Below are 57206 nucleotides of genomic sequence, written 5' to 3' on the forward strand. Positions count from 1 at the left end.
GCCGTCGGCCTGGCGTGCGATGTACCAGTCTCTCTCGTAGGCGGGATTGCGGACAGGCGGCTTCCCGTACCGCGCCTCATACTTCTTCGCGTACACCACCATCTTCGCTTCGTCGATTGCATAGGGCGTCAGCCCCAAGGTCTCCGGCTGTGCAACGCGTTGATCGAGACGATCCCTGGGATCCTCCCTTTCCACAGAATCCTCTTCCGTGACGGCTTCATTTGACGACAGCCTTGAAAGCAGTGTTTCGACGGGAACGCGATCAACGTAGTTGATCCGAATGGGAATCTCCTTCCGGAAATCATTCGTACGCGGATTGGCCCGGGCACCTGGCAGTGTCGGCTTCATGTCCGGCCACTCGATGACCAGCGTCACGCCCTCGCCAGGCCACGGTGCGATCTGGCTGTCCAGGTAGTTGGCCTGAATGCGGAAGGTGTTCGGCCCCAGCTTCACGTCCACGGGGGCATCGGTATAGGTGTGACCGTTGATCGTGCGGCCGGTCTGGGTTGCGCCGGACATGGCGGGATTCCTTTCGTGTTCGGTGGACGGCGGACGTGCACACGCGCCGGCACTCACTACGACGGCAAGCGCGAGCGTCAGGCAACGGCCGGGAGACATCACGTGCATGGGCATTCCATTGCAGGGTTCCGGCGCCACTATAGGCAACCGGGCGTCAATGGAACAGGAATTGCTTCGCAGCCCGTCACCGAGTGAGGCGGCGCTCCACATGCGCTGCCTGCAGTACTGCGGCTATTCCCGTGGTCTCCAGGACGCTGCAGGGAGCATGGGCCATGTCGACGATGCTCGGCGCTCCGCCTCAGGTCTCAGCCGTCGCCGTCCGTGCTTCTATGGCCGCGATAGGTTTCACCCCACTCGCGCATCGCCAGCAGCACCGGCACCAGCGTGCGCCCGAACTCGGAAAGCTCGTACTCCACCTTCGGCGGAACTTCCGGGTACACGTGGCGGATCACCACGCCATCGGCTTCCAGTTCACGCAGCTGGCTGGTGAGCATGGACTGGGTGACATTGGGCACCCGCCGCGTCAGCTCCATGAAACGACGCTTGCCGGTCATCAGGTGAAAGAGGATGACAGGCTTCCACACGCCCCCCATCACCGACAGCGTGACCTCCACAGCGCAACCGCTCTTGCCGTCCCAACGCTTGCTACGCATGAATACTCCGGAAAACCATAGTACCTACGGAAAATCATCGTTCTTGTTGCGATAACGGTGCGAGCCTAGCATGGGCTCATCCACTGAACGTGAGCCCCCACCATGAGTTTCAAGGCACTGCTGACCCGCAAAACGAACGACGGCGTATCCACGGAACTGGTCGATTTCGATGACGCCAACCTGATGGACGGCGACGTGCTGGTGCAGGTTGAATATTCAACGCTGAACTACAAGGACGCACTGGCCCTCACCAATACGCGCCCGGTCATCCGCACCTTCCCGTTGATTCCCGGCATCGACCTTTCCGGCGTGGTACTGGAGTCGAGCAATGCCGATTTCCAGCCCGGTGACCGTGTCGTGTTGAATGGCTGGGACCTGAGCATGGGCCACCATGGCGGCCTGGCACAGCATGCCCGCGTGCGTGGCGAATGGCTCAACAGGATTCCCGACAACCTGACCACCCGCGACGCCATGGCCATCGGCACCGCTGGCTATACCGCCATGCTGTGCGTACTGGCCCTGGAACAAGCCGGCGTGACGCCCGACAAGGGCGATGTGCTGGTGACCGGCGCCAACGGTGGCGTCGGCTCGATCGCGGTGGCGATCCTTTCAAAGCTGGGCTATCGCGTTGTGGCCGCCACCGGGCGCCCGGAACACGCCGAGTATCTGCACAGCCTGGGCGCCGCCGAGATCATCGATCGCGCGCAGCTTTCAGAACCGCGCGACCGTCCGGTGAGCGCCGAACGATGGGCCGGCGTCGTCGATGTGGCTGGCGGCCCTACCCTCGTCAACGCGATTGCCGAGACGAAATACCGCGGTGCCGTCGCCGCCTGTGGCCTGGCGCAGAGCGACGCGCTGCACGGCTCGGTGCTGCCCTTCATTCTCCGCAACGTGATCCTTGCAGGCGTGGATTCGGTGAATGCGCCGCAGGACGTTCGCCAGCGTGCGTGGGACCGGCTTGCCACCGACCTGGATCCGCAGAAGCTTGAAAGCACGGTGCAGCTGATTGGGCTTGCCGACGTGCTTGAGGTTTACGAGCAGATCATTCCGGGCAAGGTGCGTGGGCGGATAGTGGTGGATGTGAATGCCTGAGGAAGCCTTCGCAGCGGATTCCATCCGGCAACGAATGGTGAACACGCCGTGAAACCATGCGAGCGGCAGTGGCCGCTTGCCACTGCTGCTCGCATACGCTCAGGTTTCCGTCGACTGTGGACACCGCCATGTCAATGACTGCACTCGCACTTGCGACCGCTCTTTCCGGCCTGCCCGACATTGCCTGGGAGCGCGAGCGCGGCGAAGACGCACACCAGCTGATGCTCTGCCAGATCCATCGCGATGAGCTGATGCAGGATGACGCGAAGAGCGATGCCTACCAGCGTGCCAAGGCGGTCTGCGATCTCCTGGCGCGTGAGTACAGGAACAAATGGGATTTCGATGCGCAGGAGGCATTGGCGGCATCGACAGTGGATCTGGATGAGCTGATCCGGCGGGGAGACCTGGTTGAGGTGCCTCCAACAAGGCAGGACCGCGTCTACGAGTGATTCCGTGCTGGCAGGTGCTGGCAGGTGCTGGCACCTGGAGCTGCCGCAGGGCAACCAGTTCCAGTGCCGATCGGCGAGGCTAGCGGATGCGACTCCGCGCCAGTGCCAGGCGCCTGATCTCGTCTGGCAGAAGGATGACGCCGTCCTCCATCTCGATGCGCATCTGCGAGACATCACCCTCGTGCCCCTGCATTGCAGCGGTCACCAGAATCTTCAGAGCATCCGTGCGGATATCGTAGCCGCCGACGGTGTGCTTCAAGGTACCTACGCTGTTCCAGTCGTTTTCCATGATCGGCGCCCACATCCACAGGCTTCATGCTGGCAACGGCCTTCACGAACGTCAATGAAACCGGTCGCATGGCCGGCCATGAAGTGAAAAGCCACAAGCGTCGTCAACGCCCCTTATCATGGAGGGGTAAGGGCTCTGCAAGCCCAGTTGACGTACGCAAGGCAGTATCTGGATGTCTATGGAATGGCGCCCCTCGGGCTGGGGCCTGCGTGTGACCCGCTCGCCAGGCTGGCAGCTGTGGCTTGACGGCGAACATATTGAACTTTTGATTGAAGGCCGCCAGTACCGGCAACACGTAGCTGACGACGAGCGCGTGCAGGTCATCCCTGGACTCTTCTGGGCCAAGGTCGTCCTACAGACCCAGGGCGACGGCGTGCTGACCATGAATGGACTGCCCAACGGCCAGGCCTCCCGGCTCGCGGCAGCGCTGCAGCAGGTGCGCTTTGCGGGTACCACGCGCGGGCGCAAGGCACTGTTCGACACGATTCTGGAGCAGATCCAGTCGTGGCTGGCCGAAGCAGATGCCCTCATCGACCGGGGCAGCACCGGCCGCCGCTGGATCACGCACGAACAACAGCAGGCACTGCTGGCCGGTCGCCCCGGCCTGCCGCTCCCGCAGCGCGAGCTGGAACAATTGTTCCTGGATGAGGATGTGCACAAGGACCTGCATTCGCCCAGCCACCGTGTAGCACTGGACGCCCTGCACGACTGGCAGCTGGACTGGCCCACGGCCTGGGCCGACGCCAACGCAACCATGGCAGCGCGCGAACGGGTACTGGCCAAGGACTTCCTGGACCGCGTCGAGAGCAAGCCGCTGACCGACGAACAGGCCCGCGCCGTCATCTGCTTCGACAACCGCGTGCAGGTCGTCGCCTCCGCTGGCTCTGGCAAGACCTCCACCATGGTCGCCAAGGCCGCTTATGCCATCGATCGCGGCTTTGTCGAACCCGAACGGATCGTGATGCTCGCCTTCAACAAGGATGCCGCCAGGGAGCTTGAAGAGCGCGCGCAGCGATGCTTCGACCGGCTCGGCATGGGCGACACCGTGGTTGAAGCCCGGACCTTCCACGCCCTCGGCCTGGCCATCGTCGCCAAGGCCACCGGACGCAAGCCCGACATCCCCGAATGGACCACCGACGCCACGCTGGGCTTCAACAAGCTGGCCGAACTGGTGGACGACCTGAAGGATCGCTCGACCCACTTCCGTACCCAATGGGACATGTTCCGCCTGGTGTTCGGGCGCGACCTGCCGCCATTCGGCGCGGAAATGGAGGCCGATGGCTACGACCGCGATGGCACGCCCTACATCCGTACCCTGCAGGGGGAACGGGTGAAGAGCCTGGAAGAGTGCGTCATCGCCGACTGGCTCTTCTACAACGGCGTGACGTACGACTACGAGCGACGCTACGAGTTCGACACCGCGACAGACACCCATCGCCAGTATCGTCCGGACTTCTACTATCCGGACGCCCAGCTGTATCACGAGCACTTTGCGCTGGATGCCGATGGCCAGCCGCCGAAGCACTTTGCCAACTACAGCGAAGGGATGCACTGGAAGCGCCAGCAGCATGTGGCGCGCGGCACGGCCCTTGTCGAGACGACATCCTTTGGCCTGCGCAGCGGGCATGCCCTGCTGGACCTCGCAGAGAAGCTTCGTGAGTGTGACATCGAGCTCGACCCGAATCCGGACCGCGAGCTGCCCGATCAGGGCGCTAAGCCGATGCCCGATGCGGACCTGATCGGCTTGATGCGGACCTTCATTGCCCATGCCAAGAGCAACTGTCTGACGCTGGACGATATGGCCGCGCGCCTGCGGCAGATGCCCGAAGACCAGTTCAAGGAGCGGCACCGTCGCTTCCTGGAAATCGCCGGGCCGGTCTTCCAGGCCTGGGACAACGCGCTGGCTGACGAGCGTGGCATCGACTTCGAAGACATGCTCAATATGGCCGCTGGACTGCTGGAACAGGGCCGCTACGAATCGCCTTACGATCTGGTGATGGCCGATGAATTCCAGGACGCTTCCCGCGCCCGCGCACGCCTCTGCCGTGCATTGGTCAGCCAACCGGGCCGCCATCTGTTCGCGGTGGGCGATGACTGGCAGTCGATCAATCGCTTCGCCGGTGCCGACGTTTCGGTGATGACCGGATTCCGCGAGTGGATGGGCCATGGCCAGGTACTGAAACTGGAGCAGACGTTCCGCTGCCCGCAAGCACTGTGCGATGTGTCCAGCCGCTTCATCAGCCGCAACCCCGCGCAGATCGCCAAAGCAGTTCGCTCAGCTGCGCCAGCAATGGGCCCGGTGCTGCAGGCGTTCCAGATGAATCGGCGTGAGGAGGTGCAGGATGGCGTTCGCCAGTACCTCGCCAAGCTGCATCAGCAGTTGTTGTCCGGGGCGGGGCCGCAAGGGCGCAACGGACGCGTGACGGTCTTCATCCTGGGGCGCTACCGCGCCGATCGCGGCGCAGTGCCTTCGGATTGGCAAGCGGCCTTCGGCAGCACGATGGACGTCGAGTTCCTGACCGCACATCGATCGAAAGGACGCGAAGCGGACTACGTGATCCTGCCGGGCATGATCAACCGCAGCTTCCCGAGCCTGCGCTCGGATGATCCGGTGCTTTCCTTGGCGATGCCGGATGGGGATACCTACCCATTGAGCGAAGAGCGGCGGTTGTTCTATGTCGCGCTGACGCGGGCGCGACGGTCGGTGGCGATGTTCACCCTGCAGGGGAAGCACTCGCCGTTCCTGGACGAGCTGGTGAAGGACGGGGCTGTGCAGGTGACCGGTGTTTCAGGTACGGCCATTTCGGAAGAGCGCTGCCCGGTGTGCAAGGTAGGGGTGTTTGTAGACCGGAATGGACCGCATGGGGCTTTCCGGTCGTGCTCCGGTTACCCGTTGTGCCATAACAAGCCGAAGGGTGGGCGTCGGGGATGAATGCATCCCCGCCCCTTCGGCACGCACCCGCCCGCCTGCATCAGAGGGCGCTTCTACGCCATGGCGTCTCCGGAAAAGAAAAAGCCCCGGCTGGACCGAGGATCTCGTCTGGATGACGGCAAGACTGCGGGCGTCGTAAAGACCCTGCAAATCCCCACGGTGTTTTCTTACGGGATAATGCAGCCGTTCGCACGCATGCATTGCGTATAGTTTCGAATGCAGATGCTAACGTCTGCGCCTGACGCCTCACACGCCCTGTACTGTACCTCGCAGACGGTACAAGGGCCGGGGGCTTTCGCCGTGGCGCTACTGACTCCAATGGTCAACGCACAGGCCGCAATAGCAACAGAAAGCTTGAATCCAATCTTCATGCCATAACTCCGTTGATCGCCCTCCTTGAGCATGCGCAGCCTAGCGCGGGTACCTTGTACATTCAAATTGACTGGCACAAGTCTCAGCGCTTGTGTGACCTGCGCACTCTACTCTGCGGACGCTTGAACGATAAGCCAACCAAGGCCTTCAACGAACGTAAGGCACGCATGGTCGGCGTCGTCTTGGGGCCAGTAAGGGCCATCCAGCGCGAACACGAAGTGGCCAGCTTGGAGCCACCGCAGCTAGTGCAATGGCGACCCGATTAATCAAGCCCATCCGCCGATCAGGATTGTCCCGTTGGATTGCCTCAGTGATGAGTTCTTTCAGGTCCTCCCAGCTCTTCCTTCAGTTGTTGCCGCCCCCACCGACGAATGCACCAGGAGGTCGAGCTCATATGTACCCTGAAGAAGCCTAGGCCGCACTGAAGGCTAGCACTCTGTATTGGCGCCGGGCACCTGGCAGCCCTCAGGCGAGCTCCAGAACACGCGGCACCGGCATGCCAACCGCGAAACTAGCATGGTCTCAACCTCATGGAAGATTCCAAGATTGTTTAGACGGGTCTGTAGCATTGCCCGCTCGACGTTACATCAGTTTCAATCGATGGCACACCCAAGCCTCTGTGCAACTTCCACAGATCTACTGCCCCAGCCCCCTTTCACTTTCTCATGAAGGCCCCTAAGAATAGCGCATGCACTTTTGACATCCCCAACCTGATGCTTAAGGATCGCTAGATAGATCTTTGGCAGCGGGTACCTCCCATGCTCTGCTTCCAAGTACGCCTCCATTGCCTCTTGCGTCCGCGATCTCTCCAAGAACGGCAGAACATGTGTCTCTAATGTTGCAGCGACCTTCTCTGGAATTTGGCCATCATTCAGAGGCCACCAAAGATCGTGAACGCCCACAATCTCTCCAACACGAGCACGCACAATGCAAAATGGCTCTTCCACAAATCCTTCCAGCCTGCGCCCCCATGCCTTCTCGAAGGCGTCGACTTGCAATACCCCAGCATTAATCGTCGCAGTATCGCGACCTTTACTTACTTGAACATCAATGACTTCAACAACTGAGCCTCTTCTTCGATTCCAAAGAGCTCCCTTTCGCTCGAATCCAAGCGGCCCAAGGAGCTGATCTATCCTCGCAACGAGAGTTTTTATTGTCATGGTTTTTTAAACTTCTCAGGATCGTAATAGATGGTTCTCGCACGCATGCCAAGCTGTTTCTCGTAATTTGCGGTTTGCCGAGCACCCGCCGCAATACCAGAAGGTGTACTCGGCTTCAGTTCAAGAATTCGACCATTCGGCGTGACCACATCCGGCTTGTAGGCCTTGCCGTCAAATCCAATCATTCGCGGCTCGGACTTCCAACCAGGTTTCGCAGCAACTCTTTGGGCTAAGGCCCCGTGTGCTGCACGTCCAGCTGCCGCGGCAGCATTCTCCCCGCCACGAGCGGCCCGAACAGCAAGTGTACCTGCACTGGCGGTGCCGGTTACACCAGCCACGTCAGCCGCGACGTTCGTCGCCGTGGCAACTGCCCCTGGGTTGGCAAGACCGATCATTCCTAGCTCCCACACGACGGGAGCTGCCATTGCAGCCGTTACGACGAATGCGGGAATGATAAAGCCTGGGTGATCGAAAGCCTTCGAATCCTTAGCAAATGCATCGCCAAATCGATCACACGATGGACACCGCCCATCTGGATCCCTGAACTTGTACGGATTGTTATAGGCATAGACATAGCGATTGAAATGCCGCAGGTCACCGTGGTCCAACGTAGTGACAGGATCAACCGACAGAAATCTCCCTATGGAAGGCTCGTAGTAGCGTCGTCCCATGTAGACCAGACCGGTGTCAGCATCGGCAACATGCCCCGAGAAGCCTGGAATCTTTGAGTCAGGTGCTGCATCCACCTCGCCATACGGCGACCAGAAGTGACGCGTAAGCACCGTGCCATTGACGCCGCTCGTGCCCACCAGGTTACTGAGCGCATCGTGATGAAGGTAGATGAGTTTTGCGCCGGCGGGGGAAACGGTACGAATCGCCAGCAGCCGCTTACCGAGATATATATAGTTGGATGTTTCCCCTCCTTGGGTGGATTCAATCAGCTCCCCGCCCGCCAAGTACTGCCAAGTTCGAAATGGAATGTCTGATGTGTCTACGAGAAGCTCGGTCGCCCCTCGCTCCACATGAGATTGGGTCGTCCTCCCGTCTAGCGGAGCTGTGATCGGTTCCTGCAGCCCCGGGATGTGTGGCGCGCTGCCTGAGCTACCTGAACTGCCCGATGCGGATACACGCAGTCCTGCTCCGTCATAGAAGTACTTCTGCGCATTCCCTGCAGCACGGAGTTGGCCACCTACGTCGTAGGTGAACACCTGACCGTTACGCACGACCAGATTGCCTGCAGCGTCATAGGAGAAGCCAGAGACACCGCTACCTCCGGGATCCCGCAGCAGCTCCAAACGATTGCGGGCGTCGTAGTGGAACGTGCGCTCTCGCTTGCCGGGCAACCGCATCGAGACGATGTTGTCCAGCGTGTCATAGCCGAAGATATATTGCCCATTCCCACCAAAGACGGGAGCGCTGGCCTGAATAAGGCGGTCGAGGCGATCGTAGCCCAGGCTGATCGCCCCCGCATCACCGCGCACACCATCGCGGATCTGCGTGATGTTCCCAGCGGCGTCGTAACTGTAGCTTAGATCGACCACGCCACTGTCAACGATGCGGCCGGTCAACTGTCGCGCGTTCTCGGTCACGCCACGTACGATGCCATTGCCGTAGGTCAGCGCGGCGGTTTCACCACTGGGGAAGTAGGCGATGTTGCTGGCGAGCACGGCGCCAGTGCCATCTTGTAGCCGCACGGCCTGGCCCAATCCGTTCAAGGACTGCTGAACGGAGTAGCCGTCGGGGTAGTCAGTACGAATGTGCTGACCCAGAGGGTCATAGCCAAATGTCAGGGATCGGGCGCTCGCGTTGCCTATTGCGCGGCTCTGACTAACCACCGACCCGAGAGAGTTGTAGGTACGGGTGGTCACCACTGGCACCCTGTCCTGATTGAAGACCCGCTCGGTCTTCAGCTGGCCGGTAGGGGTGTATTCCAGTTGCTGATCCCCTAGTCCATCAGGATAGACGACAGCCTGCAGGCGATTGCTGGCATCGTAGGTCCGGGAAACGCGTCGAGAGTTGATCTGGGGCGCTTCACGATCACAGGTTGTCAGGCTGGGCAGATCCAGTCCTGTTGCGCTCCATGCAAGATTCCCTGCCGCATCGTAGCCAAACACGGTGGCCCCGGTTTCCGGCTCGATGACCTTGCACAACCGAAGGTTGTCGTCGTAGACGTATCGCCGAGCCACGGTAGGGGCAGGATTGTCTGGATTGACTGGCAGGATAGGAGCAGCCTTAGCGGTGGCCACCGTCTGGGCAATCGCATCACCGTCAACAGAAAGCGTGAATCGATTCGTCCCAGCGCCAATCGGCACAATGACGGAACCGCTCGCTCCGCTACCTATCAGAGGACCGCCATCGCGCTTGAGTTCTGCACGGGAGTCCGTAGCCAACCAGGCCAAGGTGACGTTGCAGGTCTGCGCACCAGCTGCAATCTGGCACATCGCAGGGGACACAGACAGAGTGCCGCTGGGCGCTGTGGGAACGACGAAGGTGCCGGAACCGCCAATAGCGTTGTTCGGCTGCCCAACGGGGGATATTCCATGGACGTAGATCGGTTGTCCGGCACGCTGGCGGCGCTGCTCGTTGCTCATTGGAAGCGAGAAGCGATGATTGCCTCCGGCCTTGCAGGACGTAGCCACGGCCGGCTCACTCGCCAGGTCGGCCTTGCCGGTCAGGAAGATCGTCCCGCCGCCACCTGCGGATCCCCCTGTATAGACATGAAGGTCAATCGAAGAATCAATGCCCGTGGAGCATGCCCAACCGCTGATCTGGCCATTGCTGGTGACGCCATCGATGTTGCCAATTACCTTGGAGGGCGGGCCACTGACCGTAACCTGGACATTGTCGCTTTCCCGGCCGAACCATTCTTTGCCTTCCTCCAGCAAACGCCATTGGAAGCTGTAGACACCGGGCAATGCGGGGGCGACCACATCGAACTCAAAGAATGCGGCTAACGGTGGATTCACGTCATTCGGAACAGGGACCCGCGACTTGCCCCAGCGAGCATTGTCATTGGGATTCCAAGACCCCAGCGAGTAGCCCCGCGAAGCCGACCAAGTGGTGTTGCCCGTGTTGACGAAAGTCAGCTTGACACGATAGGTACGCCCAGCCTCCATACTGGTCGGCACCTCCTGCCGAGACATGACCCCGCGATTCAGCCTCCCTGTCGTCTGAAAGGTTTGCTCGCTACTGGTACCGCCGAAGCGAACACCGTTGCGGTTCATTTGCCACTGGAGTGTCGAAGGTCCGTTTTCATTCGCTGCCACCCCATTGAAGGAGAACGTCACCGTCCCGCCCGGGGTCACGTCATAGGGAACGGCAACATCTGCAACTCCCAGTATGACGGCGCTGGGGACATAGCGCTCAGCTTGGCCAAGCCGGTAGCCATCCCCCGCTCGCCACGTCGTGTTCCCGGTGTTCCGGAACGTGACAGTACCGCTGAACGGTGTCCCTCTATCAGCCGAGTTAGGCCAGCTCGCGGAAACATACTCCGCCCCGTCAAATGGAGCAGGCGGCGCGGCTACCGTGATCGTGATGACGGGCGACGTCAGCTCCCGCGTGAACTCATCACCATTTACATTGCGTACAGCGATGGCTCTGAAAACATACTGATACGTTCCTGGCGAGAGGCCGTTTTCGGTTTGTGCCCCATTCGGAAGCCGGGAGATCACCTGTCCATTACGCGTGAGTTGTATGCCCGACAAGTACTCGGCCTTGGGGCCAGTGCCTCTGACGCCACTCTTGAGCTGCAACTGATAGGTCGCAGGCGCCGTATATGAGGTCTGGGCCGGGCCGGTGAGCTCAATCCAAGCCTGAGCCTGGGCCACCTGGCAAAGGAAGATGAGCAGTAGACCCAGCAGAACCGCCGCGGCCATGCGCAGTTTTTCAGCGTTCACGCTTGCCATCCTTGACATGCCTTTAGTTGGCGGACTGGGCTACTTCGGTGGTAAGGCCAAAAGCATTCCGTTTGATACTGACTCTGCTGCCATCGGCGCGAATGATCTGCGCGGGCTTTTCGTAGTCCGGCCCCTCAAAGGCATCGAATCGGGTAATGGTCTGGTGCCCGAGCGGGTCCACGATGGTGGTCGTGGCATTGCTGCCGTAGCCAATGGTCGTAATCAGCAGCCCCTGCTCGCTGTCCTGGGCAGAATATGTTTTCCTCCCGAGCGCGTCGTACTCGGTCCAAGTGCCGGTCGCTACACTGCTTTCCCTCGATGGATAGGAAGCAAAAGTCTGTCGGCCTTGGCTATCGTAGGAGCTCCTGACCCAGCGCTGGGTTCCCGCCACATCATTTGCATCGTATTCACGAACCAGCAGTGGTTGCCAAAGGGCGTCGAGGTAAGTTTCTTGGCGGCGTGCCCCCTGAGCGTTGTCGACCCGCCAGTGCCCCGACGAAAGGCCATACTCATCGGCCGCGACCTGACGGAACGAGATGGTGGTCTTGGCCCACTGGTTTTCATCGACCGGCGGTTGGACTTCCCGCACGCGCCCCATCGCATCGTGCAGATAGGAGGTAGTTCTTTGTAGCGCGTCCGTGGTCGAGGTGATCCACCCGTTTCCGTCTGCCGACATACGGTTGGTGGTGTCATCAGGATTGATGACCAATCGCGGCACGCCGCGATACCACTCCTGGATCTGCGTTTCGTTCCCCTTTCCGTCACGCACCTTGCTGATCGTGCCATCCGAGGCATACGAAACACTCTGTAGCAAAGCTCCAGCCCGATAGACGGAGATCGGTTTGGCCATGGCGTCATAGGTGTACTGCGTAGTGACCTTCCCTGATGCTGCCTCCTTCACGTTCAACACCTGATCTAGAACCCAAGGGCTGGCCGTATCCAGATGCTCTCTGATCTCGGCCTTGGTGCCAGAAGGGCCGGTGTAGGTCACGCGTGCTGCGCGAGCAGTGCGGCTGAAGTCGCTGTAGACCACGCGGTAGGTATCACCATCTTGAGAGAGTGTGCTTTCACTTAGAGCGCTGAGCATGCCCGCCAAGAACTGGCCCGCCCGGAACCCGATCGAGTGCCCGACCCGCTCCCTGAACGGGCCGACCTCGGAGCCGAACGTATAGGTGTAGAGCTCGTCACGCTGCACTTGGCCTGCCGCGTCCAGAATCTGCTTTTGCATGAGCTTGCGCTCGTTCAGAGCTGGATTGGCGCCGTAGCGCTCGCGAATCTGCGTTCCATCCGGCTTGGTTAGGCTGGACCAGCGACCGCTTCCTGGCAACTGCAGGTTGTAGCTTCGCGTGCTAACCATCGGAGACAAACCGGGCCCGGTGATGGTGCGCTTCTTCAAAGACCAGGTCTGGTAGTGCGAGGGCATCAGTCCATTGCAAGGATCAGAGCGAATGAACAACTCCATTTCAAAGTCGAACACGCCTCGGGCACCAGAGGGAGCGACCACTGTCATCTGTGTGGGAGGAGGCTCACTACCGGCACGAATCTCGCACCCGCCCTCATCGTCGGCTTTACGGATAGGGAAACTGGACTGGAGGCGTCCGCGATGACTGTAGGCCCACGCTGAACCATCCGGAAGCATGACCTGGGACAAACCGCCGTCATTGCCGTCGGTATCACCCACATAGGCATATCGCCAAACCCGACCGTTGGCCGCCACGGTGGTCACCCGGCCGTCCCCATCGTAGGTCAAATCAATACGACGATTGTCACTGGACTCAATTTTTGTGAGCTTGTACCCATCGTAGCTATAGGACACCCAGTTCCCATAGCGGTCCTCGACGCGCGAGGCTAACAAGTAGACGCGTTTGCGCGCCACCGAACGATTGGCTGCGCCGTCGCTGAACTGAGCCGTCGCATAGGGCTTTTCCACGCCCCAATCGAAGAAGTACTTCTTTCCATCAGGCGTGTGGCCTACAAATGCCTCACCCGGATAACCGTTGCGTGTTGCGGCCAAACAGGTGAAACGGGCCCTGGATGCAGTCATCCACTTGGGCGCCTCCAGGCCCGGCGCCGAGGCGTAGGACGGATCATCGGCTATCAGAAGTTCCTCGCCGTTGCCGCTATTCCACTTCACGTCGATGCCAAAGCCGATGTTCGTGTAACCCCACGTCTCCAGCAAAAAGGGCGCCGTGTTGACCGAACAACGCTGTGTGGTCTGAGACCCGCGATCACCGGTGATCCATCCTGCACCCTTTGTCCACACGCCTGCCATATAGGGCACGACGATTTCCCAATCATCGAACACCGTCAGACCTTTAGTCTCGCTATCGCGAAATCCTCGGTTAGCGGCCTCCACTCCAAAGCGTCGAGCAACGCTGACTGGAAGATCAAAGTTGCCGGGGATGGAGACATCCTCGACAAAGAACTCCGTGCTGCCGTCGAAACCTGATGTCCTATCGGCGAACACTTCGTCTGCAGAGATGTCGGCAAGCGATTGCGCGCTCTTTATCCGCTTCTCATATTCTTGATAGCTGAAAAGCCCACTTTGCGCCGAGGCTTGAAATCCCACTCCGAAAACAAGGCCGATACTCAAGATAAGCGAGCAAAGCTGTGGGGCCAGATAAGCACAATGGGAAATCGTTGCGTACCGCCTTTCCGTGGCAGAAATCATGTCCGCTATCCTTGGATGAAGGGCGGGGGCAACCCAGCCACCGCTCAGGCGAAGAGTTACTCCCCCCCATATCACCTTGTCAAGCCCGTTTTGTGAGGCGCCGCCCGGAACGCCAGGCCTTCCACTAGGGTCCCAGTCGATCCAGCGGGGCCAATGTCGGTGGGCACGACCGCTGGTGCGCCCTACGGCGCTCCGCTACCCGCAACCAGCGTCTTCTCGCGATCAAACTGCAACGCTTACTTCCGGCTTGGCGCAGTCCTCACGATCCTCTTGGTGGAGGGGAGGCATCCGCATCGGTCGCCGCGCACTCTGAATACAATCCGAGGTGCAAGGCTGGGTTCGGCAGCAGATCGCGCAGAATCGACCTTTGCAGGTGGATGGGTAAGCGGGCGGGTAGCGACGGCTGTAGAAACGAAAAAGCCCACATTTCTAGGGGCTTTTTGCAAAGACTGGCGGAGAGAGTGGGATCGGATCACCTTCGACCCAACCCCTTCAAACCGTTGCAGAAAGCCTGCTGGGCAGGTTTCCTTTCAATGTTTCCCCAATCATAGCCGGAGGAAACCCTGCCGATCCACTTTTGGGCACGCACATAGATGGGCTCGGGGTGGCGTTGCACTCCGACCTCCTGATCGCTCAGGCGCCCCGGGAGGCCACTGCTTGGTCAAGCTTGCACCGGATAGCAGCGCCGCAAGACAAGACTGAAACGCAGCAACTCTCGACGCTTAAGGCAAGGCATCCAAACGGCAAATGTGTGACGCGCTGCGTCATCATCCGCTTGCGCATTTCCATCTGGGTGCTTCGATGTGAAGAACCTTCACCAGATGAATTACAGATGCCAGCAAACGTCGAACTTCGTATCGCCAGCCAGGTTCTTCAAGCCTTATTGCCTGAAAACAACACCCGCAACGCTGCTGAGCGTGAGTTGGATGTCCAACATGCGCTGGATGTCGCAAGATTACTGTTGCGTCGATTCGCCGAATCGCAGGGAGGCCAAGGAGGTCAGCCCCTCGCCTACTCTCCTACGAGAAGCACTGTATCGCAAGCGGCGAGCGTGGACCGCAGCCAAGTGCCGATAAGCTTCCCCTCACCCGATGCTTGGCGTGCGTCTCGCGGCCTTCCGCCAGCAAAACCACTGCCGGCTCGAAAACCATCGGTGGGCACCGGCCCCCATTAAACAATGGCCCCGCATTCGCGGGGCCTGTTCTTTGCAGGGTCAGTGGAACGTTGGCCCTCGGGGGACCGACGGGACGGAACCCAAGACGCTCGAGGCCACCTGCTTCGGCTCAGCGAGCGTAGGAGCGACAGCCTGTGAGGGATGGGGCAACGCTGCAAGCAGTTCAGCCTTGGTAAGGATCTCAGCATCGATGGCATTCAGTTCTCCCTCCGATGCCCGCTCCTGAGCCGCCTTCAGCTCGGCTGTATGTTTCTCGAGAACCGAAAGCCGCCGCCCTCGGCGCAGGGTCCACTCCGACCTCGAGTATCTGGTCGACCCCGGCGGACAATCGGCGTTGAACCGTTCCCACTCCTGCTCGGCCATGTGACGCAGCCTGGTTGCACTCTTCACGTTAAGCAGCCTGCGAGCCCGGCTGATGATGAGGGACTTAAGGGCACGAACCTGGAGCGAAGCTCTGGTGACCCACTGCCGAAGCTCGCTGGTTTCTCCTTGAGAGGAAAGCTGCCGCTGAGCCCACCTCAAGGCATCGCGAACCTTCTCCATGGCCAAGTCTGCCCTAGCCCGGGAAATCTCGTCCACGTCGCGCAGTGCATCGAGAATCTTTTCGGCAAGGCTGATGGGCGTCGGTTCCGGCGTATGCCCGTGAGACGAAAGGAGCAGGTTCTGCAGCCGGATCCCGGATACGCCTCGCATCTCCAGCCCCCCAGGTAGCCCCGCGGTTTCTGCATTGAGCACTCGCCCACTTTGCTTCGCGGCCTCTTGGCCAGGCACTGGGGCGGGCTTTCCTTCCAGCCCGGCTTTGCGCACCAAGTATTCGAAGTGCTCCTGGTTGTCCTGAGCAATTTCTTCGTTTGTGCTCACCCTGTCGGTGGCTACGCCCTTCCCGGCCAACGCGGCTGCCCGCTTGCCCAGGTGCTGGGTCGGTTCGCGAGAAAGCGCCGCAGCTGCCAGATCATCCCCCCGCTCTATCGCCGACCGAGCTTGTTCGGCCAGGCTGCGATGGTCGATCGTGTCGGTAAGCCCAGCCGCCTCCAAGTGCGCGTTGGTTGCCGCTGCGACCATTTCCCGAATCCATTGCACTTGCACCTTACCTGAGGGCCCCACGTCCAGCTCCCTGGTCTTCTCACCGAATCCCTCAGGTCCGAGGCGGCGCGTGGTGGCCAGGATATGGACATGGTGATTGAGCCCATCAGGCGTCCCAGGCGAATGGATGCCGGCCTGGACAGCGAACCCATAACGATCGACCAGCGCGTCGGCTATGACAAACGCCAAGTGCGCCCGCTGCTCTTCGGATAGTTCATGGGGTAAGGAGACTTCAAACTCCCTCGCTACAGTCGAGTCTTTCCGCCGCTCCGCAGCCTCTGCGACTGCCCATAGCTCCCGGGGGTCCAAGGCCCATTGGGGAGCGTCTGGCGGAGCAAGACAGAAGCTCTCAACGACACCACTACGGCGGCGGTAGTCGTGCTGCTGACCAGTGACAAAATCGGACAACAGCAGACCGCCACGATAAGCGGCTGCGGCGACGGCGGATTGGCCTTTGCCTCGGCTGAAGGTTTTGATTGAGGTGTGGAAGATGGCCATAAAGACTCCTGTGAAGACAGGTTCTTTATGAACCAGCTTTTGCCGTTGGCAAGCCTCGCAGAGGCTTGGGGTCCCAGGGGCGGAGCCCTTGGCGCACGCTTCCGTCAGGATGCCTAAGTGCGCTCTTGCTCCGAAAAAAAGATGTACCAAAATATTGAATCGACTTGAAAATTCAGTAAATTCCTAGGCTTCTACAACAAGAGCAAGGACAGATAACGTGGCCAGCAACAAAAGTGCCGATGAAAGGACACGCCAGGATCACATTGAAACGCTTGACCGAGCGGTTGAGGCAGCCGCGGAAAAGGATCTCAGGAAGCTCCCTCCCCTCGACGACATTCACGAAGCATGCGAATCGCTCAGGGAGCCGGGCACCCCCAATCCTGTTGACAAGGTCAAGATCTCAGGGAATGTCAAAGAGATGACCGATCCTGTCCTCAAGGAATTGGGGAAGGATTGCGAAGTAATCCGCGATGCTGCCAAACAGCAAGACGCGAACGACGCACAAAACGAGACGATTGGCGCTGAAGTTTCCGAGGAGAGTGCACACTCTAAGGAGGGAAAGCGCCGCGTAATCTGAAGTCTACGCTCCGAGGAAAGGCGGCGGCTTTGGCCGCCGCTTCACGTATCTGCCATTGTTTAAGCAACAGATCTCAGCCAGAGCTTTGGATCGACGAGGAGCCCGATCTCGATGTTGTAGATCTCGTGACCAGGCCGAATGACGTAATTCTGGTGCACAGCCTCGCCAGCTTTATAGTAACGCGCCCCGTCTAAAAACCCGTTGCGATCAATCCCACCCAACAGCCACATCTTCCTTGCGGCAATCTCATAGCTCATGAAGAAGAACTGATCGACAGGTTCGTCAGCGTGCTTGGCGCTGATCTGCGCGGTGTAGGTGAGCCTAGGCGGCCCTTTCCTCTTAACAGTCTTCACGCCAATGCTAGTGCCGCGACTGGAAATGAAATCTGCCTTGCCCGCTGCGTCGTCTCGAATCCACTCCAGCTGACCCTCAACTAGATCGCGACTCCAACCGTCAAAGACAATCTCCCCTAGGTCACCGACCCATCGTTCGTCGCTAGCTTCCTCGCGATAGAGATTCACATAGCGACGATCACGGTCGTGGCGGATGCGCTTCGCTTGAGCCTCTTGCGCTTCAGTTACGCCGATCCACTTTAGATGCCTTAAACCCTGCATTCGAGATCATCCTTCCCTGTCAGCCAGCTTCCACGGTTCACCATCGCGGAACTCGATCAGGTTGTTTGGCTCAGACGCGCACCAGGCATATGACCCCCAGGCAAGCTGCGATACGCCTTTCCTGAACACAGAAGTTCCTCGATCATGGTAGGCGGTGAGGAACGCCAGACCCTTCTCGCTAAACCCAGCTTCCAACGCCAGCGACTTTAGCGCGACTTTGCGCTCGTGGGTGATAGGACCATCCGTTGCAACAACCTCAACGAAGACAACCAGCAGGTCCACCGAGTCGGAAGAACTAGGGGCCATGTCCACCAAGATGATGTCGGGAAGCATCTTCGAGGGGTCAATCTTTAGCCCAAGCGCCTTCATTAACGCATCGTCCCGAGCAACGACCTTGTTGCCCGACTCACTGATCCATAACACTGCCGGCTGCTTCAGGAACTTAGGGGCAAATACCTCGATCACGGCTTTGGAGATGATGCTGGAAGGCCCAGGCTTAAGCGACCTGACTTCCTTCTGCCCAGGGAAGGTGACGGACACAGCATCTGCAGCCGCCGCAACGCCATGCCTCACCAAATGAACGCGTGCGAGGGCGGCCTTCGAAAGATGTTTAGCCTGCCAAGACTTGATCCTCTCAGCCAGCTCGTCATCCTTCAGTTCAACGGAAAAGAGCTCCGCAAAGTCAGCGGCAAGCGCATACCGCGGCTTAGGCGACGTGGGAGCCAGCCCTGCCCGCTCGACCACAGCCCCCATGGGAACGAAGGCTGCGCGAATGGTTTCGTCGCGGACTTGCTCACGAGAATTGTTGGCGTACCAAGGCTGTGGGTCTCGCTCCTTCTGGCTCGACAGCGATTTCTTAGTCCATTCGACGCGACTCTCGTCATCCAGTAAGTCTGCCTGCGTCACCGACATGTCCGTAACTTGGCTGGGACGTAACCACGCATCCGCACCCTCCACAGCCGCGACATAGAACATGGTGTAGACAACCCTTGCCGCGACTTCACGGGTCGCGTAGCTACGATGTTCTATGCCCTCTGGAAAGATGAGCGGCAATCGGTCTCGGATGAGATCCAAAGAGGGAACCTGGGGCAAGCTCACTTCATTCGACTCCATAGCATTTGGAAATTTCCCTATCAATCGTGGCCTTGCTTGCACCGTTGCCCACCAAGAATTCGATACGCCGCATGTCCGTCAGACTAGGCATCGGCACCGCATTGAGCTCATAGGCAGACACGGCAACGCTACCGCTGATGCAGCGGAAAGCCCGGTCGACCACCGCGCTGTTGAGCAATGCAGCGATGGCAGCAGTTGAGATCGGTTCCACGGACTCTTCCAGGCACTGAACTACGTTCAGATGATTTTCCACCACCACGCCTTGGGATCTGTCCAGGAACTCCTGAGGCAGAACTGCCGCCAGCAGACGGCGCTCCTGCTCCTTGGATGTGGTTCGCTGAAGCAACACGCAAGGCCTATTGGTTACAAGATGCCGCTGCTCTCGGCCAACCTCAATGAAAGGCACATGGTTTCGTCGCTCTGCGCTAAAGCTGAAGCCTTGACTGGTTACAGACTCTGCCCAGATCAGCGGCAAAATACCCTTGCCTGCACGAGCACGAAGTTGATCCTTGTGACGATTCCACACAAGAGGACCCGTAGCTACGGAATAGCCGAGATCCCTCAAGCGATTCGGCATCGCAGCCAAGGCAGCCAAGAGCGACGCATCCTGGGCATTCCTCGGCAAAATCCAAGGAGCTCCTGACGGGCCCACATCCACCTTGCCAAGGCGCTCCACCTTGGCAGCATTAAGACCTTGGGGAATGAGCACCGAGACGGACGCTGTTCCAAGGGTCTTAGTCCGGCTATACGTGGTCAACAGCGTCTCCTGCAAGACATCGTCGAAGACGCCCTCTCTGTCCGCTACGAAGTCAAAGGCAACCGGCCGCGCCTCCTGAGTCATGAGACTACGAAGGGCTTTGAAGTATTGCCCCCCCAGGAAAGACGTTGGAGTCAAATAAGCGATAACTCCCCCCGGCTTCACCAGCCTCAATGCCAGATCAGTAAACAATCCATAGAGGTTGGCATGCCCATAGAGGGAGCGTGCGTAATGCTCACGCATCTCCTCCGAGAGCTTCAGTCGCCCATACGGAGGATTACCAATGACGAGATCAAACCCCCCAAGGTCGCGGGGCTGCAACGCATCCCCCACGAGCACAACATCCGCAAGCCTGCGCTTTGCAGACACGCACAGCGGCATGACAGCTGCCTCAAGAAGAACACGGGTCATCCAAGCAGCAAATGGGTCTAGTTCCACACCCTGGAGGCGCTTGCCCAAGCTCTTGATAAGCCAGTCCGCCGAAGCGCCCTGCGAACGGGCGATCATCCGAAGTGCCACGGGGGCGAGGAAGGCACCACCTCCGCATGCGGGGTCGATTACACGTCCATGCGCGAAGTCGAACCCAGCTTCTTCTGCCAAATCCAGCAGGCGGGCAACGAGCGGAGGAGGCGTGTAGAAGGCCCCCATCTCTGACCGCAAGGCTGGAGGCAGTGTCACCGTATAGATGGACCCAATCAGGTAACCAGCGTCTTCCGGTGGGAACTCCACAATCAATCGCCCGATGGATTCCGCCACGCGCTCCACGTCGACTGGCAGCTTAGGCAAGGCAATCGGGCAGGCCCTTGGCTTGATGGCTGTCTTTTGGCGAGAAGCCAGCTCTGCCCAGTAGGCCTCGATCACCGCAGCACAGAAGGCTCGCCCATGGGACAAGCGGGTCTTGTCGGTCTTCTTGGACTCGGCGAACCCCCGAGCCATGGCCTTGCAAGCGTAGTAGCGCTGCAGCAACGGCTGGCCGGCATCGGAGATCGAGACAATGTTCTGTAGATTCATATAGATAGCTGAAACATGGCGATGAAGATCCAGGCGTAGATGCACCTTGGTCTTGGGCATGGAGAAGGTTAGCACCCAGCAGCCAATACGACAGCTGTGAGGAGGCTTGGATTGTGTAGTGGGGAGCTCTCACAGCCTGAGATCACACACTGCGAGCGCCCCCCCTTGCCGCAACTCTAGACGCGCTACTCCTTCAGCCCCTCCTCCACATCTCTCCAGGAGCCGTAGCTACGCCACGCAACACCAGCTAGGCGCCTTTCACAAAGCTGCTGCAAATCGTAGACTCAGACCTTGAAGCAAAAGCTCAGCAGGGATTGCTATGAAGCCTTTTTCTGAACGTTTTGGCTACACCGCGCCAGAGCCGGACATTACCATCCGTGAAGATGCACCGGATGTGCTTAGGGGATCGGTGAGCGTGGCTGCTGGTAGGGCCGGACTCAAGCCTAAAGAAATGCGCCAGATTGTCTGCGAGGCGCTTTCAGAGCCAACTGACCCAAACAACTGGAGCGATCCCAACGTCATCGATGAAACAAACCGGCTGCTAGAGAACTGCCACTGGTTTGAGGTCTATGAGGTGATCGAGCATCTTGCCCAGGCACTCCAGCGGCGACCCGGACGATTCGGAGACCGGTCTCCGCTCGACGTGTTCGCCGACTCTGTGAACAAGGTCTTCCGAAAGGCAGGTATTGGCTGGCAGCTGATTGGCGTTGAGATCACTATGCGCGGCTCTGAGGTGTTCGAGCAGGCGGTCCGAGAAGGCAGGGACAAGCTCTGGAGCGCCGGCAAGCAGACCACCGCCAAACAGCTCCATGAAGCCTTGCAAGACCTTTCCAGACGCCCAAACCCAGACATCACCGGTGCCATACAGCACGCACTGGCGGCTTTGGAGTGCATCTCCAGGGACTGTGCAATGACAGAGGACACATTGGGCGATGTGGTGAAGAGGAACCGAGACTTGTTCCCCGCCCCGCTGGGCGATGTTGTCGCCAAGATGTGGGGCTACTCCTCCAACACGGGCCGGCACCTGCTGGAAGGCAAAGAGCCCACATTTGAGGAAGCCGAGCTAATGGTCGGCCTTTCTGGCGTCCTATGCCGGTATCTAGCCCGGAAGCATGGGGCTATGCAGCTGTAATCCCGTCCACCCTGTCTCAACACTCGGATAAGCAATGAACTTTGACGTCGCGGGACCTTTCGAAATCGCTCGGCATGGCAGCAAGAAGATCATCACCAAGGAGTCGGCAAAGATCCTTAAGGCAGAAATCGAGGAGTGGGAGGAAGGCCTTTCAGGGGCCTGCGGCTGTTATGTCTTCGGCAAGCGGGCGGGCGGAGGAATCACGCCTTGGTATGTGGGCCAAGCCTGCAAAACGACACTGCTCGGGGAAGCATTGAACCCAAGCAACATCACAAACTACAACCACATCCTTGGAGAGGAAGGCGCAGGTGTTCCAGTCCTCTTCCTAATCCCAGCACGGACGCCCAGCGGAAAGTTCCGGAAGCGCCCTTCCGGAAAGCTTAAGTCACTGTCCTTTCTAGAACGTTGGCTGATCTCGGCAGCGATAGAGAAGAACCCTGATCTGATCAACACCAAGGAGACGCGCTTCCTGCGGGACCTGCATGTCAAAGGTGTTTTCAACTCTCAGCAGGGCGAATCCACCAAGTCCTCATCGTCGCTCAACCGGACCCTGGGACTGCGCTGAGTCGTCGGCAACAGCGTCGCACCGCTAACACACACCGATCCTTTCAACCTAGATTGCCGATCGTCCAACGAAATCGCCAACCCAACCAGGAGAACCATCGCATGAGTGACCGAGCCTGCGATTGTTTAAAGCGCGTCATTGCAATGATTCCCATGCCCATTTCGCATGTTGCATATGGATACGCAAAGAGGTATTGCGAATGGGGACTGCCGGCTGATGCCATCGCCATTGGCATCCTTGAGTTTTTGATCGGCCCAGGCCTAGATGACTGGGATAATGACAAGATTAGGGAAGAGCATCTCGCGATTGCAAAAGCACTCATGGAAGGTCGAGATGGCGTCGAACTCCTCAAAGAAACGGCCAAGTCAAGGTATTTTTCCGAAAAGATTGAACTATGGAAAGATATCTGCAAAAAACTTGGTATGAGTCCAAATCTGACCTCAAACGAATGCCGAGTGATCTACTCCGGCGTTCTCTTGGGAAGAATCCTAAGTGTATCGGACGCACTCCTCCGCCTCCAAAGCTTAAGGCCACTCCCGAAGGAGTCTACACCGGAGCGCGACAGAAACCTGCCTAATCCCCATCCATAATGCTGAGCTCTGTTCCGATCCTATCCGCCACGCCTCGGGCCCTCATCTCTCCAAGTCGAGCACCGGGGTTCCACTCTACCCAGCTCAGCAGACCGTTGACCGCTGCTCTATTTAATGGACTCAGTCGCGCAAGCTCAGCGACGTCCACAGGGAACTGAACGCTGTATCCACATACCGACAGAAGAATTCGTGCCATCAACTTCTTTTGGTTTTCAGCGTTTTCTATGAACCGGATGAACTCAGTGGGAGACATCATTCACCTCTAAGCAAACGAGACATTCCCGGACGTCGACCAGCGAATAGCTGAAACGGAGAGAAGGGTGTATCGCGCAATACTCGATGAACGATCGCGCACGCATACGCTCCTCGAAAGGTAGCGACATGACTTCCTTAAGGCGAACACGGTATCGATCAGCGTCGAATAGCTGATTCAATGCCAGCCTCGCCAATACTTCTCGATGTGTTTGATCAATTTCAGTCCGGCAGACATACGCCATGTAGTCTTCGGGAACCATAAGCCCTCCTATTTTCCGAGAAGCTATCGCCAATACCGGCTTTGTCAAGCGATGAATGGACCGCCTTCGCATGTCCCGCAGCGCGCGGATCTAAGGCAGACAACTACCAATCGCCCCAATAAGGAGAGCAGCATCGTGAATACAGACGCGCCGCTTGAAAACATGGACGAATGGCCCGAGCTTCCTTCATCGGCCTACACCGATGCCGGGACCAGCGAGATCAACAATGAGTGGCTCGAAGGTGCAACACCAGCAGAGCAGGCGGCAGCGTTACTAGAGTGGTTCCAGGCCAGATTCCAAGATCCCGCACACGAAACGCCTTACATGAGTTCGGAAGGCGGCTACATCTGGATCCATGGCGGCCCCTACGATGCGAAGGAAGAACTTGAAGAGCGCTTCTCCGGACTCGTTCCCGACGAAGTGATCACGTTCGTCGCTGAGCATGTGGAGGAAGTCGACGGGGTCTGGGAATGGGCCCCAACCGACGTCACCTATTACGACGAGGAGCAAGACCTCATCGTGCAAGACAAGGATGTCCCGCTCCAGAGGCTCGAGGAACGCCTGGAGGCATTAATGGCGGTGCTCACCCTTCAGGGCGCCAGCCATGCCGTGGACATGGCGCGCAGCCTCGCCTACGCCGGCGTCGTATCGGCCCTTGAAACGTTCTTGTGGGAGACGATGGCGTATTGGATTCAGAACGACCAAGAAACCGTTCGTAGTCTCATCGAGACTCATCCTGACTTTAGAGAACGAAAGATCAGGCTGGGAGACATCTTTGGCCAATTCACCAGCCTTGAAAAGCAAGTCAGGGCTCATATGCAGCACATGACATGGCACCGCTGGGATGACGCGGAGAGATTCTTGGAACTTGGACTGGGAATCAAAGCCCCCAGTTTCAAGGTATTTGAGGAACCGACGAAGATCCGCCATGACGTGATCCACCGATCTGGACACACTGTCGACGGAGAACCTATCGCTATCAGCAATGGCCAGGTCCACGATCTGGCTGAACAGGTTCTTCGGTTTGCGAGCGAGGTTCATGCGCTGATCGATCAGGCCAAGATACAGCCTAGCGAGGGCTTTGACGGAGTCGATTTCTGACGCCAGCCTAACTTGTCCGCCAAAAGCACGATCTAGTTAGATTTTAGGCAACCAGCCACAACATACGGAGTTACAACGCATGAATGCAGCAACCAAATGGATTTCAGGCCAGGCACTTAGGGACGTTCTCGAAGAGCAGGTAGATCTAGGCACCAGGGACACGGTCGACAAGCTCACGCATCTACATGGCCCTACCACGCTAGCTTCTCTTCAGCACATCAAGCGCGGCATCGAGGAGCTGATCAACATAGAACTGGCGGCACAACGTGAGCCGGAACTAGAAGCAGCGCTAGAGCAAAGCATCGGCCAGAATCACCACGCACTATTGAAGACACTGGATGAGCATTTTGCGCCAGGCGTTTCCAGTCGTGTCGCTGAACTACTCGCGCACACCACGACCCTCAGGGGCTTCCAAACGTCTTACCACACCGATTGCGACGGAAAATTCTCCAACCTGGAGACTTATGCTGACCTGGCCAACTTCCTCAAATCCAGACGACACCACCTCAATACCCTGGTGTACGCCATTGCCGACCTCGCACGTGGCGAAACAAAGTTGTCCCTTAATGACCTCTACTATCTAACCTTCCATACGATCGAACGATCGTTCGTTGCCGGCCTGACGAGCTTGCACCAGAAGCTCACGATGCTCGCGGTGTTCCCGGACTATCGCTGCCAGACAGATGGACATGGCCTCTTGGATACAGATCCACGGTCAGAAACACTTTTGGACGACCAATACCTCGACGCGGAACGCATGGCCATCACCGCCATCGAATCCGCATCGGCTGTAGAAGGCACGTATGATCGGCGCAAGATCACTTCCGTGCCAGAACTGCGCCACCAGCTGCTAACGATTGAGACCAGCTACGCGCCCTATGACTTGGCCAGACAGGGATTTTCAGATCTGCGTCGCTTTGCCGAAGAGGTGATGGCTTACGCCAAGGATGATTACTACTTGCGGATCCCTGATGATGCGTTCAACGCAATACTGGTCCGCTATAAGCACGCCCCTTGGCAGCGAAGATTGGTATACAGCCCGGTAGCAGGGCAGCCCCTTCATGGATCTTATGCCGCATTTTCCCAGCACGGAAATGTCTTCTACTCCGACCTAATGATGCTGCTTCGATTTGGTTATCGGGTCCGTGACCACCTATTGGAGCGCAACCGCCGCTACCAGATCAAGTCAGGATTCATCTTCGAAGACTCACTTAAGAGGGAGCTGCCAGCTCTTGGGTTTGAGGTGATGGACATCAAGCGCATCGATCGCAAGGAATTCGATGTCGTGGCAAAGCGGGCCGGAGCGGTCTACAACTTCCAATGCAAAAATGCGCTTCTGGATAGAAACCTTATGGAGACCAACCTTCGCCAGTTCGTCCGTAACAATCGTCGAATCGTAAGTTACTTCAAGAAGGCATTGGTAAAAGAGGAAGGCCGCGAGGAACTACTTCGGAGAGCCACTGGCGCTCAGACCGTCAAGCACTTCGTGGTCTCTCAGTTCCCTGTGTTCACTGACGATGAACGCATCATCCCCATGCGAAAGCTTGCCCAAGCCCTTCGTTGACCCCCGTTAAGCCCGCCTTGCCGCGAATGCTCTCTAGTCCGCGGCAAGGCTTTCCCATTGAGGCGCTTGTTGGCGAGTTGAGTCAGCTGCGGAGAAAACTTCGGGCAGGTATGCCTTGAGATTTGTATCTACGGGCATCGCTTCAGCACCAACAGTGCATCAACCATCTGTTGCTCTACCGGATTGCTTGGATCGGTCAGGAGACTCCAATAATCGTCCCGCTTCTGACCCTCGCTTCCAGGAAAAAGCATGGCAGCGTCTAGAAGCTTGGAGTAAGCACTTTGAATCGCCTTTATGGCCACCACGATCTCCCGCCCGGCCGTTGACCACTGAAAAGCTCCATTGCCTGTAGCGCTCGCCCAGGGCACGTTGCTCCGCAACTGGTTTTCACAGGCGTATAGCATCATGTAGGCACTTCTGACGCTCCGCATTTCATCGAACGCCGCCTCTGCCACTTGGTCTTCAAACACCTCGGAACCAACATTTGAAGGCGTAGTCTGAAGTTTCAGATGAGCCTCACCCCTTACCTTGTGTGCAGCCTGATAGAGATCATCGGCAGCACAACGATAAACGTGCTCCACCGAAACTTGGCGAAAGTCAACTTTGCTGTAGTCCATCAACTCGTTCCCTGATTGTCAGCGCGGACCCGCCCGCGCGGAAGAACCCTAACAAGATCCTCAGAGCCTGCCAACAATGGATGCAAATAATGGTCGATATGAACTTTGAGAGTGCTGACCTGGCGATCAAGCTGCTCACAGGGTTGGGCCAACTGGCCGTGGCGTGCGCGGTTGGCTACATTGCATACCGCCAATGGCGCACCGCACAGCAACAGGCGGAAACGGCGAGGAACAAGCTCAAGCACGAACTCTTTGATCGTAGACTGAAGGCATACGAAGCTCTGCGCGAGAGTGCTCAATACGCCTTCAATGCTCGTCCGAAGGAGAACGCTGAACAAAGGGTTGCCGACAGTCTCAAGGAGCTAAGGTGGCTATTTGGCAAACCCGTCCACGATTTCGTGTGGGATCATATCTACGTGCCGCTGGTGGATTTATGGGAAGCTAACAATGTCATTCATGACTCGCCGCACCCCACTACGGACATCGAACGGGAGGAGCGCCGTGCAGCAGGTGCCGATGCCTCCCGCATCCGCAAGGAGCTACATCGCGACATCGCAAAACTTGAAGAGATGATGGCCGACTTCCTGACGCTTAATCACTAGATTCTTTCGGATTGAGCAGCCCTCTCATCATTAAAACTAACAAGAAAAAGAGTCCATTTATCTTCCGTTCATCTTTACAGCAAGACTTTGTTAGATTAATCCCATTAAACAGTACCAAAATGACTCTTGAGTTTTCGGATGGACCAATCGCCAACTCATTGTTTTTACTAATTATGGTAGCGCAAACCAGCCCGGTACAAATGTGACACTTCCTTGAGCTAGTCGTGTCGTTGCGCAACACTTACGGCGTTCAGATTGATCTTGATTTTGTATTGACCATTTTGGGACCTGTTTTATTGGTACTTCCATCGTTCCGATGGAAGCCAAGCAATGCCCTCCCCCGCTTTAGAACACCTCCACCAATACCTGCTCCACCCCATGGGCACTCTCCAGCTCAGGGGCATCCAGGTAGGCAATCTTCGCATCGAGGAATTGAACATCACCGGCCGAGAGGCTGCCATCCACGCTCAAGAAATGCTTGACCGGGCCGACGACCGCCAACGTCGCAGCCGCCGGGCCAATGGCTGCACCCAATACCCCGTCCCACTGCCTGTCGCATCCGCCCCTCGCCTTCTTTCAGTGGAGATAGCGGATTACGTTAGGTCCCGCGATGACCGAGGCTTGGCGAAGGACACGACAGGCTCCACCTTCCGCACGCTTACCTTGCTCAAGATGGCGTGTGGCGACATCCCCGTCTCTCGCATCGACCATGCCCATATCTATCGCCTCTGGGAGTTGCTGCGGTGGGCTCCGCCATTGCTTCTCTCAGACCCGAAGTATCGCGGCTACACGTATGACCAGGCAGTCGCGCTGGGCAAGGAGCTGGCCGTTCCTCCGCTGGCACCCAAGACCCTTGAGAAGCATCGCCGCTTCCTTTCCACCTTTTTCAAAGGCCTAGTCGAGGCTAATGCAATTCCCGCCTCCCCCATGGCGCCCTTCAAGAAGTTCAAGGAAGACTTGGCCGAAGACGCAGACAAGGCAGAGCGCCTGTTTGACGAGTCAGACCTGCAGAAAATCTTCGCACCGGAGACCTTTGTTCCGTGGGCAAAGAGCCATCCCCATCGATGGTGGATGCCCATGATCGGCCTCTACACGGGGGCACGCATCAACGAAGTCGCGCAATTGAAGGTTGCGGACGTCGTTCAGGAGGGGGGTATGTGGTGGTTCCGCATTCGAGTCACGATCGATCCGGACTTGGCGCATAAAAGCCGAGGCAGAAGCCGGCAACGCTTGAAAGGCAGGTCCGCCATCCGAGACGTGCCCATCGCGCAGCAGCTCATCGACGCTGGCTTCCTGGACTTCGTGGAAGACATTCGACAGTGCGGCCATCCTCGGCTTTTCCCTCACCTCTCGGCGGGCGTCAACCGCAAAACGGGCGACTCAAATGCTCGCTACAGCCAAGCGGCACTCAACCAGTTCAGCACCTACATGAAACGTCTGGGCTTCAGAAAGGGGGTTGGGTTCCATGCATTCCGGCACACCATCGCCACTGAACTTCATCACCAGGACATCCCGGAAGAGGTCATCGCACTGATCACCGGGCACTCACCCAACAAGCGTGTCGCCGTCTTGCACGAGGCCTACTTCCACAAAAAACCAGCGCTGGCTCAAAAGAAGAAGGTTCGCACCATCAAGCGTTACCAACCTAGCGTTGAACTGCCTAAGTATGAGCGAGGTCAGTTCGCAGCTCAGCTCTCCGAGCCCAGCAAGTTCTACCCATAAGGGCCACGGGGCCCCCGCCCGTGTGGCAATCAAGCTCTTTCCACACTAGGCTAAGGGCGTTCCATTCTGAGGAAATCTCCAATGCCTATCGATTTGACTGGATTGTCGGTCAAGGAGTTGCGCTCTTTGATCAGCACCGCAGAGAAGCAGCAGACCAAGATCCTGACACGCCCTAAGGCTGCTGCCATGCGTGCCAAGATCAACAAATACGTCAAGGATCATGGCTACACAATCCAGGAGCTCTACGAAGTTCCTGATGCGGCAGCGCCCAGCAAGTCCAAGAAGACAAATGTCCGGAAAAGCCCTTCGGCCCGCAAACTGGGCAAGGTGGCTCCGAAGTATCGCAACCCGGCCAATCCTGAAGAGACTTGGACTGGGCGCGGTAGGCAGCCCAAGTGGATGGCCCTGCTGGTTGCTAAGGGAGCATCGCCTCAAGATTTCCTGATTAGTTAATCCTGCGACTAATCAAGGCGGCCGGCTTCTGCCTAGCATGCAGCCAGCCGGCCGGCCGATGAATGATGCAGGGCTGAATGTCAGGGTGAGCCTGAGCTCCTGCCTGCAGCCTCAAGTCTATCGTTGATGAACTGAAGTGCTCTGCGATGTTCTTGCAGCACGGTATCGTGAGCAGGAATTCCAGGAACGGCTGCATCCGAAAAGGCGCGAATGACCTCCTTCGCCTCGCCATAGCGCTCCAGCTGAATCAAACAGTCCACCAACCCAGAAACAACGAACGCGTCACGCGGTCGGGTTTTTTCAAGCTGGCGCAACGCTTGCAGCGATAGATTCGCGTCATTTGTTCGAAAACCGAGGCCGACCAACAATAGCCAAGCGCGCTCGGAAGAGGGATCACGCTCAACGATCTCCAACAGTTGCTTACGAGCACCATCCAGGTCGCCCGACTCCAGCAGCAACTTGGCACTCCTAATATCCATTGACATCGCTCTCCTTGATCAAGTCTTGACAGCGGTGCGGGACGCAGCCGGTCATGCAACGAACGAAGCTCCCCCCCCAAACACTAGGCTGTCTGAAGTCACCGCCTGCGCGCGTGCATGTCACTTTGCAGGCTTGAATGTGCTCTTGGCAGTCTGCCTCAAGATCATCCTCCCCATCCGCACATGCCGACCGAATCAACGCAACCGCCATCTTGGACGCGGAACTCTGCGGGTTCAGGATGCCATTCGGTCCAAGGAGACCGTTTGGCCCAACCCCCAGCATCTCACCCGCCTTAAGGGCATTCCTAAGGCTATCGCTGTTGATCTTTGGACCAAAATCCCAATTGCCGTTCGGATTACTGAGGTCGCCCCCATTGTATGCCCCAACGGCACCCGGGGCGCCCGTGACCACGGGGGGCGGGGGCAGTAAAGGAATTGCCTGCATCCCATCGGGGTCAACTGATGCGAGCGGGTTGCCCTTCACGTAGCCGTAGGTGCTGACTCCCGCCTGCAATCCGAGCGGGTCTGACGTCACGAAGCGGCCACTGGCGGGATCGTAGTCACGCTGAACATTGTAGTGAAGGCCGCTTTCAGCGTCGTATCGCTGCCCAGGGAAGCGCATCGCGAACTCAAAAAGCGTGCCGTCCTGGTCCGGATCCTCGTTTGGTGCCGTCGCACCGAACGCTTCCCCCTTCAGATCCCAACTCCAAACTACGACGTCACGGGCTGGGTCAACGACAACGCGAGGGGTGCCCAGATGATCCGGCTGAACGTAGTAGAGCGCGCTACCCTTCAGCAATCCGACAGGCAGGTTGTCCAACCAGATCACCTGCTGACGCGCAATACCCGCCTGGTCGTATTCCCCCAGCCATTGCCCGCGCTCATCGTAGAGACTCCGTGCTGAAGCACCTCCGGCCTTGCGGGTTATCTGCTGGCCAAGATCGTTGTAATGGTATTCCGCAGCAACCGTGCCGTTTCGCTTCACCGCACTCAGCCGTCCCATTGCGTTGTAAGCAAACTCGCGTTCCACGCCTTGGATCGAAAGCGTGTTGCCAGCCGCATCGTAGGCACGCGACACGCCCCCGACGCTTTGCAGGCGGTGACTGTCGGACGGATAGACGTAGGCTTGATCAGCTCCATTGACCTTCGCAGACATGCGATTGCCTGTGGCGTCGTAGGAGTAGCTGTCGATGATCGAGCCAGTGGCCGCGTCCTTGAAAGCAGTCAATCGGCTCAAGGCGTCGTAAGTCAGCGATACAGACGTTGCCCCAGTCCCTCCGGCGGCCAGGCCGGTCAACTCGCCCACGGCACTGAACGAGAAGGCTGCATTCAGTGCTCCCGAGCCAGTGCCGATCAACGCCGACGGGCGGTAATCCTGGTCAACGTCTCGCGCCAGCGTACGCCCGTTGCCATAGGCCCAGCCAGCAGAGGGACCGAAGGGATGGCGCTTGGCACTGGAAAGCAACACGACACGAGCAGCACCCGGTCGAGTCACGCCGATCTCGGTGACCATGCCGGCTGCATCTCGCTTGTAGTCCGCCACCGTTCCGTCAGGATAGGTGACAGAACGAAGTCGGCCAGCATTGGTATAGGCATAGCTGACGCCTACACTCTGCCCTGATGACGTCTGCACCTTGCGCGTCACATTGCCGGCGCGATCGTAGCAATACTGGGTTTTAGCGCCGTCATCCTGCAAGGATGAGAGGCGCCCGCTTGCAAACGACTCACCAGCTGAGCAGATGTCCTCGACTTGGTCATACACGTATGACGCAACAATCGCTTGGTCCCCATAAACCTTGCGCACCACGCGCCCCAGGGCATCGTATGTGTAGCTGCTAGCCGTGCCATTGGCGTCGACCTGCATCGCCGGCTGCCCTGCACTGTTGTAGCTTGCAGTGGTTGCGCCCGTGTCGGGGCTCTGGCGGCTCAACAAGTCGCCCAGCCCTGAATAGCCGTAAATGGTCGCCAGGCCTTTGGGATCGACAACCTTGGTGGTCCGGCCTTTGGCGTCATACTCGTATCGCGTCTCGATCGCCAACCCGGAAACGTCCTGAAGCACCCTGCTGGGCCTTCCATAGGAATCGTAGTCAAACTGCGTCTTGCGCTTCAGGGCATCGGTGATGAGCTGGACGTTGTTCGCCAGGTCATAGGTAAAGTCGGTTGAATTCCCCGCTGCCGTCTTCTGGGACACCAGCTGCCCCAATTTGTTGTAAACGCGAGAGAGCGAACGCTTCAGTCCACCACCTGCGTCGAACACCTCCTCTTTGGTGCGATTGCCTGCCACATCGAGGGTATAGCGGATGTTGTTCCCGGCCCCGTCATTGATCTGGACGAGACGGTGCGCATCATCGTAAGTGTAGCTGAGGGATACTCCATCGGGGTCAACAACCGATGTGACATTACCTGTTGCGTCATAGGACAGGGAGGTCACTCGATCATTGGTAGACGCAGCTCCGTCCACGCTGCTCCGCTCGGTTATCGAGGTGAGCTTGCCTCGAGTGGAATAGCCAAAATCATGGATCGTGCCGGTCGCATCTCTAAGGCGGCTGACACGTCCATTTCGGTCGTAGGCCAGCCGTGTCGTCACTTGACCTACAGCATTGGTCTCGGACTGAAGGTCACCAGCGCGGTGGCAGGAGCCCCCGAGAACGCCGCAACCCGACTCATCCGCGGTCAGGTAGTAGCCGTACCTGGTAACGTCCTGAACATCGGACCGCGGCCCGTCTTCGGCTAGGACAAGACCTACCTGCGGGCATTGGGTGGCATCCACCGCCGCGCAGTAGGCGGTGGTCCATTGACGAACCCCAGCGGGTGCATTGGTTGCAGCTCCGCACGCATACCCGACCGCAGCTGGAATGGCAGAATCCACCTCGCACCGCGCGACCTCCAGGCCCAACGCGTTGTACTTCCATGAACTGCTGGAAACGGCCACGCTCGCAGAGTTCTTTACCACCCGGCTCAGGGGCAAACGCAGTGCGCTATCCCACGTGGTCGTCGTGGTGCGCTGCTGGGGTGTGTCGGCGGCGTCAACCTGTTCGGCCAGCAACCCGTCTGCCGTGTAAGTGGTCCTTGTGGTGATTCCCTTGAAGTCCGTGACCGACGCCGGGTAGCCGTTCACGTCATAGGTCATGGCCTTGTAGGGTTGGTTGCATTGGTCACCACAGGCGGCCGAACCGCCCGCGGGCATCAAACGCCCCTTTCCTGTATCCACGAAGCCCAACTTGGAAGTGGCTCCGAGCGGCCCCTTGACGGTGACTGGCAGCGTTCCCTTCCAGGTGGAAGCGGCGTAGTCCAAGGTTGTGGTATCAACTCCGCCAGCGAACTCTGCGTGATAGGCGCGATGGTTGTAGTCGAATTTAATGGTCTCATAACGGACGCCTTTCTCATCCACAATCCCTGTGAGGAAAGACGTGCCTGCGACAGTGGGACTGTTTGCTGTTTCGTTGTAGATGTAGCCCTTGCTTGTGGTATCCGGATAGGTCACCGATGCAAGCTGTCCTGCGGGGTTGTAGCCAAACGTTTGCGATGCACCGTATGGCAACATCATCGTGGTCAACCGCGATGAGGCATCATACTTAAAGTTCAAGGTGCGCCCGCTGACGTCGCCAACAGTCAACAGGAGCCCAGCGACTGGCGCCACGTCTGCCGGCGTGGTTGCGTCTGAATACTGCAAGGACAGAAGCTTCCTGCCTGCAGAGTCATAGACCTCCTTCAGCAAGCCTGTTGCATCGTAGATTTCGGTCTGGCGGTTGGCCGCTAACTGCAATGCATAGCCAGTGCCCGCCTCTCGATCGACGAGCACGTCTGCGACATCGGTATCGACGGTCCAGCCGTTCGAGGTTCGAGTGAACAGCTCTGAACTGCCATCCGGCCGAATGGCGCGGATGAACGTACGATCTCCGGCCGCTCCAGTGGTGGGTGCAAGCACTTCGAGTCGCCGATCAAACAGGTGGCGCCACTGAGGCCCCAAGGAAGAACCCGGAGCACGGGCAGAACTGTTGTAGAACCGCCGGAACATCAGGCCTGACGGAGACTCGAAGTCGGTTTCCTGCCGGTAGAAGTTGCCAGTGGAGGTATTGATCGGATCCCCCTCAAACGGGCTTCCTGGATCGCGGGCATTGGCCTTTGAAGCACTGTCTGCAGCACCTCGAGCCCCAGTTCCATCGGTAGCAGAGCCAAGCCCGGCCGAACAACGCTTCTGGCACCCGCCGAAGTTTTTCTGCGGCTGTCCGATCAGGATTTCGGAAGCAAAGACGTTGTCGCTTACTTTCCCATTGACATAGATCGTCGCCGCCCAACCATCGGTGCCGTATCGCACGGTGACAACGGGCGGCTTGGTGCACTTGGGGTCCTGTTGACAAGGGGCTTGGATCTTCCCAATCAGGAAGTTGACCGCAGCACCTACGCTCTCAAACGAGCCAACCCCGCGGAACGACTGAACCTTGTAGGGAGGGCCGTAGTAAGTGGCCGCATTAGCAGTCGATACACCGCCTAATGCTAGGCAGAAGGAGAGAATCGCGGCAGCCTTGTGGCTGCGCAGAGGCATGGCTGACGCCATTGGTGCACACTCCATGTGAACAGCGGTTGGCAAATCCGGCCAAGGGGCTGTGTCCGACATCAATCCCTAATGCGCGGAGCGAACATCCTCCCCCTCTGATTGGGGGGATCTTCTCATCATAGAACAGGCGAATGACGGTTTTTGTGCAGGAGCACACGCTTTTCGGCCACCAACGAGCCAGCGGCCTTCCTCCGAAACAGAGGTAGTAATCAGCAATCCCGCTACGGCGAGTTCGAATCCAAGTGTTTCTTGATGAGATTCAGGACACCCGTCTGACGCTCGGCGGGCAGCCGGGCCACAAGAAGAATGACTTCGGCCAGCACGTCTGAACTGGCATGAAAGTATGCCGGCGGGACACCCAACGCCTCGCTGAGCGCCGACAGGGTCTCATGGTCTGGCTCACGCTCCCCGCGCTCATACCGGGATAGGCGGGACGACGCTGCTTTTTCGTTCATCCCCAGCAAGGCTCCCAACTCAACCTGCGACAACCCCGCGACACGCCGGGCCGTTCTTAGGCGACGACCAAAGACGGAGACCGGGGGAAGGGATGCAGGCATGGAGATCTGACTGAAGGCTGACCTCCAAGTCTGCACTGACTAGCATGATAACGCACATATCTGCCATATTGGCAGATACAGCATTGGCGCTGGTTCACGAGAATCCCCATGAAGCTTTCATCGAATGGATTTGCCGCAACCTTCTGTCTCCTCCTCATTCCCAGCGCCTCAGGCTGGGCACAGAACTCGCCTTCCACTACCGCCGATCCTGTAAAGCCCGGCTTCTTCAGGCAGCTGGGAAGGAGTTTGAAAGACGCCGGCCAGCAAGCACTGGGGGCCACGCCGGCAACCGGCTCCAGGGCCGCCACTGGACCGCTCTACGCCCCAATCAGTGGTGCTGGCCGCATCAACGGCCTGTTCAAGAACGAGAACCACCAGGCCGCCCAGCAGGGCCGGCTGGACTGGCCGCGGGTCGCCCTGACCTTCCGCGAATGGGGCGCAAGCCTGCCCTGCTGGACGGTTGAAGCACGGATCTGGACTAGCGCTACGGCATCCACCACCGAGACCTTCCGAGCGTGCGCCGACGCCCCGTTGACCATCCGGGACGACCTGGGGGAAGAAGCGGAGCTCAACAGCAACGCTCGAGCCAAGGCAACCACCGACCTGATGGTGGGCCTGAGGGTTCGCCCCGGGAAGCCGAACACCGGCGACGACCGAACCACCGGCCCCACCCCACCCCGCGAGCCTTTCAACGTGCGCACCGCCCGCGACGGTGTGGCGTGGCAAGCCCGAAAAGTGGCTTTGAGCGCCGCCTGGGTCTCCGGTTTCCTGCGGGCGGACGACCTGTATCCGGGCCCTTCGGGAATGCTCACGCCGTTCCGCGATACCCGCATGTGGATTGCCGGCTTTGATCCGACCGGCAACCGCGACAAGTAAGACCCCACCTCAACCAGGAAGAGATCCTCATGAACACGATCAGGAACATCGCTTTCAGCTTGACCGCCGCTTTGGCGCTGACGGCCTGCGGCAGCAAACCCTCCGACGAGCAGGCCCAAAAGGCCATCACCGCCGAATTTGAGCGCGTGCTCGGCAACCAAGTTTGGGTGAAGGAGTATCGGGAATTCAGCCTGAGCGGCTGCAAGAAATCGGAAACGGCCGACGGGGTGATCTGCGACGTGGGGGGCTCGGTCGTCCTGGACATCGGCGGCGTCGCCCAGGCCCGGCCGTTCGTCCAGCCGGTGCGCTTCTCAAAGGCGTCTGGCGAATGGACCGCCCACAAGCTCTGAGGCCGCCATGACCACGCGTTCTTACGCCCATGTTGGTTGCGCTACGGTCCTGCTGGGAGGCGTCGGCCTGTTGTTCGTGGCCGGCGGCCTAGAGGCACGCCAGCAGGGCGCCCCGTTGGGCTGGCTCGCCATCGCGGGCGGCTTGGCCACCTGGGCCGCGTTGGGGTTTCTCTACTGGATCAACGCCCGGGCCTACCGACGCCAGGAAGAAACCGAGCGGCAACCGTACGCCCCTCCCTCGCCTAAGCGGGGTGGGTTCTGGAAGGGCTTCTTCGTGACCTGGGTGATCGTGGTGGCTGCCCATCTGGCTTCATTTCTGGGCATGGGCTTCGCTGACCTGCTGCCGCATCCTGAGCAAGTCCGGGCGATCTTCAGCTTGCTGGCCCTGGCGCTTGTGCCGGCGCATGTGGTGGCGCCTGTCTTGGGCGGGGCCGTCTATGGCCTGGTCCGGTCAACGGCATTGAGGTAGACCCTCCTCAACCTGCTTCGGCCCTTCCCAAGACTTTTCAAATTCGTCGTCGGGCCGTTCATGGCCCGACGCGCAAGCCGGAAGGCGGCATCGCGGCATCCGGGCGAGGCCCGTGTGGCTTAGGCGCGGGACAAAGGATTTGCGTGGTAGCAGTGGTGGGCCCTGACGGTGCTCAGCCTGATGGGCGCGTTCCGGGTCTTTGGGCTGCTGACTGGGCTGCCGATGTTCCTCTTTGTCATGTATTCCCAACTAACTCAGTAGCAAGGAGACGTTGAACGGATCCGCCCCCAAGCCGCCTCTTAGCGGCTTGTTACTTTTAGCCTCATCCCCTCACATCGATTGACCGCGTGGTATATAGACGATCGGCAAGGAGGCCTAGGGGGGCCTGAGTATGGGACTTTATCTTCGCAAGAGCGTGAGGGTTGGGCCGCTGCGGTTCAACCTGTCGAAGGGCGGCGTCGGCGTATCCGCCGGAATCAAGGGCATTCGGGTCGGAACGGGCCCGCGAGGAAACTACGTGCATATGGGTGCCGGTGGCATCTATTACCGGGCCACCATTCCTTCAGGCTCACCTCGCCCACGCCCAGCATCGTCCAATGTCCCCGGCAGCCCAATTCGAGGCAACTTGCCGCCCCTTCCGTCACCTCATCAGCCGCCAAGCATTTCGCACACGCATGGCCCGATGGTGGACATCGATTCAGCAGAGGCGACTACGATTGTCGACTCGTCGTCCCAAGCGCTGCTGGACGAGCTCAACACGAAGAAGCAGAAGTGGCGCATCTGGCCTGGCATTGCTGCTCTTTCGGCAGTGATCTTTCTAGGAGCCGCGGCCAACAGGGCCCCGGGCTGGGCACTGGTGGCGTTGGCAGTGCTGGGTGCGGCTGGCATCGTTGCAGCCTATCTGAAAGACCAGCTCCGAAAGACCGTGGTTCTCATGTATGAGCTGGACGAGCCGATGGAGAAGGCATTGGAGGCTCTCCATGCAGGCGCGAACGGATTGGCGTCAGCCAATGCAACATGGCACGTGTCCTCCCACGCGCGCGTCTTCGACCGCAAATACCACGCAGGTGCTGGAAAGGTCGTCGAGCGCAAGCTCACGCGATTTCTGTCCACTCCCCCGCCATTTGTTCAAACCAATATTCAGACCATCGCGGTCAACGTCGGAACACAAACACTTCACTTTTTCCCGGACCGCGTCCTCATCTACGACGCAAATGGCGTGGGTGCTGTGAGCTACCAAAGACTTCAGGTCCTCGTATCATCGACCCGCTTTATCGAGGATGGCGGCGTTCCGCGCGACGCGACGGTCGTTGATCGCACCTGGCGCTATGTCAACAGGAAGGGCGGCCCTGACCGTCGCTTCAAAGACAACCGAGAGCTACCGGTGTGCCAGTATGAGGAAGTCGCCCTGCGCAGCGACACCGGCCTTAATGAGCTACTTCAAGTGTCACGTCTAGGCTCGGCTTCAGGCTTCGCCTCGGCCATCGGGACACTCTCTCGAATCATGCCCAAAGAAGCTCCGTGAATCCACTCTCAGTCAGCAGTGGTCCTCTAGAGGATTCCCGCAGCTCTCGCATCCGCCGTCCATTGTGAAAGGTCGTCTATCGCGGATCGCATGGCCTCCTCCAGAGATTTGCGGCGAGCCATGCCAGCCTGCCGCATCTGCAGCATAGCTTGGCGGCCAGCCACAAGATCTGCCTCGATCTGAGCCCTTCGTGCTTGAATCGTCCGATCCAAATCCGCGACCTGCCGAGGATCGATTGATGCGTTTGGGTTGAAGTGGAAGCGTGCTTCCTTCTCTTGTCGCCATTTCATCACACGGTCGGTCAGCGCAGGACCAAAGCCGGGAACGTTCAGCACTGCATTGCGATTGACATCTGCTGCGGTCTCGATACCGAAAGACTCCAGCATGGCCTTCTTCGCTGCGCCGACCCCGGGAATAGAGGCCTGTTCGATCTCGAACTGGTCTAAGAACTGCTTCAGAGCACTTTGCCTCCGGTTGTTGAAAAGCGCGTTGTAGCGCCTCTCTCTTTCCCCCTGTAACCCGGCATGTTCATCCCGAAGGGGACGCAACTGATTCTGTTTCGATTGAAGCTGAGTCTCCGCTTGCTCTTGCTTCCACCGAGCGGAAAGGCCATCGAATTGAGCCTTCGCCTGCTGATATCCCGACCTGATAGGCACCAAGTCAGATTGACCGCGGCTATTGACCCAAGCGCCCAGCGCCCACCCTAGACCGGCCCAAACCGGTGCAAAGACTGCCGAAAGTGTGATTCCAAGCACCGCGATGATTAGGCCCACGAGCCATCCAGTCGTCTTCCAGAACGTGCGACGGCTTCCTAGCGCTTGCATCTGGGGGGTAGCAGTGACGGCCTTCAGCTGCGGGATTGCCTGCATCGGAGGCAATGCCGCCGTCGTAATGTCGCGCCAAATCGCGTCCAGGTTAAAAGGACCGGAAGCCAGCTTGGGAATGACCACCGCCGCTCCGCCAAAGAGCGCAATGCCGGCGCGCTCGATGGGACACCAGGGGCACTCGGCCAGCCCATTGAAATAGAAGTGGGAGGGCCTGGAAGAACAGCGCTTAAAGTGCTGCTCCAGCTTGGTCAACGCTTGAACCCAATCTTCTGCCTTAGGCCGGCCTCCCGGCTTTGCTCCCTCGGTGCCAAACGCCCTTTCCCATAGATCTGAAACCCATGGCGACGCGGCAGCCGGCGATGCGCTCAGCGGCGGAGGACTCATACGGGTTCGAGCAGCGTCCCTCCCATAGGCGTAGCGAAACTCCGGGATAGCCTTCTCGATTGACATGTCACCCGGCCCACTATATTTGCCGGCAAAGGGATGCCGACCGTTCATGAGCATCTGGAAGATCAGGACAGCCAACCCGAAGTTGTCGTGGTTAGCGGTTCTCGTAACTTGTTTGAAGGCCTTTCCATGAAGCTCGGGCGGCGTAAAGTCTTGGACTCCGACCTCACACAGGAAGGTGCGCCCTTGGTGCGAAATCTGGAAGCTGTCGGTATCGATCAGCTTCACCGTCGCATCCGGTGACACCCGCACGCCACCGTGGTTGACGTCCCCGACCAAGTGGCCCGCCTGGTGAAGGACCGAAAACGCTCGCGCTGTGTTCAACGCAGCCCGAACGACCAGCCTCCAGTCAGCCTGCGGAAAGTCCGCTAGACGGCTTTTGGGGCTGTAAAGCTTATGAATATCCTTCGACGCGCGAAGGTTGGCCATGACAAAGCCACAGACCTTGCCATCGGACTGCCTTAATACCTCAGTGGGCCAAGCGGTGAGCTGATCCAGCGCGGCGGTCCGCACGGCAGCCATGGCCACCAACTTGTCGGCCCTCTCACTGCTGACTGCCGACAAGTAGATTTTGGCGGCTGATTCCGGCCGTCCCTCCACCTCGAAGACCGTTCCCTCGCCCCCCTTGCCCAGCTGCTTTCCCAGCCGGACCTGTCCTGACTTGCCGACCAGCACAGTCGGTGCCATTTAGGCCTCCTCTCTAGGCGCAGGCGCGTCGGGCAACTTCATTAAACGGCTGGCAAGCAGCAGCGTCTTGTCGTCGTCCGTGCGCTCGCATATCACCGAGGAAGAGAGGTATGCCCCCAGCTTGGCGGACAACTCTTCGCTGTAACCTGCGTCCGTCAACGCCCGAACCGGCGCAAATATCTTGTCGAAGAATGGAGAATGGACGCTCTGCGTTGCTTGATGAAGCACCAGGGCCTCGATCCCGTCGGTGAACACCGCGACCTCATCCACCGCACCAGCGCTGCTAGAGAACTCTGCGTTCAGAGCGGCAACTGGATCCGTGACAAAAACGGTGGTGTTGATGTATTCCCCGTGCTGGGGCCAGAAGACATAGGCCCAGTCGTCGCCACGGGGGCGGATGACTATGGCACCGTCGCCCACCTGGAAGAAGCAGGTTCGGGTCGGAGAAACAATGGCCCCTACCAGCGTGCAGGCATACTCCCTAACCTCCAACTCGTCGGCGGCGGCCCTGTGCGCAATGCGGGCGGCAACGCCGGCAAGCCAGTTCAAGACCACGTCCCGCGTTATCTCTTCAACACCATGCCCGTCTTCAAAGTGATTGCGCACACAGTCCCGAATCTCGGCCGTCGCCAGCTTCGCACCGGTCGCTGATTGCGAGGCACTGCCTGCGCCATCGGAGGCGACCAAGAGCACGGTGCCGTGCTCTGGGAAGAACTCCTGTTCATAGGCATCCTGGCATTCCGTCCCAAACTTGATGTGGGACGTCCCGATAGAGGACGCCGCAGCGACACGCCAGTCCTGCAGATCCATTACACGCTGGCCCAGCCATCCGGGGAGGTGGGATTCACCAGAGGCACATTGTCCCCTGGAGTCGAACGGGACACCGCGCCCATGGAGTTGGAGAGCCACCTAAAGAGTTCTTTGAACTGAAGCCCCTTAAGGTTCAGCGGCGCACGAGTTGATATCTGGCCGAGGATGTCCATGTCCGCCCCCTTCACGCCGACAGCGAAGAACTGGAAGTTTTTGGTCGCCTCACCTTCTCGGACCAAGGCTGCGGCGCGTTGCCACGAGTCGGTCGGTGCTCCGTCGGTGATGAGGAACACCCAAGGCCGGTAATAAGAGACGCCATTGGCTTTGTAGATCTCCTTGCGCTGCCGGACCATCTCCAGGCCTTGCTCGATCGCTGCCCCCATCGGGGTATCCCCAGTGCACGACAACACTGGGGGATAGAAGCTATCGGCCGTGACGAAGTCGGTGACGGTCTGAACCGGCCCAAATGTGACGATGGCGACCTCCACCCGCTTGGCCGCGAGCGAGTCCGAATTCAACTCTTCCTGGAACTGCAAAAGGCCCGCATTGAGCTCCTCGATCGGCTTACCGCCCATCGATCCCGAGGTATCCAACAAGAGCAGGCAAGCGCACCGATTCTCAGGATTTTCGGCAAAATCGCTGGCCCCAAAGGGAACCTGTTCAAAATCACTCATAACCCTGGATCTCCCTTCCCTTGACTAGAAACGCCATCATAGCTCCACCGGCAAACCCAATCTATGATGCTACATGGCCAACCACCAAAACCCCGCCTCATTGCCAGCCTGGGCCCCGCAAGGAAGCGCCGATTGGGCTCCCTTGGCCGTTTCAGCGATCGTAATCCTCGTTATGACGACGGCGCTAATGACGCGCACCCAAGGCGATGCAAAAGCTGTGCCAAATGAGAGCATCCAGAAAGACACAACCGCTGCATCGGCTCTGCCTCCGCTGAATGAGGGAACGCCCGCCCTGTCCACGGCGCGCGTGGGCAGTCTCCGTCTGGTGCCAACCACTCAGCTGCCATCGGCGAAGCAGGCGATCCCAGCCGATGCTCAGTGCCCTCGGCCTGCGATCTCTAATCCTTCGCCCCAGGCCAAGGCAGCAATCACGGCGGGCTGGCACGTCAGCGCGGACACAACGGTTAGCGGTTTTCGGTTGGTCATGGTGGACGCCGGTGCCGAAAAAACGCCCGCCGGCTGCGCGGCCATTGGGGCCAGCGCGCTGGTGTTCAACGCCCATGGCCTTATCGGTATCGCCTACGACCGAAACGCCAAGCAATCATCGAGGCTGGGCTCACTAAATGCTCCTCGACCAGGTGTTGTCCAGCTCGCATCTCTAAAGGGGCCTTTAGCGGAGTTGAATGTGAGCGACCAGCAGATTGGTCTTAAGCCGTTGGCCGCAGGCAAGCGCAACCGGGCGTCGCGTTAATCGCTGATCTCCCCACCTACTCGTCAGAGCAGCCGGACGACCCCCTGCATTTAGAACACGGTGCGGCTGATTTCCTTAGCAGGAGGTAGCCCCCTGCTCAGCGTACGTTCGGACACCGCAGCGATACAAGCAAAAAGTTGACGCTCGACACAGTGATTTATATGGGCGGGATGCTCGGGGGGGGGGGGCATCAACTACAGCCAAGGAGAGATTGTCGATAGCAACTCTGACAACGAGTCACTATCGGTAGACTGCGATGATCAAGCCCTGTTTCTCACCAGCATGGGCATGTCCTCGTATGCATCAAATCGGGGGCAAAAGTTGACCCAGGAGGGAGCGGCGGAGTCGCTTTGGTAACAGCTGATTAGCCCGCTTCAAAGCCGCAGGAACTATGTAGGCAGACGTTGAGATGATATCGACCGGCGAGCTCACGGTGGGGAGTGCGAGCTCCTGCGCTCTTCTTTCGCTCATCCTCCCAAGGCACAATTCAGAGGACGCCCTACTCCTCGGCATGTCCAAGACGGGCAAGAAGGCGGTCCTGATCCTGACTGGTGGTCACCAGTTCACTTGGTTCGAAGCCGAGGGTGCCGACCGCTGGGTTGGCTTGGTGTTTTCTGACGTCCACATAGAAATCGATGAGACGAGTGTGTTCAGCGCAGACTATTCGCGCGCTCTACCAGGCAATCTGGCCAGAGAGGGAACAACACTATTCGCAAGGGCTAAGGCTCACGCACTCGGTGCCTCTGATGCCATTATTCTTGAGAGCGAGCTAGCCCCGGCGCACGACCTCTCCGCCGGATTCACAAGGTGGCAGATCGTTTCGGGCAGCGGAAGCGAAAAGCGAGTGCTCTACCGAGTTGGACAGGCATCTGATGCCGCGTGATACCTTGTCCCGACCCTTTTGATGACGCGACCCGCCTCCATTTGATTTAGGCATGCTGCCCAAGTTGGCGGCGACAGATTCGTTGGGTGGCATTAGTGGGGCAACATTCGGCGCTCAGCATGACCGAACGATTTTTATTCTCACGGTTGAGAAAGCTACAAATAACGCCCCTAAAATGAAGGAGGCCCGCACAGCGGACCTCCTTCGCTATTCAATCGAAAAATCATGTGCAGCTAAAAACAGCCTAATCGAACCTACTTAGAACGAATAACCGGCGCTTCAACAATCTCAGCGACACCCGTCATCCTTACTCGTCTTTCGACAGAACGATTTTTCAACCAATGGAGCGGGCTGACGCTAGGCACGCTCTTCAAAGACAAAATGAGCGTGTCCTGCGTCCCTAGTGCACCGCTGCTGGTGCCGACGCTCTGCTTTGAAGTCTTTTGGCGAAGTTTCTTGAGAAGCATTACTTGCTCCTTACACTCTGGTCCGTGCATAGTCTAGCAAAACATTCCACGATATGCTAGAGGGCCGAAGATCGAAGGTCATGAACCGCTGATAGCCACGCGCAACCCATATCGACTCATCGATACTCCGCACATCCTGAACGGTTCTGCAACGCCAAAGCTTTTTATCGAAGCGTTCGTGCCAATGGAGGCGAGCGTTGAACCCCAGCTTGGGCCATATAAAGTAACCATGATAATCCTCACCATACGGATGCTCCGGATCCCTCGGATCTACGCCTCCGGCCGCGAGCAACCGTATACTTCGGAGCCCTTGCTTATACGCCGCCAACGCGCAAAGGATGAAGCCGACAGTCCCCATAAGCGGAGGACTTCTGTTCTCATCTAGAAAAACGTGATCAATAAATAGCGAATTTATCAGCAAAGACGGCAGTGCCATTTGCTTGTAAATCCCTACCCTAATGTAATGCTCCGGATGAACGAGCGGCCCATCGCTTCTGACGTAAATACCTGGAGGAGCTCCATCACCTCCCGTGGAGTCCGTATTTTCAGTGCTACCACTTGCCCCATCAAATAACCAGAAGAGATGAGCAAACTCAGCTAGTTCTATTCGCCTTTCGTCGATTACAATATGCGACTTAGACAGGAGCCGTCCATTAATGCTAATCCCCCGCCCTGTCATGTAAGTCTGCGCAACGGCTTTTGACTCCGCCCGCTGCTGCAGCTGCATAAGCACTTGATCGTAATAACGCTGCCTCTTTTTATTCACCCGACCTTCCCCTGAAGAAAATTTCCTACATCAGCTTCAATCCTACGTGGGGGCAAGAGATAAGTTTAGGGCAGTAAGGCCGGGCGACCCTCCTGTCCCCATCAGCTTCTCCAATGCGCTGAATGACCTTCCATAGGTGGAGTGGTGCTCATCATCTAGCTCGTGACCGACGATCTGCGCCCTGAGTTCGGAAACCACACCAGCCCCCTGCAACTCTTGAATAAACGTCTTTCTGAGCGAATGGAACCCGCGCTTGGCTGGCTCCCAGTTCTTCCCGACCTCAGCCAAGTGTCGACTGAACGCTTTGGTGATCCAGTTGCCCTGTCCGTTCACGGCGGTGGCCTTCGCGGCTGGAAAGAGCCTGCTTTCACCAGCCTTCCGCTTGACATCGACCCATTTCAGGAAGCCCATCTTGAGCAGCTCAGGATGGAGGGGCACCGTCCGAAGGCTCACTTCCGTTTTGACTTTCTGATGCTCGCCTTCGTCGGAGATACGGAGGCACGGAATGCCGTCCTCCTCGAAGACGTCTCGGACCAGCAACTGGCCGACCTCTGACGCCCTCGCCCCCGTGTAAAGCCCAAGGAGGGAGGCCCACCGGGCCGCCTCGGACAGCTTGGCAAGCGCCTCTGGCGCAAACAGGGCTTGGATCTGGGCTCTGTCGTAGGCCTTAAATCCCAGCTTCTTCCGCGCCCGCTTCTCGCGCTGGGAATAGCTGACATGGCCGCTGGCCGGGTTGTCGCCACGGGGATAGTGCCCCGACGCCATGGCCCACTCGAAGAAGCCACCTTTGCCACCGATGTAGCTCTGCTTGTTCGTGAGCGTTGGCGTGGAAGCGCCTTTCTCACGCATGTCCTGATACCACCGCGCCAGATCGGACCTGGTGATGGCATGAACCTTTGCCTTCGGGCCCAGGAAGGCCACCAACGCTTCGATGGCCGTCTTCTTGATCGTGTAGGTCTTGGGCAGAGTCGAACCCTTGAGCGTCGCCAAGAATGCATCCCGAGCCTTGCCCAGCGTCATCGTCTCAATGGCAGGCGTCGAGACCTGACTTTTGTGGCTGCCGGCGTCTGCAGAGCCAAACAGGGACGGCACGGTTACTGCGAGGGATTGAGAGATCCCTCCCGCGGTTGCTTCAAGCTCCATCAACTGCCGATACAGCTTGAGGTCCTTGGGACTGTCGATTTGCCACCGCTCCGTCACCGTCCCATCCGGTTGACGCGTGCGGTCCAACGTCAGTTCACGGAGGTTCTCGGCGCTCGTCAGGCGAGCGATGAGCAGATCGGCTTCCTGCTTGCTGAGCTTGTCCACGCGTTGATCCTTCAACTGTGCGAAGAGCCGAGCATAGCCCGCCCCAAGCACGACTGCACGCACGTGCGCCTGGGCGAGATCGCGGGTCTTGAGGGTGCGCTTGATGAGCCGGCAATCGAGCACGGCTTGCAAATCAGTAGGGACGCGCTGGACGAACGACCAGCGGCCGGTGGATGACCGGCTCAGATGATGAGGGATGCGCATGCGAGTGTTTCCTCTGCATGCTTCCTGCTTTCCCATCCGACCGCATCGATGATTTCAATTGAAAATCAACGAGTTATGATCTTTTGGCGGAGAGAGTGGGATTCGAACCCACGGAAGGTTTAACCCTTCGCCGGTTTTCAAGACCGGTGCCTTAAACCGCTCGGCCATCTCTCCAATCGGGTCCCGGTCGCCCGGGCAGCGGCGTATTCTCGCACGTGAAGGGCATTTGCCCAAGACCACCTTGCCCCCGCCCTTCGCATCCGGCACGGTGGGGCCTTCACCGCAATCGGAGCCCCCATGGCCCACCTCGATCTGGCCAACCTGCGCACCACCCTGCTGGACGACACGCAGCTGGCCGCAGTTGCCCTGCACCGCACGTTCGCCGGGCACCTGCCGGTCAGCAGTGGGCATCTGGTGGTCTGCGATCCGCTGGTCCAGGCCGAGGCGCCCGCGCTGGCCGACTACACCGCCCCGCTGGGCCGACATCCGGTCGAGATCATCGTGCACAGCGGCCGCCCGGCGCTGGCCGTGGTCTGGTTCAAGCCACGCCAGTTGCTCACTGCGTCTGCCCTGCACTGGCAGATGGCGCGCTGGACCACGCAGGACCTCACTGGACTGGATGAGGACAGCTTCATTGGCTATCCGGTCGACGCCGGCATCGGCTGCTTCATGGACACCGACACCCAGCAGGCACTGCTGGCCCTGATCGAACAGGCCGATGGCGACGAAGACAACGCGTGGTCGGATGCGCTGATCGACCATGACGGCCTGGATGACGGCGCCGAATACCGCCCCTGGGGCGAGGACTCACCACACGGCCTGGTCGTGTTCACCAGCGGCTGGGGCGACGGCGTCTATCCGAGCTACTGGGCGCTGGATACCTCCGGCATTCCGGTCGCTCTGGTCACCGATTTCCTGTGCATCCAGGGCGGTGATGGGCGCGACGAGCGCGAGATCGCCGACCAGGCCTATCGCGACAGCCTCCCACCCGAAGAAGCTGAAGCGCTGGCACGGCTTGTAGCGGCCGTGGACCGCGACGACCCGGATGCGCTGCGAGAGCTGTTGAAGGATGCGCCGCAGCGCGCCAACCAGATCGAGCCGGGTTGCGGCGGCACCGCCCTGTTCGAGGCGATCCGCCTGGACCGCCCACAGGCACTGCGGGTGCTGCTGCAGGGCGGCGCGTTGCCGGCAATGCCCGAGCGCCTGCACATGAGCAAGGTGACCAGCTACATGGACTACGCCCGGTTCCTGAAGAAGCCACGCAGCGCGGAACTGATGGCGGTGCTGGAAGCGCCAGTCATTGCCGAGCCCAGACCAGCCGCACCGCCGCGGCGCAGCTTCTGGGATCGGCTGTTCGGCAGGAAGTGACCGGGGCCGGAAAGCAGCAACGCCGGGCATGGCCCGGCGCTACTGTTTCACAGATCGGCGGTGCAGTCGCGGGTAGGCGCCTCAGCCCGCATCCACTGCCAACGCGCCCAGCGCACTGGCCTTGATCCGCTCCTTGGCCTTTTCACAGGCGCCACCGCAATCCAGGCGCGAGGCCTCCAGCTGCGGCGGCAAGTGCTCGGCCAGGAAGTCGATGAACACGCGCACCGCCGGCAGCAGGCCGCGGCGCGAGGCGAACACGGCATGGCACACACCCTGCGGCAGCGACCAGTCCGGCAGCACCACTTCCAGTTCGCCGTTGCGCACCGCATCGGCGCACACAGTTTCCGGCAGCATGGTGATGCCGAAACCGTCCTTCACCATGCTCTGCAGCAGCGGGAAGTCGAAACCGGCCACCCGCGGCTGCAGGTCGACCCGGCGCACTTCGCCTTCCGGGCCGTGCAGCTCCCAGCGCTGGCGGGCTTCGTCTTCGCTGATGCTGAGGGTGACGTGCTGGGTCAGCTCTTCCGGATCCTTCGGCCGGCCAGCGCGATCCAGGTACTTCGGGCTGGCCACCAGCAGTTCCTGCACTTGGCCGAAGCTGCGCATCACCAGGCTGCCATCGTCGTCCAGGCGCGAACGCACGCGCAGGGCCACGTCGTAGCCTTCATTGATGATGTCCACGCGGCGGTTGCTGATGTTCAGCTGCAGCCGCACCTTCGGGTACTGCTCAAGGAACTTGGGCAGCAGCTTGGGCAGCTGCATCTGCGCCAGCGATACCGGCACGCTGGCACGCACCAGGCCGCGCGGTTCCGCACTGAGGCGGTCCACCACTTCGCGTGCGGCCTGCGCCTCGGCCAGCATCGTCTGCGCGTGACGATGCACGCTGGTGCCGACGTCGGTCACCGCGAAACGGCGCGTGGAGCGCTGCAGCAGGCGCACGCCCAGGTCGGTTTCCAGCTGGCTGATGCGGCGGCTCAGGCGCGACTTGGGGATACCCAGAGCGCGTTCGGCGGCAGCGAATCCACCGTGGTCGACCACCATCGCAAAGTAGTACAGGTCATTCAGGTCATGCATGCCCGAGTTCCATATCTAGAACAATACGTGGCATTCAACCACCTTTATCCCGCCTTTGCAACAACCTATCGTTCTCTCCGTCGGCGGGGCCTACCCGCCCCTTCCTCCCAGAACATAGGTGACTGCCATGAAGCTTCTGCATCTCGACGCCAGCGTGCTTGGCGAGAACTCCGTCTCCCGCCACCTGACCGCCGCCGTGGTGGCCCGGTTCAAGCAGCAGGTTGAAGGCCTGCAGGTTGATTATCGCGATCTTGACGCCAATCCGGTACCGCATCTGCGCAGTGGTTCGCTGGCCAAGACCGACGCGGCCGAAGCTGCCGAGGCTGAACAGGTGCTCGAGCAGTTCCTGGCGGCTGACATCGTGGTGATCGGTGCGCCGATGTACAACTTCAGCATCCCCTCCACCCTGAAGGCCTGGATCGACCGCGTCGCCGTGGCCGGCCGCACGTTCAAGTACACCGAGAACGGCCCGGTGGGCCTGGCCGGTGGCAAGCGGGTGATCGTGGTCAGCAGCCGTGGCGGCATCTATACCGATTCGCCGGCCGACTTCCAGGAACCCTTCCTGCGCCAGACGTTCGCCTTCTGGGGCATCAACGACATCGAGTTCGTGCGTGCGGAGGGCATTGCCTACTCGCCGCAGCACCGCGAAGACGCCATTGCCGGCGCACTGGCCGCGCTGCCGTCTCACGAAGCGGCTGAAGTCGCCGCGGCGTAACGCGTTCCAGCGTTCGGCGCCGCTCTCTCTCCTCGTCGAGGCGCTGAACGCGGGCCGGGATCCCCTCCCCCATCCCGGCCCACCCTGGCGGCCCCGCTTAGCGGGGCCGTTTTTTTGCGTGCCGATTCTTGTCCGCCGGGCATGGCCCGGCGCAACCCGTGCAGGTGCCGGCATGGTCCGGCCGGCTCCGGTAGCGCCGGGCCATGCCCGGCGGAAGCGGTACAGTGGTTCATGAACTACATCGTGACCACTGCACATCGCAGCGAATTTCCGCACCCGATCACACTGCGCCGAGGCCAGGCACTGGTGGTGGGCGAACGTTATGAAGGCCCCGAGGGCTGGGAAGACTGGTTCCTGTGCGAAGCCGAGGGCCAGCAGCCCGGATTCGTGCCGGCGCCGGTGATCGGCCGCGATGCGCAGGGTGGCGCATTTGCCACGGAAGACTACTGCGCGCGGGAACTGGATGTGGATCCCGGGCAGTTGCTGCGCGGGCAACGCACGCTCAATGGCTGGGCGTGGTGCGCGCCGGAGACGGGCGAACCCGGATGGGTGCCGTTGGAGAAGCTGCGGGCTGCAGAAACCCCGTAGCGCCCGAGCCTGCGCTCGGGCGGCAGCACAAAGCGCAGGCTATCAGCCGATGGTTTCCAGGCCACCCATGTACGGGCGCAGGGCCTCCGGCACGGTGATGCTGCCGTCGGCGTTCTGGTAGTTCTCCATCACCGCGATCATCGCGCGGCCCACCGCCACGCCCGAACCGTTCAGGGTATGCGCCAGTTCCGGTTTGCCGGTGGCCGGGTTGCGCCAGCGGGCCTGCATGCGGCGGGCCTGGAAGTCACCACAGTTCGAGCACGAGGAGATCTCGCGGTAGGTCTCCTGCGACGGCAGCCAGACTTCCAGGTCGTAGGTCTTCACCGCCGAGAAGCCCATGTCGCCGGTGCACAGCAGCACCTTGCGGTACGGCAGGCCCAGCTTTTCCAGCACCACTTCGGCGCAACGGGTCATGCGCTGGTGTTCGGCGTCGCTGTCTTCCGGGCGGCTGATCGAGACCAGCTCGACCTTCTCGAACTGATGCTGGCGGATCATGCCGCGCACATCGCGACCACCGCTGCCGGCCTCGGCACGGAAGCACATCGAGTGAGCGGTCATGCGCAGCGGCAGGCGTTCGGCATCGACGATCTCGTCGCGCACGATGTTGGTCAGCGGCACTTCCGAGGTCGGGATCAGGTAGCGCGTAGAGTCACCCACGGCAGTCTTGAACAGGTCGTCCTCGAACTTCGGCAGCTGGCTGGTGCCGCGCAGCGAATCGGCATTGACCAGCAGCGGCACGTTGGTTTCCTCGTAGCCGTGCTCACCGGTGTGCAGGTCGACCATGAACTGGGCCAGCGCACGGTGCAGGCGCGCGATCGGGCCGCGCAGCACGGTGAAGCGCGAACCCGACAGCTTTGCAGCGGTTTCGCCGTCCAGCCAACCGTTGCGTGCGCCCAGCTCAACGTGGTCCAGCACCTTGAAGTCGAACTGGCGCGCAGTGCCCCAGCGCGCCTGCTCGACGTTGTCGTTCTCGTCGGCACCGGCCGGCACGTCATCGGCCGGAAGGTTCGGAATGCCCATCGAAATGGCGTCGATCTTCTCGCGCAGCTCGTCCAACGCCACTTCCGAAGCCTTCAGCTCGTCGGCGAAGGCGGCGACCTCGGCCATGATGGCCGAGACGTCCTCGCCCTTGGCCTTGGCCTGGCCGATGGCCTTGGAACGGCTGTTACGCAGGCTCTGCAGCTCCTGGGTCCGCACCTGGATGCGCTTGCGATCGGCCTCCAGGGACTCCAGGGCAGACACGTCGAGCTCGAAGCCGCGGCTGGTGCGCAGGCGTTCGGCGAGGTCGGCGGGCTGGTGGCGGAGCAGGGCTGGATCAAGCATGGCAGGTGTCGTGGTGGGTATCAGGAACGGGATTATCGCTTGTTATACGGATTTCTGCCGCCCGGTTCATTCCCGCCGTGGCAGAATCGGGCTATTCCGTACTGGTCCGGTCCATGTCTGCACCCCGCTCGTCGTCCGCCAAGTCGTTCACTGTGCATATCCCGCGCAACGCCCTGAAGATCGCCGGCATCGCCTTCGGCGTGGGCGTGCTGCTGTTCGTGCTGGTCTGGCTGACCGGCCGTGACAAGGAGTTCTTCCGCGCCGACCCGGCAGCACAGACCCCGCAGGAAACCGCCCAGGTCGAGCCCCTGCCGGAACCGTTGGCCGCTGCGGCCGGTTCCAGCGACATGCCAGACGCCAAGCCGGCACCGGTGGAGGAAGAAGCGCCGAAGCTGGTCGAAACCGCTCCGCCGCCGCCCGCCCCCGTCGCTGAAGCCGCCCCGGCCGCCCCAAGCGCGGCGCCGGCCGCCACCGGCAACAGCCAGCCGATGCCGATTGCCGGCCAGTCGCCGCCGCCGTCCTATCCCGCCGCGGCACTGCGCGCCGGTGAAACCGGTACGGTGGTGGTACGCGTGGATGTGGATGCCACCGGCTACCCGAACAACACCACGCTGATCCAGCGCAGTGGTTCACGCGAGCTCGACCGTGCCGCCACCGACGCCGTGCGGCGCTGGCGCTTCACTCCGGCACAGAGCAACGGCCAGGCCGTGCCCGGCAGCATTGAAGTGCCGTTCGACTTCAAGACGCAGTAACTGAACGCTTTCCGGCAGGCAAACTGAACCCTGCCGGTGGCGTTGACGCAACGCTGACACTCCTCGTCCGTGGCTCGGGCAACACTTCCCACGTCGTCAAGTGACGGAAGGAGTTTGCGATGACTGCCACCACCCACGAGAACCTCCACTCGCCGCATCTGCCGCAGGATTCCAGCGCGCAGCACACGCCCACGTCGCCTTGGATGTGGATCGCGCTGATCGTGGCGATGTTTGCTGCCGCCCTGCTCTGGTTGCGTTACTCCAACCAGGAAGATGTGGCGCCGGCACCGGTCGGTGAGCGCATGTTGCCGGCCCCTGAGCAGGCTGCGGCGATCGATGCAGCGGCACCTGCAACGCGCCGGGCCGCCCCGGCCTCAAGCCAGCGCGAGGCTGCGCCAGTGGTGCGTAATCGTGAAGCACGCCCGCTGGCCAGCAACCGCATGCCCACCTACCCCGCTGCCGCACTGCGCAGTGGCGTACAGGGCAGCGTGATCGCCAGCCTGAATGTCGACACCCGCGGCAATGTCGCCAACGCTGCGATCGTTTCGCGCAGCGGCGAGCGCAGCCGTGACCTGGATCGTGCGGTACTCAACACCGTGCAGAACTGGAAGTTCCAGCCGGCAATGCATGAAGGCCGTGCAGTAGCAAGCGTGGTGCGGGTTCCGGTGGATTTCCGTACCGAGCAGCGTTGATCGCGGACGAGGGGTTCGTGATGTTTCGACGGAGGCTTCGGCCTCCGTCCTTTTATGCGGAGAAGCGTGCCGACCAAGGTCGGCACCTACCGGGCGATGTGAGCGTGCCGACCAAGGTTGGCACCTACCGGGCGATGTGAGCGTGCCAACCAGGGTTGGCACCTACCGGGCGATGGAAGCATGCCGACCAAGGTCGGCAGCTACCAGGGCGCGCCATCCGCCGGGCATGGCCCGGCGCTACCCATGCGTTGTCCCGGTAGCGCCGGGCCATGCCCGGCGGATTCGGTGCCGCTCAGCCCAGATTGAACCCGGCGCCGCGCGCCAGACCATCGAAATCCGGGAAGGAAGTGGCGACGTTGGCGATGTCGTTGATGCGCACTTCGCCGTCACTTATCTGGCCGGCGATGGCGAAGGCCATGGCGATGCGATGGTCGCCGTGGCTTTCGATGGTGCCGCTGCCCAGGCGCACACCGCCGTGCAGGGTGGCGCCGTCTTCGGTTTCGTCCACCTGCATGCCCAGCGCACGCAGGCCGGTCGCCATCGCGGCAAGACGGTCCGATTCCTTCACTCGCAGTTCGGCGGCACCACTCACCACGGTCTGCCCTTCGGCGGCCGCAGCGGCCACGAACAGCGCAGGGAACTCGTCGATCATGTCCGGCACCAATTCCTCCGGAATGCGCGCGCCCTTCAGCGGCGCGTAGCGCACCACCAGGTCCGCCACCGGTTCACCGCCCTGCTCGGCCGGGTTCTCTTCGCTGATGTCCGCACCCATCAGGCGCAGCGCGTGCAGCAAACCGGTGCGACGCGGATTCAGGCCGACCTGCTTCAGGCGCAGTTCGGAGCCGGGAATGATGCTGGCAGCCACCAGATAGAACGCGGCCGAGGAGAAATCGGCGGGCACCACGATGTCGGTGGCACGCAGGCGCTGGCCGCCACGCAGCCGAGCCTTGCCCGGCGAGAATTCGATCTCCACCCCGAATGCAGAGAGCATGCGCTCGGTGTAGTCGCGGGTCGGGTGGGGTTCCACCACGCTGGTTTCGCCCTGCGCATACAGGCCGGCCAGCAGCACCGCCGACTTGATCTGCGCGCTGGCCACCGGCGAGGCGAAGTCGATGCCGTGCAGCGACTGGCCGCCATGCACGTGCAACGGCGGCGTGCCATCGCTTTCGGTGTCGATCTTCGCACCCATCTGCGACAGCGGGCCAGTGACGCGGCGCATCGGGCGACCTGACAGCGACTCATCGCCGATCAGCGTGCAGTCGAACGCCTGGCCCGCCAGCAGGCCGGCCAACAGGCGCATGCCGGTACCGGCGTTGCCGCAGTCCAGCGGCGCATCCGGCGCCTTCAGGCCGTCGATGCCGACGCCGTGCACGATGCGCTGCGACGGGCTGGGGGTTTCGATGCGCACGCCCAGCTGGCCGAAGATGCGCGCAGTCGCGCGGGTGTCCTCGCCTTCCAGGAAGCCTTCGATATGCGAGGTGCCATCGGCCAGCGCGGCGAACATCACCGAGCGGTGCGAGACCGACTTGTCGCCGGGAATGGTCAGGCTGCCCTGCAGCGGCTGGCCCTTGCGGGCAATCCAGTGTTGCGCGTTGCTCATCGTTCGATCATTCCGTAAACGCCGGCAGCACCGGCGATGCATCAGGGGGCGGCAGCCGCAGCCACCGCAGCAGCAATCAGGGCACGGCCACCGGATAGGAGCCGAGCACCTTGATCTGCGCCGAGTGCGCTTCCAGTTCGGCCAGCGCGGCCTGCATCGGCGCGTCGTCGATGTGGCCGGCCAGGTCGATGAAGAAGCCGTATTCCCACTTGCCGTGGTGCGACGGACGCGACTCGATGCGGTTCATGCTGATGCCGTGGCGGGCGAACGGGCTGAGCACGTCGAACAGCGCACCGGGCTTGTCATGGATGAACACCAGCACCGAGGTGCGGTCATGGCCGGAGGTCGGGAAGATGTTGCGACCCACCACCAGGAAGCGGGTGGTGTTGTCGGCGTCGTTCTGGATCGGCTTGGTGACCACCTTCTTCAGGCCGTACACATGGCCGGCACTCTCGCCACCGATGGCCGCTGCGTCGTCGGCGTTGCGCGCACGGCGCGCGCCTTCGGCATTGCTCGACACCGGAATCTTCTCGGCCTTCGGCAGGTTGGCGCGCAGCCACGCCGAGGTCTGCATGAACGACTGCGGGTGCGCATAGATGCGCTCGATGTCCTCGATGCGGCCGCTGCGCGACATCAGGTACTGCTGCACTCGCAGTTCCACTTCGCCACAGATCTTCAGGTTGGAGGTCAGGAACATGTCCAGGGTGATCTGGATGGTGCCCTGCCCGGAATTCTCCACTGGCACCACGCCGAAATCGGCGTTGCCCGCTTCCACTTCCTGGAACACTTCTTCGATGCTGGCCATCGGCAGGCCCAGCGCCGAGCGGCCGAAGTGCTTGAGCACGGCCTGCTGGCTGAAGGTGCCTTCCGGGCCGAGGTAGCCGATCTTCAGCGGCTCCTGCTGGGCCAGGCAGGCCGACATGATCTCGCGGTAGACGTGCACCAGCAGCTCGTCGCTGAGCGGGCCTTCGTTGCGGTCCACCACCATGCGCAGCACCTGCGCTTCGCGCTCGGGCCGGTAGTAGTCGACGGCGGCGGCGAGCTTGCCCTTGGCCTTGCCGACCTGATGGGCAAAGCGTGCGCGCTCGGCGATCAGGTTCTGGATGTCGCGGTCGATCTGGTCGATCTTCGAGCGCACATCGGCCAGCGCCAGCGGCGCCAGGGTGGGCGCCGGATTCGAGGCGGCCTTGGCCTTGCTCTTCGCCTTGGTGGACGCGCTATCCTTGGCCGGTTCGGCCTTCTTCGGCGCCTTCTTGCTGGATTTGCTGCTTGCCATCGGAGTTCCTTGTTACGGGGCCCGCACCCAACGGTGCGCGCCGTTCATTGCTCAGCCGTGACGCTGCTGGAAATCGGCCATGAAGGCGACCAGCGCCTCGGCCCCGGCCAGCGGCATGGCGTTGTACAGCGAGGCGCGGATGCCGCCGACCACCTTGTGCCCCTTCAGCGCCAGCAGGCCAGCGGCCTTGGCTTCGGCGACGAAGCGTGCATCGAGCTCGGCATCAGGCAGGAAGAATGGGATGTTCATCCGCGAACGTGCCGCATGCGCGACCTCGTTGCGGTAGAAGCCACCGGAACCGTCGATGGCGCCGTACACCAGCGCAGCCTTGGCGGCATTGCGCTTGGCGAACTCGGCCACGCCGCCTTCGGCCAGCATCCACTTGAACACCAGGCCGGCCAGATACCAGTTCCAGGTGGGCGGGGTGTTGAGCATCGAATCGCGGGCAACGTGCGAGCGGTAATCGAAGATGTCCGCACGCGGCTGGCCGCTGCGCTCGAGCAGGTCGAGGCGGATGATCATCACCGCGATGCCGACCGGGCCGAGGTTCTTCTGCGCGCCGGCGTAGATCACGCCATAGCGGCGTACGTCCAGCGGTTCGCTGGCGATGGACGAACTGAAGTCGGCGATCAGCGGGACGTTTCCGGTATCGGGCACATCACGGAACTCGACACCGTGGATGGTCTCGTTGGCGGTGAGGTGCACGTAGGCGGCATCGGGCGACAGCTGCCAATCGGCACGCGCCGGCAGCTCGCGGTAGCCGTTGGCCTCGCTGCTGGCGGCGATGTTGACGTCGACGTAGACGCCTGCCTGCTTGACCGCGGTCTTGCCCCAGTGGCCACTGACCACGTAATCGGCACGCTGGCCCGGGGCGGCGAAGTTCAGCGGGATCAGCGCCTGCTGGGTGGTGGCGCCACCTGACAGGAACAGCACCGCATAGTCTTCGGGGATGTCGAGCAGGCGCCGCAGGTCGGCCTCGGCTTCGGCAGCCACGGACATGAATTCCGCGCCGCGATGGCTCATTTCGACGATGGAGGCACCGCTACCGTGCCAGTCCAGCATTTCCGCCTGCGCCTGGCGCAGGACCGATTCCGGCAAGGCTGCAGGGCCGGCACTGAAGTTGAACGCGCGCGTCATGTCACACCTGTGGGGCAAGACCCCTAGTATGCCGCAGTGCACCAGCCTTGCGGCCTTGTGCGGCAAGGGAAATTTGGTTTCATTGGAATCCATTGGCGACGCGACCGGGTAGTGCCGGCCGCTGGCCGGCAACCCCAGGGATACGGGGCGGCGGCTGCCGGCCAGCGGCCGGCACTACCGTCACCGCGCGCCGAACCAGAGCAGCAGGCTGAGCACCGCCGCCAGCAGCAGCGCACTGACCAGCAGCCACGGCCAGCGCCGGACCTTGCGCGGCGCGGCCGGCAGCACCGGTGCCTGCTCGGTGTCCTGGCTGGATTCGTCT

49 protein-coding genes, 1 tRNA gene and 2 pseudogenes (2 of these 52 cut by a window edge) are annotated in these 57206 nt (G+C 60.2%); 26 read left to right on the plus strand and 26 right to left on the minus strand.

Going from position 1 to position 57206, the window contains the following annotated elements:
- A protein-coding gene (locus tag AC3ITW_RS13915; protein WP_012511459.1) for a Smlt3025 familytype IV secretion system inhibitor crosses the window boundary here: on the minus strand, positions 1-627 show its 5' portion. The gene continues 237 nt to the left of window position 1, outside the view; the window shows 627 of its 864 coding nt (coding positions 1-627); the start codon lies at positions 625-627; its stop codon lies off the left edge, out of view.
- A 197-nt stretch (positions 628-824) separates the two neighbouring features.
- On the minus strand, positions 825-1172 hold the full coding sequence (locus AC3ITW_RS13920) for a winged helix-turn-helix transcriptional regulator (RefSeq protein ID WP_006375128.1): 348 nt from the start codon (positions 1170-1172) through the stop codon (positions 825-827).
- Between the two features lie 102 nt (positions 1173-1274).
- On the opposite strand from AC3ITW_RS13920, the gene acuI reads away from it, so the two are divergent.
- Both acuI and AC3ITW_RS13930 read left to right on the plus strand, forming a co-directional pair.
- Complete coding sequence (gene acuI, locus AC3ITW_RS13925; protein WP_006375129.1) at positions 1275-2264, plus strand: acrylyl-CoA reductase (NADPH); 990 nt, start codon at positions 1275-1277, stop codon at positions 2262-2264.
- A gap of 128 nt (positions 2265-2392) precedes the next feature.
- Positions 2393-2713, plus strand: coding sequence for a hypothetical protein (locus AC3ITW_RS13930; protein ID WP_032971059.1), 321 nt, complete (start codon positions 2393-2395; stop codon positions 2711-2713).
- A gap of 79 nt (positions 2714-2792) precedes the next feature.
- On the opposite strand, the gene AC3ITW_RS13935 is transcribed toward AC3ITW_RS13930, so the two are convergent.
- Positions 2793-3017, minus strand: a complete 225-nt coding sequence (locus AC3ITW_RS13935; protein WP_006375131.1) for a hypothetical protein — start codon at positions 3015-3017, stop codon at positions 2793-2795.
- Between the two features lie 163 nt (positions 3018-3180).
- Here AC3ITW_RS13935 and AC3ITW_RS13940 point away from each other — a divergent pair, with 163 nt between their 5' ends.
- Entirely contained in the window at positions 3181-5934 is a 2754-nt protein-coding gene (locus AC3ITW_RS13940) for a UvrD-helicase domain-containing protein (protein ID WP_489390365.1), read from the plus strand.
- A gap of 965 nt (positions 5935-6899) precedes the next feature.
- Here AC3ITW_RS13940 and AC3ITW_RS13945 read toward each other — a convergent pair.
- From AC3ITW_RS13945 to mobQ, 4 genes are all read right to left on the minus strand, one after another.
- Complete coding sequence (locus AC3ITW_RS13945; RefSeq protein ID WP_100434922.1) at positions 6900-7466, minus strand: DUF4304 domain-containing protein; 567 nt, start codon at positions 7464-7466, stop codon at positions 6900-6902.
- Positions 7463-11371 carry an RHS repeat domain-containing protein gene (locus AC3ITW_RS13950; RefSeq protein WP_489389646.1) on the minus strand — a complete coding sequence of 1303 codons (3909 nt, stop codon included), beginning with the start codon at positions 11369-11371 and terminating at the stop codon, positions 7463-7465. The genes AC3ITW_RS13945 and AC3ITW_RS13950 overlap by 4 nt, the downstream gene beginning before the upstream one ends.
- Positions 11372-11384: 13 nt before the next feature.
- The gene (locus AC3ITW_RS13955) at positions 11385-14033 is read right to left on the minus strand and encodes an RHS repeat domain-containing protein (protein ID WP_202908192.1); all 2649 of its coding nucleotides are present in this window, start codon (positions 14031-14033) and stop codon (positions 11385-11387) included.
- A gap of 1213 nt (positions 14034-15246) precedes the next feature.
- A complete protein-coding gene (mobQ, locus tag AC3ITW_RS13960; RefSeq protein ID WP_489389647.1) occupies positions 15247-16788 on the minus strand; it encodes a MobQ family relaxase in 1542 nt (513 codons plus the stop codon).
- A 217-nt stretch (positions 16789-17005) separates the two neighbouring features.
- Between mobQ and AC3ITW_RS13965 the strand changes: the two genes are divergently transcribed.
- A complete protein-coding gene (locus AC3ITW_RS13965; RefSeq protein ID WP_489389648.1) occupies positions 17006-17365 on the plus strand; it encodes a hypothetical protein in 360 nt (119 codons plus the stop codon).
- Between the two features lie 59 nt (positions 17366-17424).
- Here AC3ITW_RS13965 and AC3ITW_RS13970 read toward each other — a convergent pair whose 3' ends face one another.
- Genes AC3ITW_RS13970 through AC3ITW_RS13980 form a run of 3 tightly spaced genes read right to left on the minus strand, consistent with a single transcriptional unit; the run spans position 17425 to position 20920 of the window.
- Positions 17425-17979 carry a hypothetical protein gene (locus AC3ITW_RS13970; RefSeq protein WP_489389649.1) on the minus strand — a complete coding sequence of 185 codons (555 nt, stop codon included), beginning with the start codon at positions 17977-17979 and terminating at the stop codon, positions 17425-17427.
- Positions 17980-17985: 6 nt separating this feature from the next.
- Positions 17986-19077 (minus strand): BsuBI/PstI family type II restriction endonuclease, encoded by a 1092-nt coding sequence (locus AC3ITW_RS13975; RefSeq protein WP_489389650.1) that lies wholly within the window; start codon positions 19075-19077, stop codon positions 17986-17988.
- Position 19078: 1 nt separating this feature from the next.
- Complete coding sequence (locus AC3ITW_RS13980) at positions 19079-20920, minus strand: HsdM family class I SAM-dependent methyltransferase (RefSeq protein ID WP_489389651.1); 1842 nt, start codon at positions 20918-20920, stop codon at positions 19079-19081.
- Between the two features lie 259 nt (positions 20921-21179).
- Here AC3ITW_RS13980 and AC3ITW_RS13985 point away from each other — a divergent pair, with 259 nt between their 5' ends.
- The 5 genes from AC3ITW_RS13985 to AC3ITW_RS14005 all read left to right on the plus strand — a co-directional run bounded on the left by AC3ITW_RS13985 (position 21180) and on the right by AC3ITW_RS14005 (position 26327).
- Complete coding sequence (locus tag AC3ITW_RS13985; RefSeq protein WP_489389652.1) at positions 21180-21992, plus strand: AbiJ-NTD4 domain-containing protein; 813 nt, start codon at positions 21180-21182, stop codon at positions 21990-21992.
- Positions 21993-22026: 34 nt separating this feature from the next.
- Positions 22027-22557 carry a hypothetical protein gene (locus AC3ITW_RS13990; protein WP_080150784.1) on the plus strand — a complete coding sequence of 177 codons (531 nt, stop codon included), beginning with the start codon at positions 22027-22029 and terminating at the stop codon, positions 22555-22557.
- Positions 22558-22658: 101 nt separating this feature from the next.
- Positions 22659-23147, plus strand: coding sequence for a hypothetical protein (locus AC3ITW_RS13995; RefSeq protein ID WP_139785006.1), 489 nt, complete (start codon positions 22659-22661; stop codon positions 23145-23147).
- A 650-nt stretch (positions 23148-23797) separates the two neighbouring features.
- Complete coding sequence (locus tag AC3ITW_RS14000; RefSeq protein WP_489389653.1) at positions 23798-24763, plus strand: hypothetical protein; 966 nt, start codon at positions 23798-23800, stop codon at positions 24761-24763.
- A gap of 79 nt (positions 24764-24842) precedes the next feature.
- Positions 24843-26327, plus strand: coding sequence for a hypothetical protein (locus AC3ITW_RS14005; RefSeq protein ID WP_489389654.1), 1485 nt, complete (start codon positions 24843-24845; stop codon positions 26325-26327).
- Between the two features lie 128 nt (positions 26328-26455).
- Here AC3ITW_RS14005 and AC3ITW_RS14010 read toward each other — a convergent pair whose 3' ends face one another.
- On the minus strand, positions 26456-26944 hold the full coding sequence (locus tag AC3ITW_RS14010) for a hypothetical protein (protein WP_080150779.1): 489 nt from the start codon (positions 26942-26944) through the stop codon (positions 26456-26458).
- 89 nt (positions 26945-27033) lie between these two features.
- Here AC3ITW_RS14010 and AC3ITW_RS14015 point away from each other — a divergent pair, with 89 nt between their 5' ends.
- The 3 genes from AC3ITW_RS14015 to AC3ITW_RS14025 all read left to right on the plus strand — a co-directional run bounded on the left by AC3ITW_RS14015 (position 27034) and on the right by AC3ITW_RS14025 (position 29721).
- Entirely contained in the window at positions 27034-27546 is a 513-nt protein-coding gene (locus AC3ITW_RS14015) for a hypothetical protein (RefSeq protein WP_080150777.1), read from the plus strand.
- A gap of 330 nt (positions 27547-27876) precedes the next feature.
- On the plus strand, positions 27877-29268 hold the full coding sequence (locus AC3ITW_RS14020) for a site-specific integrase (RefSeq protein WP_489389655.1): 1392 nt from the start codon (positions 27877-27879) through the stop codon (positions 29266-29268).
- 81 nt (positions 29269-29349) lie between these two features.
- Positions 29350-29721 carry an H-NS histone family protein gene (locus AC3ITW_RS14025; RefSeq protein WP_489389656.1) on the plus strand — a complete coding sequence of 124 codons (372 nt, stop codon included), beginning with the start codon at positions 29350-29352 and terminating at the stop codon, positions 29719-29721.
- An 80-nt stretch (positions 29722-29801) separates the two neighbouring features.
- Here AC3ITW_RS14025 and AC3ITW_RS14030 read toward each other — a convergent pair whose 3' ends face one another.
- From AC3ITW_RS14030 to AC3ITW_RS14040, 3 genes are all read right to left on the minus strand, one after another.
- On the minus strand, positions 29802-30200 hold the full coding sequence (locus AC3ITW_RS14030) for a tetratricopeptide repeat protein (protein WP_489389657.1): 399 nt from the start codon (positions 30198-30200) through the stop codon (positions 29802-29804).
- The gene (locus AC3ITW_RS14035; RefSeq protein ID WP_489389658.1) at positions 30190-34746 is read right to left on the minus strand and encodes an RHS repeat-associated core domain-containing protein; all 4557 of its coding nucleotides are present in this window, start codon (positions 34744-34746) and stop codon (positions 30190-30192) included. The genes AC3ITW_RS14030 and AC3ITW_RS14035 overlap by 11 nt, the downstream gene beginning before the upstream one ends.
- 233 nt (positions 34747-34979) lie before the next feature.
- Entirely contained in the window at positions 34980-35315 is a 336-nt protein-coding gene (locus AC3ITW_RS14040; protein ID WP_489389659.1) for a helix-turn-helix domain-containing protein, read from the minus strand.
- A 108-nt stretch (positions 35316-35423) separates the two neighbouring features.
- On the opposite strand from AC3ITW_RS14040, the gene AC3ITW_RS14045 reads away from it, so the two are divergent.
- From AC3ITW_RS14045 to AC3ITW_RS14070, 6 genes and pseudogenes are all read left to right on the plus strand, one after another.
- On the plus strand, positions 35424-36191 hold the full coding sequence (locus AC3ITW_RS14045; protein ID WP_489389660.1) for a hypothetical protein: 768 nt from the start codon (positions 35424-35426) through the stop codon (positions 36189-36191).
- A 29-nt stretch (positions 36192-36220) separates the two neighbouring features.
- Positions 36221-36541, plus strand: coding sequence for a hypothetical protein (locus AC3ITW_RS14050; RefSeq protein ID WP_099486582.1), 321 nt, complete (start codon positions 36221-36223; stop codon positions 36539-36541).
- A gap of 7 nt (positions 36542-36548) precedes the next feature.
- Positions 36549-37010 carry an ABC transporter permease gene (locus AC3ITW_RS14055; protein WP_489389661.1) on the plus strand — a complete coding sequence of 154 codons (462 nt, stop codon included), beginning with the start codon at positions 36549-36551 and terminating at the stop codon, positions 37008-37010.
- Positions 37011-37022: 12 nt separating this feature from the next.
- Positions 37023-37271 (plus strand): annotated as a pseudogene (locus tag AC3ITW_RS14060) (hypothetical protein).
- A 130-nt stretch (positions 37272-37401) separates the two neighbouring features.
- Positions 37402-37500, plus strand: a pseudogene (locus AC3ITW_RS14065) (DUF4236 domain-containing protein); the annotation flags it as partial.
- A 192-nt stretch (positions 37501-37692) separates the two neighbouring features.
- On the plus strand, positions 37693-38535 hold the full coding sequence (locus AC3ITW_RS14070) for a hypothetical protein (protein ID WP_241895151.1): 843 nt from the start codon (positions 37693-37695) through the stop codon (positions 38533-38535).
- A 26-nt stretch (positions 38536-38561) separates the two neighbouring features.
- Here the strand turns inward: AC3ITW_RS14070 and AC3ITW_RS14075 are convergent, their stop codons facing one another.
- From AC3ITW_RS14075 to AC3ITW_RS14085, 3 genes are read right to left on the minus strand one after another with little or no spacing between them, the layout of a single operon-like run.
- Complete coding sequence (locus tag AC3ITW_RS14075) at positions 38562-40496, minus strand: helix-hairpin-helix domain-containing protein (protein WP_099486589.1); 1935 nt, start codon at positions 40494-40496, stop codon at positions 38562-38564.
- Complete coding sequence (locus AC3ITW_RS14080; RefSeq protein ID WP_099486591.1) at positions 40497-41306, minus strand: PP2C family serine/threonine-protein phosphatase; 810 nt, start codon at positions 41304-41306, stop codon at positions 40497-40499. It lies immediately after the preceding gene.
- Positions 41306-41980: a vWA domain-containing protein gene (locus tag AC3ITW_RS14085; protein ID WP_099486593.1), complete on the minus strand. Its 675-nt coding sequence runs from the start codon at positions 41978-41980 to the stop codon at positions 41306-41308. Before AC3ITW_RS14085 ends, AC3ITW_RS14080 begins: the two co-directional genes overlap by 1 nt.
- A 187-nt stretch (positions 41981-42167) precedes the next feature.
- Between AC3ITW_RS14085 and AC3ITW_RS14090 the strand changes: the two genes are divergently transcribed.
- The 3 genes from AC3ITW_RS14090 (at position 42168) to AC3ITW_RS14100 (ending at position 43614) form a co-directional block, all read left to right on the plus strand.
- Positions 42168-42731, plus strand: coding sequence for a hypothetical protein (locus tag AC3ITW_RS14090; RefSeq protein ID WP_143566368.1), 564 nt, complete (start codon positions 42168-42170; stop codon positions 42729-42731).
- A 210-nt stretch (positions 42732-42941) separates the two neighbouring features.
- A complete protein-coding gene (locus tag AC3ITW_RS14095) occupies positions 42942-43088 on the plus strand; it encodes a hypothetical protein (protein ID WP_489390366.1) in 147 nt (48 codons plus the stop codon).
- A gap of 52 nt (positions 43089-43140) precedes the next feature.
- Entirely contained in the window at positions 43141-43614 is a 474-nt protein-coding gene (locus AC3ITW_RS14100; protein WP_099486596.1) for a hypothetical protein, read from the plus strand.
- 254 nt (positions 43615-43868) lie between these two features.
- Here AC3ITW_RS14100 and AC3ITW_RS14105 read toward each other — a convergent pair whose 3' ends face one another.
- The 3 genes from AC3ITW_RS14105 to AC3ITW_RS14115 all read right to left on the minus strand — a co-directional run bounded on the left by AC3ITW_RS14105 (position 43869) and on the right by AC3ITW_RS14115 (position 46533).
- Positions 43869-44081, minus strand: a complete 213-nt coding sequence (locus AC3ITW_RS14105) for a hypothetical protein (protein ID WP_489389662.1) — start codon at positions 44079-44081, stop codon at positions 43869-43871.
- Between the two features lie 808 nt (positions 44082-44889).
- Positions 44890-46359: a DUF6538 domain-containing protein gene (locus AC3ITW_RS14110; RefSeq protein ID WP_489389663.1), complete on the minus strand. Its 1470-nt coding sequence runs from the start codon at positions 46357-46359 to the stop codon at positions 44890-44892.
- 84 nt (positions 46360-46443) lie between these two features.
- Positions 46444-46533: transfer RNA gene (locus AC3ITW_RS14115), tRNA-Ser, on the minus strand.
- A 123-nt stretch (positions 46534-46656) separates the two neighbouring features.
- Here AC3ITW_RS14115 and AC3ITW_RS14120 point away from each other — a divergent pair.
- Positions 46657-47727 (plus strand): DUF4241 domain-containing protein, encoded by a 1071-nt coding sequence (locus AC3ITW_RS14120; protein ID WP_100434923.1) that lies wholly within the window; start codon positions 46657-46659, stop codon positions 47725-47727.
- Between the two features lie 81 nt (positions 47728-47808).
- Here AC3ITW_RS14120 and AC3ITW_RS14125 read toward each other — a convergent pair whose 3' ends face one another.
- A complete protein-coding gene (locus AC3ITW_RS14125; protein ID WP_006375981.1) occupies positions 47809-48801 on the minus strand; it encodes a LysR family transcriptional regulator in 993 nt (330 codons plus the stop codon).
- A 127-nt stretch (positions 48802-48928) separates the two neighbouring features.
- Here AC3ITW_RS14125 and AC3ITW_RS14130 point away from each other — a divergent pair, with 127 nt between their 5' ends.
- Together AC3ITW_RS14130 and AC3ITW_RS14135 are read left to right on the plus strand one after the other, a co-directional pair.
- Complete coding sequence (locus AC3ITW_RS14130; RefSeq protein WP_100434924.1) at positions 48929-49516, plus strand: FMN-dependent NADH-azoreductase; 588 nt, start codon at positions 48929-48931, stop codon at positions 49514-49516.
- A 231-nt stretch (positions 49517-49747) separates the two neighbouring features.
- Positions 49748-50104 (plus strand): SH3 domain-containing protein, encoded by a 357-nt coding sequence (locus AC3ITW_RS14135; RefSeq protein ID WP_012511513.1) that lies wholly within the window; start codon positions 49748-49750, stop codon positions 50102-50104.
- A 42-nt stretch (positions 50105-50146) separates the two neighbouring features.
- On the opposite strand, the gene serS is transcribed toward AC3ITW_RS14135, so the two are convergent.
- The gene (gene serS, locus AC3ITW_RS14140; protein ID WP_006376047.1) at positions 50147-51427 is read right to left on the minus strand and encodes a serine--tRNA ligase; all 1281 of its coding nucleotides are present in this window, start codon (positions 51425-51427) and stop codon (positions 50147-50149) included.
- A 113-nt stretch (positions 51428-51540) separates the two neighbouring features.
- Between serS and AC3ITW_RS14145 the strand changes: the two genes are divergently transcribed.
- Together AC3ITW_RS14145 and AC3ITW_RS14150 are read left to right on the plus strand one after the other, a co-directional pair.
- Positions 51541-52179, plus strand: coding sequence for an energy transducer TonB (locus AC3ITW_RS14145; protein WP_100434960.1), 639 nt, complete (start codon positions 51541-51543; stop codon positions 52177-52179).
- 119 nt (positions 52180-52298) lie between these two features.
- A complete protein-coding gene (locus tag AC3ITW_RS14150) occupies positions 52299-52871 on the plus strand; it encodes an energy transducer TonB (protein WP_100434925.1) in 573 nt (190 codons plus the stop codon).
- Positions 52872-53163: 292 nt separating this feature from the next.
- On the opposite strand, the gene aroA is transcribed toward AC3ITW_RS14150, so the two are convergent.
- The 4 genes from aroA to AC3ITW_RS14170 form a co-directional block, all read right to left on the minus strand.
- Positions 53164-54471 carry a 3-phosphoshikimate 1-carboxyvinyltransferase gene (aroA, locus tag AC3ITW_RS14155; protein ID WP_012511515.1) on the minus strand — a complete coding sequence of 436 codons (1308 nt, stop codon included), beginning with the start codon at positions 54469-54471 and terminating at the stop codon, positions 53164-53166.
- A gap of 76 nt (positions 54472-54547) precedes the next feature.
- Positions 54548-55747, minus strand: coding sequence for a prephenate dehydratase (pheA, locus tag AC3ITW_RS14160; protein ID WP_006376055.1), 1200 nt, complete (start codon positions 55745-55747; stop codon positions 54548-54550).
- A 51-nt stretch (positions 55748-55798) separates the two neighbouring features.
- Complete coding sequence (serC, locus tag AC3ITW_RS14165) at positions 55799-56884, minus strand: 3-phosphoserine/phosphohydroxythreonine transaminase (RefSeq protein ID WP_489389664.1); 1086 nt, start codon at positions 56882-56884, stop codon at positions 55799-55801.
- Between the two features lie 180 nt (positions 56885-57064).
- A protein-coding gene (locus AC3ITW_RS14170) for an FHA domain-containing protein (protein WP_012511517.1) crosses the window boundary here: on the minus strand, positions 57065-57206 show its 3' end. The gene runs 665 nt beyond the window's last position; 142 of the gene's 807 nt are visible here — the last part of the coding sequence; its start codon lies off the right edge, out of view — the gene reads right to left on this strand; the stop codon is at positions 57065-57067.

This window comes from Stenotrophomonas sp. KH_052 (assembly GCF_057838755.1).

Excerpts from the sequence above, each read along its gene's own strand:
- AC3ITW_RS14055 (WP_489389661.1), top strand. The coding sequence starts at position 36,549 with ATGACCACGCGTTCTTACGCCCATGTTGGTTGCGCTACGGTCCTGCTG.
- AC3ITW_RS14040 (WP_489389659.1), bottom strand. The coding sequence starts at position 35,315 with ATGCCTGCATCCCTTCCCCCGGTCTCCGTCTTTGGTCGTCGCCTAAGA.
- AC3ITW_RS13985 (WP_489389652.1), top strand. The coding sequence starts at position 21,180 with ATGAAGCCTTTTTCTGAACGTTTTGGCTACACCGCGCCAGAGCCGGAC.
- AC3ITW_RS14025 (WP_489389656.1), top strand. The coding sequence starts at position 29,350 with ATGCCTATCGATTTGACTGGATTGTCGGTCAAGGAGTTGCGCTCTTTG.
- AC3ITW_RS14020 (WP_489389655.1), top strand. The coding sequence starts at position 27,877 with ATGCCCTCCCCCGCTTTAGAACACCTCCACCAATACCTGCTCCACCCC.
- AC3ITW_RS13945 (WP_100434922.1), bottom strand. The coding sequence starts at position 7,466 with ATGACAATAAAAACTCTCGTTGCGAGGATAGATCAGCTCCTTGGGCCG.
- AC3ITW_RS14015 (WP_080150777.1), top strand. The coding sequence starts at position 27,034 with ATGGTCGATATGAACTTTGAGAGTGCTGACCTGGCGATCAAGCTGCTC.
- AC3ITW_RS13995 (WP_139785006.1), top strand. The coding sequence starts at position 22,659 with ATGAGTGACCGAGCCTGCGATTGTTTAAAGCGCGTCATTGCAATGATT.
- AC3ITW_RS14005 (WP_489389654.1), top strand. The coding sequence starts at position 24,843 with ATGAATGCAGCAACCAAATGGATTTCAGGCCAGGCACTTAGGGACGTT.
- AC3ITW_RS13930 (WP_032971059.1), top strand. The coding sequence starts at position 2,393 with ATGTCAATGACTGCACTCGCACTTGCGACCGCTCTTTCCGGCCTGCCC.
- AC3ITW_RS14125 (WP_006375981.1), bottom strand. The coding sequence starts at position 48,801 with ATGCATGACCTGAATGACCTGTACTACTTTGCGATGGTGGTCGACCAC.
- AC3ITW_RS14130 (WP_100434924.1), top strand. The coding sequence starts at position 48,929 with ATGAAGCTTCTGCATCTCGACGCCAGCGTGCTTGGCGAGAACTCCGTC.
- AC3ITW_RS13955 (WP_202908192.1), bottom strand. The coding sequence starts at position 14,033 with ATGATTTCTGCCACGGAAAGGCGGTACGCAACGATTTCCCATTGTGCT.
- AC3ITW_RS14085 (WP_099486593.1), bottom strand. The coding sequence starts at position 41,980 with ATGAGTGATTTTGAACAGGTTCCCTTTGGGGCCAGCGATTTTGCCGAA.
- AC3ITW_RS14035 (WP_489389658.1), bottom strand. The coding sequence starts at position 34,746 with ATGCCTCTGCGCAGCCACAAGGCTGCCGCGATTCTCTCCTTCTGCCTA.
- AC3ITW_RS14075 (WP_099486589.1), bottom strand. The coding sequence starts at position 40,496 with ATGGCACCGACTGTGCTGGTCGGCAAGTCAGGACAGGTCCGGCTGGGA.
- AC3ITW_RS14150 (WP_100434925.1), top strand. The coding sequence starts at position 52,299 with ATGACTGCCACCACCCACGAGAACCTCCACTCGCCGCATCTGCCGCAG.
- AC3ITW_RS14010 (WP_080150779.1), bottom strand. The coding sequence starts at position 26,944 with ATGGACTACAGCAAAGTTGACTTTCGCCAAGTTTCGGTGGAGCACGTT.
- AC3ITW_RS14030 (WP_489389657.1), bottom strand. The coding sequence starts at position 30,200 with ATGGATATTAGGAGTGCCAAGTTGCTGCTGGAGTCGGGCGACCTGGAT.
- AC3ITW_RS14050 (WP_099486582.1), top strand. The coding sequence starts at position 36,221 with ATGAACACGATCAGGAACATCGCTTTCAGCTTGACCGCCGCTTTGGCG.
- AC3ITW_RS14105 (WP_489389662.1), bottom strand. The coding sequence starts at position 44,081 with ATGCTTCTCAAGAAACTTCGCCAAAAGACTTCAAAGCAGAGCGTCGGC.
- serS (WP_006376047.1), bottom strand. The coding sequence starts at position 51,427 with ATGCTTGATCCAGCCCTGCTCCGCCACCAGCCCGCCGACCTCGCCGAA.
- AC3ITW_RS14120 (WP_100434923.1), top strand. The coding sequence starts at position 46,657 with ATGGCCCACCTCGATCTGGCCAACCTGCGCACCACCCTGCTGGACGAC.
- AC3ITW_RS14070 (WP_241895151.1), top strand. The coding sequence starts at position 37,693 with ATGGTGGACATCGATTCAGCAGAGGCGACTACGATTGTCGACTCGTCG.
- AC3ITW_RS13940 (WP_489390365.1), top strand. The coding sequence starts at position 3,181 with ATGGAATGGCGCCCCTCGGGCTGGGGCCTGCGTGTGACCCGCTCGCCA.
- serC (WP_489389664.1), bottom strand. The coding sequence starts at position 56,884 with ATGACGCGCGCGTTCAACTTCAGTGCCGGCCCTGCAGCCTTGCCGGAA.
- AC3ITW_RS14090 (WP_143566368.1), top strand. The coding sequence starts at position 42,168 with ATGACGCGCACCCAAGGCGATGCAAAAGCTGTGCCAAATGAGAGCATC.
- acuI (WP_006375129.1), top strand. The coding sequence starts at position 1,275 with ATGAGTTTCAAGGCACTGCTGACCCGCAAAACGAACGACGGCGTATCC.
- AC3ITW_RS14110 (WP_489389663.1), bottom strand. The coding sequence starts at position 46,359 with ATGCGCATCCCTCATCATCTGAGCCGGTCATCCACCGGCCGCTGGTCG.
- AC3ITW_RS13920 (WP_006375128.1), bottom strand. The coding sequence starts at position 1,172 with ATGCGTAGCAAGCGTTGGGACGGCAAGAGCGGTTGCGCTGTGGAGGTC.
- AC3ITW_RS13970 (WP_489389649.1), bottom strand. The coding sequence starts at position 17,979 with ATGCAGGGTTTAAGGCATCTAAAGTGGATCGGCGTAACTGAAGCGCAA.
- AC3ITW_RS13935 (WP_006375131.1), bottom strand. The coding sequence starts at position 3,017 with ATGTGGGCGCCGATCATGGAAAACGACTGGAACAGCGTAGGTACCTTG.
- AC3ITW_RS13990 (WP_080150784.1), top strand. The coding sequence starts at position 22,027 with ATGAACTTTGACGTCGCGGGACCTTTCGAAATCGCTCGGCATGGCAGC.
- AC3ITW_RS13950 (WP_489389646.1), bottom strand. The coding sequence starts at position 11,371 with ATGGCAAGCGTGAACGCTGAAAAACTGCGCATGGCCGCGGCGGTTCTG.
- AC3ITW_RS14100 (WP_099486596.1), top strand. The coding sequence starts at position 43,141 with ATGATATCGACCGGCGAGCTCACGGTGGGGAGTGCGAGCTCCTGCGCT.
- AC3ITW_RS14080 (WP_099486591.1), bottom strand. The coding sequence starts at position 41,306 with ATGGATCTGCAGGACTGGCGTGTCGCTGCGGCGTCCTCTATCGGGACG.
- AC3ITW_RS14135 (WP_012511513.1), top strand. The coding sequence starts at position 49,748 with ATGAACTACATCGTGACCACTGCACATCGCAGCGAATTTCCGCACCCG.
- AC3ITW_RS14045 (WP_489389660.1), top strand. The coding sequence starts at position 35,424 with ATGAAGCTTTCATCGAATGGATTTGCCGCAACCTTCTGTCTCCTCCTC.
- pheA (WP_006376055.1), bottom strand. The coding sequence starts at position 55,747 with ATGGCAAGCAGCAAATCCAGCAAGAAGGCGCCGAAGAAGGCCGAACCG.
- aroA (WP_012511515.1), bottom strand. The coding sequence starts at position 54,471 with ATGAGCAACGCGCAACACTGGATTGCCCGCAAGGGCCAGCCGCTGCAG.
- AC3ITW_RS13980 (WP_489389651.1), bottom strand. The coding sequence starts at position 20,920 with ATGCCCAAGACCAAGGTGCATCTACGCCTGGATCTTCATCGCCATGTT.
- AC3ITW_RS14145 (WP_100434960.1), top strand. The coding sequence starts at position 51,541 with ATGTCTGCACCCCGCTCGTCGTCCGCCAAGTCGTTCACTGTGCATATC.
- mobQ (WP_489389647.1), bottom strand. The coding sequence starts at position 16,788 with ATGGCCATCTTCCACACCTCAATCAAAACCTTCAGCCGAGGCAAAGGC.